The organism is Pseudomonas sp. M20 (genome assembly GCF_045037865.1).
Classification (GTDB): domain Bacteria; phylum Pseudomonadota; class Gammaproteobacteria; order Pseudomonadales; family Pseudomonadaceae; genus Aquipseudomonas.
This window is the reverse complement of sequence record NZ_CP173611.1, coordinates 3,050,960-3,108,432: the sequence shown is the minus strand read 5'-3', so window position 1 is coordinate 3,108,432 and position 57,473 is coordinate 3,050,960. Positions and strand designations below refer to the sequence as shown.

The 57,473-nt window shown below is 59.7% G+C and carries 49 protein-coding genes and 1 riboswitch (2 of these 50 running past the window's edge); of the genes, 17 read left to right on the top strand and 32 right to left on the bottom strand.

All coding sequences use genetic code 11. The annotated features are described in order from the left end of the window. The 8 genes from ACI514_RS13720 to ACI514_RS13685 all read right to left on the bottom strand — a co-directional run. On the bottom strand, positions 1-729 hold the 5' portion of the coding sequence (locus ACI514_RS13720) for a FecR domain-containing protein (protein WP_160057401.1). 249 nt of this gene lie to the left of the window's left edge; only the first 729 of its 978 coding nucleotides appear in the window; the start codon lies at positions 727-729; the stop codon falls past the left edge of the window. After that, the gene (locus ACI514_RS13715) at positions 730-1,245 is read right to left on the bottom strand and encodes a sigma-70 family RNA polymerase sigma factor (RefSeq protein ID WP_016987079.1); all 516 of its coding nucleotides are present in this window, start codon (positions 1,243-1,245) and stop codon (positions 730-732) included. It lies immediately after the preceding gene. Between the two features lie 85 nt (positions 1,246-1,330). Then, the gene (locus ACI514_RS13710; protein WP_160057402.1) at positions 1,331-2,515 is read right to left on the bottom strand and encodes an aminotransferase class V-fold PLP-dependent enzyme; all 1,185 of its coding nucleotides are present in this window, start codon (positions 2,513-2,515) and stop codon (positions 1,331-1,333) included. 15 nt (positions 2,516-2,530) lie between these two features. Beyond that, positions 2,531-3,772 (bottom strand): MFS transporter, encoded by a 1,242-nt coding sequence (locus ACI514_RS13705; protein WP_405124060.1) that lies wholly within the window; start codon positions 3,770-3,772, stop codon positions 2,531-2,533. Positions 3,773-3,785: 13 nt separating this feature from the next. Beyond that, the gene (locus ACI514_RS13700; RefSeq protein WP_160057404.1) at positions 3,786-5,636 is read right to left on the bottom strand and encodes an IucA/IucC family siderophore biosynthesis protein; all 1,851 of its coding nucleotides are present in this window, start codon (positions 5,634-5,636) and stop codon (positions 3,786-3,788) included. 36 nt (positions 5,637-5,672) lie between these two features. Then, positions 5,673-6,833, bottom strand: a complete 1,161-nt coding sequence (locus ACI514_RS13695; RefSeq protein WP_405124059.1) for an NAD/NADP octopine/nopaline dehydrogenase family protein — start codon at positions 6,831-6,833, stop codon at positions 5,673-5,675. 28 nt (positions 6,834-6,861) lie between these two features. Next, entirely contained in the window at positions 6,862-7,905 is a 1,044-nt protein-coding gene (locus ACI514_RS13690; protein ID WP_405124058.1) for a PLP-dependent cysteine synthase family protein, read from the bottom strand. Positions 7,906-7,919: 14 nt separating this feature from the next. Continuing rightward, positions 7,920-9,314 carry a Y4yA family PLP-dependent enzyme gene (locus ACI514_RS13685; RefSeq protein WP_405124057.1) on the bottom strand — a complete coding sequence of 465 codons (1,395 nt, stop codon included), beginning with the start codon at positions 9,312-9,314 and terminating at the stop codon, positions 7,920-7,922. Between the two features lie 615 nt (positions 9,315-9,929). Here ACI514_RS13685 and ACI514_RS13680 point away from each other — a divergent pair. From ACI514_RS13680 to ACI514_RS13665, 4 genes are all read left to right on the top strand, one after another. Continuing rightward, the gene (locus ACI514_RS13680; protein WP_405124056.1) at positions 9,930-10,820 is read left to right on the top strand and encodes an HpcH/HpaI aldolase/citrate lyase family protein; all 891 of its coding nucleotides are present in this window, start codon (positions 9,930-9,932) and stop codon (positions 10,818-10,820) included. Positions 10,821-10,845: 25 nt separating this feature from the next. Continuing rightward, positions 10,846-11,247 (top strand): ParB N-terminal domain-containing protein, encoded by a 402-nt coding sequence (locus ACI514_RS13675; protein ID WP_405124055.1) that lies wholly within the window; start codon positions 10,846-10,848, stop codon positions 11,245-11,247. Between the two features lie 109 nt (positions 11,248-11,356). Further along, positions 11,357-13,573, top strand: coding sequence for a TonB-dependent receptor (locus ACI514_RS13670; RefSeq protein ID WP_405124054.1), 2,217 nt, complete (start codon positions 11,357-11,359; stop codon positions 13,571-13,573). A gap of 132 nt (positions 13,574-13,705) precedes the next feature. Further along, a complete protein-coding gene (locus tag ACI514_RS13665; protein ID WP_405124053.1) occupies positions 13,706-14,125 on the top strand; it encodes a fe2+ zn2+ uptake regulation protein in 420 nt (139 codons plus the stop codon). Here ACI514_RS13665 and ACI514_RS13660 read toward each other — a convergent pair. Then, on the bottom strand, positions 14,063-14,668 hold the full coding sequence (locus tag ACI514_RS13660; RefSeq protein WP_160057412.1) for a response regulator transcription factor: 606 nt from the start codon (positions 14,666-14,668) through the stop codon (positions 14,063-14,065). The genes ACI514_RS13665 and ACI514_RS13660 overlap by 63 nt on opposite strands. 114 nt (positions 14,669-14,782) lie before the next feature. On the opposite strand from ACI514_RS13660, the gene ACI514_RS13655 reads away from it, so the two are divergent. Beyond that, positions 14,783-16,399, top strand: coding sequence for a hybrid sensor histidine kinase/response regulator (locus ACI514_RS13655; RefSeq protein ID WP_160057413.1), 1,617 nt, complete (start codon positions 14,783-14,785; stop codon positions 16,397-16,399). Between the two features lie 100 nt (positions 16,400-16,499). On the opposite strand, the gene yecR is transcribed toward ACI514_RS13655, so the two are convergent. From yecR to ACI514_RS13635, 4 genes are all read right to left on the bottom strand, one after another. Further along, positions 16,500-16,808, bottom strand: a complete 309-nt coding sequence (gene yecR, locus ACI514_RS13650) for a YecR family lipoprotein (protein WP_160057414.1) — start codon at positions 16,806-16,808, stop codon at positions 16,500-16,502. 32 nt (positions 16,809-16,840) lie between these two features. After that, positions 16,841-17,155, bottom strand: coding sequence for a hypothetical protein (locus tag ACI514_RS13645; protein WP_405124052.1), 315 nt, complete (start codon positions 17,153-17,155; stop codon positions 16,841-16,843). A 508-nt stretch (positions 17,156-17,663) separates the two neighbouring features. Then, entirely contained in the window at positions 17,664-18,836 is a 1,173-nt protein-coding gene (locus ACI514_RS13640) for a cystathionine gamma-synthase (RefSeq protein ID WP_405124051.1), read from the bottom strand. Next, positions 18,833-20,209, bottom strand: coding sequence for a pyridoxal-phosphate dependent enzyme (locus ACI514_RS13635; protein ID WP_016987096.1), 1,377 nt, complete (start codon positions 20,207-20,209; stop codon positions 18,833-18,835). The genes ACI514_RS13640 and ACI514_RS13635 overlap by 4 nt, the downstream gene beginning before the upstream one ends. Before the next feature lie 423 nt (positions 20,210-20,632). On the opposite strand from ACI514_RS13635, the gene metE reads away from it, so the two are divergent. Both metE and ACI514_RS13625 read left to right on the top strand, forming a co-directional pair. Beyond that, entirely contained in the window at positions 20,633-22,921 is a 2,289-nt protein-coding gene (gene metE, locus ACI514_RS13630; protein ID WP_405124050.1) for a 5-methyltetrahydropteroyltriglutamate--homocysteine S-methyltransferase, read from the top strand. A 217-nt stretch (positions 22,922-23,138) separates the two neighbouring features. Continuing rightward, the gene (locus ACI514_RS13625) at positions 23,139-23,645 is read left to right on the top strand and encodes a GNAT family N-acetyltransferase (RefSeq protein ID WP_160057419.1); all 507 of its coding nucleotides are present in this window, start codon (positions 23,139-23,141) and stop codon (positions 23,643-23,645) included. On the opposite strand, the gene ACI514_RS13620 is transcribed toward ACI514_RS13625, so the two are convergent. The 4 genes from ACI514_RS13620 to ACI514_RS13605 form a co-directional block, all read right to left on the bottom strand. Next, a complete protein-coding gene (locus ACI514_RS13620; RefSeq protein ID WP_405124049.1) occupies positions 23,629-24,393 on the bottom strand; it encodes an ABC transporter ATP-binding protein in 765 nt (254 codons plus the stop codon). The two genes, ACI514_RS13625 and ACI514_RS13620, sit on opposite strands and share 17 nt — an antisense overlap. Beyond that, entirely contained in the window at positions 24,390-25,394 is a 1,005-nt protein-coding gene (locus ACI514_RS13615) for an iron ABC transporter permease (protein WP_174244502.1), read from the bottom strand. Before ACI514_RS13615 ends, ACI514_RS13620 begins: the two co-directional genes overlap by 4 nt. A gap of 8 nt (positions 25,395-25,402) precedes the next feature. After that, positions 25,403-26,416: an ABC transporter substrate-binding protein gene (locus ACI514_RS13610; RefSeq protein ID WP_405124048.1), complete on the bottom strand. Its 1,014-nt coding sequence runs from the start codon at positions 26,414-26,416 to the stop codon at positions 25,403-25,405. A 143-nt stretch (positions 26,417-26,559) separates the two neighbouring features. Beyond that, a riboswitch (cobalamin riboswitch) is annotated at positions 26,560-26,754 on the bottom strand. Between the two features lie 42 nt (positions 26,755-26,796). Beyond that, the gene (locus tag ACI514_RS13605) at positions 26,797-27,732 is read right to left on the bottom strand and encodes a Ppx/GppA family phosphatase (protein ID WP_405124047.1); all 936 of its coding nucleotides are present in this window, start codon (positions 27,730-27,732) and stop codon (positions 26,797-26,799) included. Positions 27,733-28,117: 385 nt separating this feature from the next. Between ACI514_RS13605 and ACI514_RS13600 the strand changes: the two genes are divergently transcribed. Then, positions 28,118-28,345 carry a ParD-like family protein gene (locus ACI514_RS13600; RefSeq protein ID WP_007918027.1) on the top strand — a complete coding sequence of 76 codons (228 nt, stop codon included), beginning with the start codon at positions 28,118-28,120 and terminating at the stop codon, positions 28,343-28,345. After that, positions 28,342-29,133 (top strand): type I methionyl aminopeptidase, encoded by a 792-nt coding sequence (map, locus tag ACI514_RS13595; protein WP_405124046.1) that lies wholly within the window; start codon positions 28,342-28,344, stop codon positions 29,131-29,133. Before ACI514_RS13600 ends, map begins: the two co-directional genes overlap by 4 nt. A gap of 202 nt (positions 29,134-29,335) precedes the next feature. Here map and ACI514_RS13590 read toward each other — a convergent pair whose 3' ends face one another. From ACI514_RS13590 to ribBA, 5 genes are all read right to left on the bottom strand, one after another. Continuing rightward, entirely contained in the window at positions 29,336-30,490 is a 1,155-nt protein-coding gene (locus ACI514_RS13590; RefSeq protein WP_095050091.1) for an ABC transporter ATP-binding protein, read from the bottom strand. Positions 30,491-30,507: 17 nt separating this feature from the next. Then, complete coding sequence (locus tag ACI514_RS13585) at positions 30,508-31,317, bottom strand: ABC transporter permease (protein ID WP_122594265.1); 810 nt, start codon at positions 31,315-31,317, stop codon at positions 30,508-30,510. A 6-nt stretch (positions 31,318-31,323) separates the two neighbouring features. Then, positions 31,324-32,271: an ABC transporter permease gene (locus ACI514_RS13580; protein WP_174244503.1), complete on the bottom strand. Its 948-nt coding sequence runs from the start codon at positions 32,269-32,271 to the stop codon at positions 31,324-31,326. Beyond that, complete coding sequence (locus ACI514_RS13575; RefSeq protein WP_405124222.1) at positions 32,268-33,293, bottom strand: ABC transporter substrate-binding protein; 1,026 nt, start codon at positions 33,291-33,293, stop codon at positions 32,268-32,270. The genes ACI514_RS13580 and ACI514_RS13575 overlap by 4 nt, the downstream gene beginning before the upstream one ends. A gap of 368 nt (positions 33,294-33,661) precedes the next feature. Beyond that, positions 33,662-34,771 (bottom strand): bifunctional 3,4-dihydroxy-2-butanone-4-phosphate synthase/GTP cyclohydrolase II, encoded by a 1,110-nt coding sequence (gene ribBA / locus ACI514_RS13570; protein ID WP_160057426.1) that lies wholly within the window; start codon positions 34,769-34,771, stop codon positions 33,662-33,664. Between the two features lie 68 nt (positions 34,772-34,839). Between ribBA and ACI514_RS13565 the strand changes: the two genes are divergently transcribed. Then, positions 34,840-35,136 carry a DUF1330 domain-containing protein gene (locus ACI514_RS13565; protein WP_160057427.1) on the top strand — a complete coding sequence of 99 codons (297 nt, stop codon included), beginning with the start codon at positions 34,840-34,842 and terminating at the stop codon, positions 35,134-35,136. 125 nt (positions 35,137-35,261) lie between these two features. On the opposite strand, the gene ACI514_RS13560 is transcribed toward ACI514_RS13565, so the two are convergent. The 7 genes from ACI514_RS13560 to ACI514_RS13530 all read right to left on the bottom strand — a co-directional run bounded on the left by ACI514_RS13560 (position 35,262) and on the right by ACI514_RS13530 (position 40,604). Then, positions 35,262-35,825 (bottom strand): NUDIX hydrolase, encoded by a 564-nt coding sequence (locus ACI514_RS13560; RefSeq protein WP_160057428.1) that lies wholly within the window; start codon positions 35,823-35,825, stop codon positions 35,262-35,264. Position 35,826: 1 nt separating this feature from the next. Next, a complete protein-coding gene (locus tag ACI514_RS13555) occupies positions 35,827-36,591 on the bottom strand; it encodes a GntR family transcriptional regulator (protein WP_053121182.1) in 765 nt (254 codons plus the stop codon). Positions 36,592-36,633: 42 nt separating this feature from the next. Then, on the bottom strand, positions 36,634-37,038 hold the full coding sequence (locus ACI514_RS13550; RefSeq protein ID WP_405124045.1) for a carboxymuconolactone decarboxylase family protein: 405 nt from the start codon (positions 37,036-37,038) through the stop codon (positions 36,634-36,636). Between the two features lie 134 nt (positions 37,039-37,172). After that, complete coding sequence (locus ACI514_RS13545) at positions 37,173-37,658, bottom strand: flavin reductase family protein (RefSeq protein ID WP_016984497.1); 486 nt, start codon at positions 37,656-37,658, stop codon at positions 37,173-37,175. A 12-nt stretch (positions 37,659-37,670) separates the two neighbouring features. After that, entirely contained in the window at positions 37,671-39,152 is a 1,482-nt protein-coding gene (locus ACI514_RS13540; protein ID WP_160057430.1) for an aldehyde dehydrogenase, read from the bottom strand. After that, a complete protein-coding gene (locus ACI514_RS13535; RefSeq protein WP_160057431.1) occupies positions 39,149-39,982 on the bottom strand; it encodes an alpha/beta fold hydrolase in 834 nt (277 codons plus the stop codon). Before ACI514_RS13535 ends, ACI514_RS13540 begins: the two co-directional genes overlap by 4 nt. A 31-nt stretch (positions 39,983-40,013) precedes the next feature. Then, complete coding sequence (locus ACI514_RS13530; protein WP_007917992.1) at positions 40,014-40,604, bottom strand: amino acid synthesis family protein; 591 nt, start codon at positions 40,602-40,604, stop codon at positions 40,014-40,016. A gap of 436 nt (positions 40,605-41,040) precedes the next feature. Between ACI514_RS13530 and ACI514_RS13525 the strand changes: the two genes are divergently transcribed. Next, positions 41,041-42,084 carry a YCF48-related protein gene (locus tag ACI514_RS13525; protein ID WP_160057432.1) on the top strand — a complete coding sequence of 348 codons (1,044 nt, stop codon included), beginning with the start codon at positions 41,041-41,043 and terminating at the stop codon, positions 42,082-42,084. After that, on the top strand, positions 42,081-44,465 hold the full coding sequence (locus tag ACI514_RS13520; RefSeq protein WP_160057433.1) for an RND family transporter: 2,385 nt from the start codon (positions 42,081-42,083) through the stop codon (positions 44,463-44,465). The genes ACI514_RS13525 and ACI514_RS13520 overlap by 4 nt, the downstream gene beginning before the upstream one ends. Positions 44,466-44,520: 55 nt before the next feature. Here the strand turns inward: ACI514_RS13520 and ACI514_RS13515 are convergent, their stop codons facing one another. The 3 genes from ACI514_RS13515 to ACI514_RS13505 all read right to left on the bottom strand — a co-directional run bounded on the left by ACI514_RS13515 (position 44,521) and on the right by ACI514_RS13505 (position 51,966). Then, positions 44,521-49,188 carry a dermonecrotic toxin domain-containing protein gene (locus ACI514_RS13515; protein ID WP_405124044.1) on the bottom strand — a complete coding sequence of 1,556 codons (4,668 nt, stop codon included), beginning with the start codon at positions 49,186-49,188 and terminating at the stop codon, positions 44,521-44,523. A gap of 110 nt (positions 49,189-49,298) precedes the next feature. Next, positions 49,299-50,018, bottom strand: a complete 720-nt coding sequence (locus ACI514_RS13510) for a FadR/GntR family transcriptional regulator (RefSeq protein ID WP_160057435.1) — start codon at positions 50,016-50,018, stop codon at positions 49,299-49,301. Positions 50,019-50,229: 211 nt separating this feature from the next. Next, positions 50,230-51,966 (bottom strand): IlvD/Edd family dehydratase, encoded by a 1,737-nt coding sequence (locus tag ACI514_RS13505; RefSeq protein WP_007917984.1) that lies wholly within the window; start codon positions 51,964-51,966, stop codon positions 50,230-50,232. A 193-nt stretch (positions 51,967-52,159) separates the two neighbouring features. Here ACI514_RS13505 and ACI514_RS13500 point away from each other — a divergent pair, with 193 nt between their 5' ends. The 5 genes from ACI514_RS13500 to ACI514_RS13480 form a co-directional block, all read left to right on the top strand. Continuing rightward, positions 52,160-53,482 (top strand): MFS transporter, encoded by a 1,323-nt coding sequence (locus ACI514_RS13500; protein ID WP_038368111.1) that lies wholly within the window; start codon positions 52,160-52,162, stop codon positions 53,480-53,482. A 145-nt stretch (positions 53,483-53,627) separates the two neighbouring features. Continuing rightward, positions 53,628-54,620, top strand: coding sequence for an AraD1 family protein (araD1, locus tag ACI514_RS13495; RefSeq protein ID WP_405124043.1), 993 nt, complete (start codon positions 53,628-53,630; stop codon positions 54,618-54,620). 9 nt (positions 54,621-54,629) lie between these two features. Further along, positions 54,630-56,210 (top strand): aldehyde dehydrogenase (NADP(+)), encoded by a 1,581-nt coding sequence (locus ACI514_RS13490; protein ID WP_405124042.1) that lies wholly within the window; start codon positions 54,630-54,632, stop codon positions 56,208-56,210. Positions 56,211-56,366: 156 nt separating this feature from the next. After that, the gene (locus ACI514_RS13485) at positions 56,367-56,678 is read left to right on the top strand and encodes a DUF5629 family protein (RefSeq protein WP_160057438.1); all 312 of its coding nucleotides are present in this window, start codon (positions 56,367-56,369) and stop codon (positions 56,676-56,678) included. Continuing rightward, on the top strand, positions 56,665-57,473 hold the 5' portion of the coding sequence (locus tag ACI514_RS13480) for a lactonase family protein (RefSeq protein ID WP_405124041.1). 367 nt of this gene lie beyond the right edge of the window; the window shows 809 of its 1,176 coding nt (coding positions 1-809); it begins with the start codon at positions 56,665-56,667; its stop codon lies off the right edge, out of view. The genes ACI514_RS13485 and ACI514_RS13480 overlap by 14 nt, the downstream gene beginning before the upstream one ends.

Sequence of the window (57,473 nt, the reverse complement as noted above, 5' to 3'; positions counted from 1 at the left end):
GTCGGCAACGCTGATCTGGCCAAAAGTGTGGGACGAGAAGTCGGTGCGTTGACCGGCGTTGACGATCAGCGGCGTGGTCTGGCGATTGTCCGCGAGCTCGACTTTGACCGCGCCTTCGAGCACCGCGAGGTGCGTGCGCGGTTGCAGTTCGCGCACGGTGAAACGCGTGCCCAGTGCCTGCATGCGACCTTGACGGGTGCTGACCAGAAACGGTCGCGCCAACGGTGAAATGTCCGGCGCGGTCTGCACCAGTATTTCGCCTTCGCGCAGGTGGATGAGGCGTTGATTGGCGTCGAACAGCACGTCGATGGCGGTGTCGGTGTTCAGGGTGATTTTCGATCCGTCGGCGAGGGTCAGCTCGCGTTGCTGGCCAATCGCAGTGCGGTAGTCGGCTGACCATTGCTGCGACTCTGCCAGCTTCCAGCTGCCCCAACCGGCCGGCAGGATCGCCAGAATCATCGCCAGTTTGCCCAACGCCGCACGGCGCTCCGGGCTGCTCGGGCGATCGAGTGCGGACATCGCCAAGGATGGTGGCAGGCCGCCGAGTTTGCTCTGCAACAACTGCGCCCGCGCCCAGGCACGACCGCGCTCGGGCGTGCTGGCTTTCCAGTATTCCCATTCGCCGCGCTCGCTGTCGCTGAGTTCGCCTTCACTCATGCGGATCAACCAGTCCGCGGCTTCTTCCAGGGCCTGGTGATCGAGGTGCGGCTCATGGCGGCGGCTGAGCATTCACTCCACCAGCAACAGGCACTGCACGAAGGCTTGCTTCATGTAGCGTTTGACGGTGATCAGCGATACGCCCAACTGCTCGGCGATGTCGTCGTATTTCAGCCCGCTGATCTGCGACAACAGAAAGGCGCGTTTGACCAGCGGCGGCAGGGCGTCGAGCATCGCGTCGATTTCGTGCAGGGTTTCCAGCACCATGAAACGCAATTCCGGCGAAGGCACTTCCGGCGCCGGCACATGGGCGAGGGCGTCCAGGTAGGCACGTTCCAGCGCCTTGCGTTGATACCAGTTGACCAGAATGCCTTTGGCCACGCAGCTCAGATACGCGCGCGGCTGCTCAATGACGGTGACTTGCGAGGCGAGAATGCGCGTGAAGGTATCCTGCGCCAGATCCGCCGCATCCATGGCGTTTCCCAGTTTTTTTCTCAGCGTCGCGTACAGCCAGCCATGATGGCCGCTATACAGGGCTTCGATCGCGCGCAGGTGATTGGCATTATTCGCGGGAAGGGTTTCGCTCATGGCTGCAGATTTTCATGCAATTGAGAAGTATTCCCAATGCTAGTTTACAACCCCTCTTTGACGCAAGCGCCGATTGGCGTCCTGTTCAGGCGCCCTGCAAACCGCGCAGCGCAGCAACCATTGTGTCGATTTCCGCCTCGGTGTTGTACGCATGCAACGAGGCACGGCTGACCTCCAGCAAGTCCCTGTGCTGCATGTCGAGCAAAGTCGAGCGCACGGTCGAGGTGCTGACGTTGATGCGCTTTTCCTGGCCAGCCAGCCACTGCTGAACGTGCGCAGCGCTGCTGTCGAGATGAGTAAACGTGACGATGCCGGACTTCTGCACCCCGAGGTCTCGCGGCGTGATGCCAGGAATATCTGCCAGTTGTCGGCGCAGGTAATCAGCCAGTTGCTGAATCCGCAGCCACATCGGTTCGATGCCTTGCGCCAGCGCGTATTCCACTGCCGCACCGAGACCGAGTTTGGCGGCGACGTTGCATTCCCAGTTCTCGAAACGTCGGGCATCGGCGCGGATTTCGAACGTCTCGGCGTCCTGCAATGAGGCGGCATGCAAGTCGAGAAATGCCGGTTCCAGGTTCTGGCACAGGGACTTTTCGACATACAAGAAGCCCATCCCGCGCGGTCCGCGCAGGTATTTGCGACTGGTGGCCGCGAGCATGTGGCAGCCGATTTTCTGCACGTCGATCGGCATCTGCCCGACACCCTGACACGCGTCGAGCAGAAACAGCACGCCAGCCGTACGGGCGAGTGCGCCAATCTGCTCGATGGGTTGCACCGGGCCGCCATTGGTGGCGATCACCGGCAGGGAAATCAGCGCAACCCGATCATCGTCGAGCATTGCCGTTAGTGCCGACAGGGAAACCTGGCCGTGTTCATCATTAGGAATGACCCGAATCTCGATGCCACGCCGCTGCTTCATTTGCAGATAGGGAATGTAGTTGCCGGCGTATTCGGTGGTCGACGTCAGCACCACATCGCCGGGTTGCAATGGCAAGGAATAGAACGCCATATCCCATGCGCGGGTCGCGTTCTCGATCACCGCAATTTCATCAGGCTGGGCGTTGATCAAACGGCCGATGGCGCCATACACGTTTTCCAGGTTGGCCGATTGCCGTCCGGCAGCTTCATAGCCGCCCTGAGTCGCTTCAAGCTGAATATGACGGGTCATCGTCTCGATCACCGGCGCGGGCATCAGCGCCGCGCCGGCATTGTTGAAGTGGATCAGTTGCGCGACGGCGGGGGTGTCGGCGCGCAGTTGTTCAATATTCAAAAGCAGACTCCTTGATCATTCCCCGTCCGGGGCAGGGCTTGCTTGCATCGCCGCCGGCCAGTAGCGCAACGCGACGATCGGGATCAGTGCGACGACGTAAGCGAGGCAAACAAACAGATAGGTGTACTGCAAACCGTAGACCTGACTGAGCAGGCCGCCGGCGGAAATTCCCGCAATCGAAGCGAATTGCGCAGTGCCCTGAGCGATGCCCAGTACATGACCCTGTTGCGAGCTGTCGGCGGTTTTCGAGATCAGCGCCATCAACACGGGTGTAGTCGCACCGAGCAGCACGCCCCAGATGAAGTAGGCAATGACGAACACCACCGGGTTGTGGGTGACGCCTGCCACCGCAGTGAGGACGATGCAGCCGATGACCACGTAAGTCATGCGTTGCAAGGTGTCCTGCTGACCACGGTGTTCGAAATAACGCGACCACGTCGTGGCCGACAGAATGAAGCCCAGCGCCAGCAAGCCGTAGCACAGACCGACCACCGAATTGCTGACCTCGAACACCGAGCTTACATACAGCGAAAACGAGGTCTGCGGCAGCATCCGCGCCAGCAACAGAATGCCCATCACACCCAGCAGCGACAGCAATGGTGAGCCTTGCCACAGGCTGCCGGAACGCGCCGGTGCAGTTTTGTCGACGGCCACGGCTTTCTTCACCGGCGGCACGTCCGGCAAGGTCACGGCGGCGATCACGGTACACACCGCACACAGCGCCGAAGCGATGATGTTGATCCAGAAGAACGTCGCGTAATCGAGGATCAAACCGCCGACCACCGCACCCAGCAGCGAGCCGACGTTGGTCGAGATTTGCAGAATGGCGAACAGCCGTGCGCGCCGCGACGGCGCTTCAATGCTCACGCCGTAGGCCTGTGCCGGCGCGATATAGCCGGCAAACGCGCCTTGCAGAAAGCGCAGGATCAGAATCACCCAGATATCACTGAACAGGGCCAGCCCAAGCTGGGTCAACGACAAGCCGGCAAGGGCGCGGATCATCATCAACTTGTGGCCGTAGCGATCACCGATCCGGCCCCAGAATGCACTGGTGAGAATAATGCCCAGCATCGGCCCGACGTACACGGCGATGCTGGCGAAGCTGAAAAGCGACTCTGACGTCGTCAGCCCACGCAGGTGGACAGGCCAGAACGGCCCGCTCATTTCCATCGCGCCCATCGATACCAGCTGGATCGCAAATAGAAGATAAATCAGGATTCTTACTCTCGAACCCTGGATGGCACCTGCTTGGGACATGAGTCAGCCTCGGTTAAACGCTAGCGAGCGGGTTGGTCAGGGTGTGTTGCAAACGATAGTTGCTGTACTGCATCAAGTGCATGCGCAACAACGAACGGGTTGGCCAAGGCTCTTCGACGAACGCCTTGTGCTCGGTTTCCCACACATCTGCCGCGACGCGGTCACGCACCGCTTCGAAGGCAAGGTCGGTTTCTTCGCGCAACACCTGCCAGAGCCGCGTGTTGTTGAAAGCGTATTCCTTGGTCAGCCACAGGGCCATTTCATGCAGGTGCGTGAGGAACGCCGCGTCGAGCACAAACATGCGCACCGGCTCGATATCACCGGAGAATACTGTCGGCAGAATGCCCGGCTGTACGTGCGGTTGCAGGCTGTAACCACGGCCCTCGAGCAACGGCGCGTAAGTGCGGCCATCGCCGAAATCGCGGATCAGCAGACTACGTGCTTTGCCGTCCGGGGAGAACAGCACCATGGTGTTTTGCTGGTGCGCCTCAAGGCCGATGCCGTACATCAAGTAGATCGCCACCACCGGGTGAGTCACCACTTTCGCGTACTCGCGGAACCAGTTCTCGACCTGCGCAGTATTGGCGCGCACACCGTCGCGTTCAATCAGATCAGTGAACAGCGGACGACCGCTGCCGGGCAAACGGGTGAACAGTGAAGCCACGGTTATCGGCAGACACTCATCGTTGCGTTCGAATGCCGGTGCGCTGGCGCGATAAACCACGGACAAATGCCGGCCCGGATGATCGTCCTGCGTCACGGCATTTTTGTAACGCACACCGATTTCTTCCGGGAAGATTTCCAGGCGCTGATCGAAGCCGTTTTCCGTCTCGAGAATCTTGCTGATCACCGTGCTGATGCGCGGGCCCATGTGAATCGACTTGGCTTGCAGGCTGCGCAGTTCGCTGGTCATCCACACAGCGATGGGCAGTTTGATCAGCGGCGCGGATTCGTTCAGCACCGGCATCATCGTGCGATAGGACATGGTCGGCAGGGTTGGCAGGTCCGGACCATCGGTGATCAGGATGCCGTCGGCGATTTCCTGCGCGAAGGTTTCCAGCACGTAGGCTTGTAAATGCCAGCTGTGGATCGGCAAGGGCAGCCATTGGTTTTCGTCCAGCCCCTTGCTGTTGAGCGAGGCTTTCCATTGCGCCCATTGCGTCGGGAAATGCTCAGCGAACCAGGCGCGGTAATCGATCACGTGCGGCATGCTTTCGCTTTTCGCGTTGTCGGCGCGCAGTGCGGCGATGCGCAGCGGCACCTGTGCGTTGAACTCGGGCGAGAGTTGCTCGACCTCTTCATCGGTCAGGCCCGGGCGGGCTTTCCAGGTCGGGTAATACGGGTGGCCCTCCAGTGAACCCCACTGGTCGAGCAGGATCGCGGCGTCCTTGGTTTTGGCGTGCTGGCGCAAGTAATCAGTGAAGCTGTGCAGTCCTTGATCCTTGGCGGCTTGTGCCAGTCGGGCGTTCCAATGCTGACGATGCTGACGGGCGTGGGCGTCGTTGCTCAGGCTGTTTTCCATGTCGGACTTGAGCCCGGCCACGCCTTCGTCGGTCGGGGCGAAGTCGAAACTGTCGCGCAGCACATCGAGCATGTCCTGGTGGCTGGTGATGACCTGGCGTACGCCTTCATCGGTGACCAACACCACGTCGCCGTCGTTGACCACCGTATCGGCCGGGCCTTTGGCGATGTCGGAAAAAGCCAGATGGGCGCGACCGCCCTTGAGCGGGTAAGTCGCCTGGTGGCCCTCTACGGAAAAGCTCAGGGCCGAACGGTCGAGGATGTTTTCCGCAAACAGGCAACGCACCAGACGGCGCATGGCGTTTTTGCGGGAGTAGGCGATCAGTGTCTTGAAGTCATCCATATCAGCGGTCTGCTCGTCGAAAATTGAGTAAGAAGATCAAGCGGCGGCGCTTGTCGTGTGCGGCCATTGGCGCGGGAAATAGTCGAGTGCCGAGCCGCGCAGGCCTTCCATGTAGGCCACGCTCCACTGCAGGACTTCCTCGATATAAGGCACCTTGAGGTCGAAGCGTTTGGCCATTTCCACCAGCAGCACCAGGCCGTAGGCGACGTCTTCGTTGAAGGCGCGGCTCTCGCGCTCGATCACATAGCCGGCGCGGTTGTCCGCGGCCGGTACCATCGGCGCAAGGATGTCGTTGTAGGCCTGATTGGTGCGCAGGATCGAGAGCATGCTGCTCTGGTCGCGGATCTGCTCGCCGTAGGCCTCGACGATTTCCTGTTTCAGGGATTTCACCGAAGACAGGTCGATGCCCAGACGCTGGCTGATCACCGCGCACAGTTGCTGGCTTTCCTGATCCATGCGTTCAAGGAAATAGGCGCCGAGTTCCGGGCATTCGGTCCACCAGCACATGCGTTGCGGGAAGATCTTGCGATGCCATTGGCCGTAAGGGCCGATGAGGCCGTAGATCACCGAGCTGTGCATGATCGGGTTGCCCGGCGTCAGGGTGATTTCCAGAAAGTGGTCGAGCATCGTCACGCACGGGCCATAAAGCCGGGTGAGTGTTTTCTCCAATTGGCGGCGCGCGGTTTGCGGCTCTCGGGCATGGGTCGCGACGTACAACTGGCTTTTACCGCCGCCCATTTTGATCGAGCGTCCCGGGGTCAATTCGAACGCCGTGTGCGGCACATCTTTCATGCCCCAGATCACCACGTTCGGCCGGTCGGGCAGGGTCGCTTCGGCCAGCCAGTCGAAACCGCAGAAGCCGGGAATAGCGCCGATGAACACGGGTTTGCTGGTGGTCAGATGCGGCGCGATATCTTTCAATGTTTGCGGACGCGCATGGGCCGGCACGGTGATGATGACGATGTCGGCATCTTCCACCGCGGCTTTCGCGTCGCTGGTCACCCGATCCAGCCGGGCGCTCAGGGTCGAGCCGTCGGGCAGCAAGGCCTGCATCGGCGTCTGGCGAGCGTGTTGTTCGATGACCTCCTGATTATGGGTGTGCAGCGAAACCTGAACATTGGGTAGCTGCTTGAACAGGATGGCGTTGAGATGGCCGGTCCTGCCGCCACCACAGATGGCGACTTTCAACAGATTCATCGAGAGGCGTTCCTGTGTGAAGGGTGGGTCATGCGACGCTCAGTTGCAGCGGCGCGGAAACGCTGTCCAGCCAGTGGGTCTTGCCCAGCCAGGCGTCCAGTTGCGGGGCGATGCTCGGATCGATCAGATCGCGCTCCTGCAGCCATTGGTCGTCGAACACGGTGTGCAGGTATTTCTCGCCGCCGTCGGCAATTGGCACCACGACGTTGCCGCTCAGCACACCTTTGTGGATCAGCTCCAGCGCCTTGAAAATCGCACCGCCAGTGGAGCCGCCGACCAGCAGGGCGAAGTTGCGCGCGATGTAGCGGGCGGTTTCGAATGCCTGCGAATCGGTGACTTGCACGCCCAGATCGATGCAGCTGTAGTCGAGGACCAGACCCACGGTGTCGCCGGCCGGCGTACCGGTGCCGGATTGGTAGTACGGGTAGCCGGGGTGGCCGAAGACAATCGAACCGGCCGGTTCCACCGCGACGGTGACGGTGTCCGGGTTGTGTACTTTCAAGCCGCGTGCGATGCCGGTCATCGAACCGCCGGTGCCGACGCAACCGACGTAAGCGCCGACCACGCCTTCAGCCTGCACGATGGTTTCGCGGACGAAATCACTGTAGCCGCCGGCATTGGCCGCATTGTCGGACTGGTTCATGAACACCGCGCCGGGAATTTCGCTGGCCAGTTCGGCGGCCATCTGTTGCCGCTCGACCACCGCCACTTCATCTTCGCGATAGGTGCCTTTGACGAAACGAATGTCGGCACCGAGGGCCTTCATCACGGCGATCTTGTCTTGCGCGGCGTGGTGATCGACCACGGCGATGAAATGCAGACCAAACTCGACCGCCGCCATGGCCAGGCCAATCCCGGTATTGCCCGACGATGACTCAACCACCACGCCGCCGGGTTTCAAGCGACCGGACTTGAGCGCGGCCAGCACCATGTTGCGCGCCATGCGGTCTTTGATGCTGCCGCCGGGATTGTTCTTTTCAATCTTCAACAACAAACGCGCGTTGGTATCCGGAACATCGATGCCCAACATCGGTGTATTACCGATAAGGTCAGAGACTTTATTCAAGATCATTGCAATTGTTCCCTTTAATAGTCAGGTGAAAACGCATAGTTACCTTCCGTACAACAGGTCACCATCAGCCGCCGGGGCAGGGGATGGCGATGAAACTCGTTTTCCAGCAAGTCCATCTGGTAACCGGCGGTGTTGATATAAATCAATAAGTCACCGGCTTGCGGTGCCGTTGCAAAGTTGATCAGGCGATGGGTGATGACGTCATCGTCCAGGCAACTATGGCCGGCGATATAAGCCTGAGTCGGGGTGTTTGGCTGTTGTTTGGTGCTGACAAGTATTGGATCTAGCAGATATTCCGAGGCAAACCAGGTTTCGCAAGCGCTGAAACTGCTGCCCTCAACGAAGATTACAGTTTTATTGTCAGCCAATTGTTTGCTGCGCGTGACGCGAAAGATTGAAATGGCGGCTTGATCGACCAGGCTTCGGCCCGGCTCGAGTGCCAGTGTTATTTGCTGGGTCTTCAAGTAATTGGCAATCGACAAGCCGTGAGAATGCTCGGCTTCGAGTAATAACGTCAGCCATTGTGTCGCGGTCAGTTCACTGCCGTAAGGATAATAAGTGGCGGGAACTTTCTGGTTGTCATAGTGGCTCGGGTTATTGTCATTTTGCAGGAACTGAGCGTAGGTCTCAGGCTCGACATAACGAATCGGCAAGCCGCCACCGATGTCGATCATCTGCGGATTCAAGCCCATTTCCCTGGCCGCCTGGATAAATCCGCTGACCTCACGAAAGGCTTGTGCACGGGATTCGAATCCATAGCCGCCGAGGTGAAAATGGAAACCTTCAAAATGAAAAAGCTCAGGTTTTTCTGTCAACCGTTGCAGGCATTGCAACAGGTCTCGTGAGCCCATCCCGAATCGGCTGTTCTGACTGCTTTTCGGTCTGTAACGCAGTAGCACTCTGGTTTTCGTCGGACCTGGTTGTGTGGGGATCACGCTATGCAGGTGATCGAATTCCTCCAGCGAATCCACACAAATCAATGAACCGGCGCTGATCAGCGCTTGATGGAAAACGGCTGTTTTGGCCGGTCCTGTGGCGCAGATTCTGGTGCCCGGCACACCTGCGCGCAGGGCAGCATTCAATTCGTGGATGCTCGACACATCGACGCCGATCCCCGAATTCGCTGCAGCGCCGAGCATGCCTTGCGACTTGTTGGCCTTGGCCCCGTAGAAAATGGCATGGGGAACCTGGTATTGCTTCAACACGTTCAGCAGTGCTTGCGTGTTTAATTCAAACGCATGGGGCCAGACCAGATTTAACGGCGAGCCCTGTTGTTCCACCAAGTCTGTAAGTTTGTTCGGGAACTTGTTGATAAACGTGGAAATAACCGGGTCGATCAACGGCGTTAACATCTCCGGGTGATGAACTTTATACGGCTGTTCAACAGCAGATTTATTTGTTGTAGGCATAGTTAACCCCTGGCGTCGAAAGTTACGTCGCCATTGATAGTTCGATCACCGATCGTTATCGATGCAGGTCGTCTTTTTTTGCTCGTCAGCGTCGAGCCTTTAAATAACTTGGAGGCGGATGCCAAGTGAAATCCGCTATTGGATCTGTAGCCCTGATCGTAATAAATGGTTCACAAAACAATTGCATGAGAACCCCATTCCATAAGGTTTGTGCGGATGTACTGAATGGCCATTAGTTGCTGGCCATTGCCCTGTAGCAGCCTGTAGCTGATGTTTAAGTGACATCACTGACAGGTACTTTTGCAGATACCGATGACTCGCTTTGAAACGAGAATAGTTCCTCTTGGCGGCGTGAACAATATTGCGAACAGGAACGATTATCAAGTAAGGTTTTCAAATATTTTTCAATAACGACCTGCTCAAGGCGAATCCATGAACGTGTATTTACACGCTCAAGGACTCGTTCGTCCCGAGATTAAAAAGTCTCTTAATTGCTTGATCAATAAGGCGTTAAGGGCTGTTGCGATAAGCCCCGGCACGGCAGGCAAATCTGCCGTTGAACGGGCCTGAAAATTTTCACAAACCACGACGGGTTCACGTCAAAGGAGCAACGCCATGCAATCCGATCGACTCAGCCGCAAAGCGCCACTCGCGATCAGCTACCTGTTCGTGCCGGGCAACCGTCCCGAGCGTTTTTCCAAAGCCTGCGAAGCAGGGCCGGACGCGATCATTCTCGACCTTGAGGATGCCGTTCATCCGGACAGCAAAGCCGCCGCCCGTGACGCCATCCAGGCGTGGCAGGAGAAAACGCCGAGCGTTGCTTGTGAGCGTTACATCCGCCTCAACAGCGTCAGCAGTTCGCTGTTTCGCCAGGACCTGAGCTGGCTCAGCGACATGCGTTACCCCGAGCGTTGCGATGGGATTTTTTTGCCCAAGGCCGAATGTCCCGAGACGCTGGCGCGGGCGGTCGAGCGCTTGCTGGAGTGGCAACCGACGCTGGCGATCGTCGCGATCATCGAGACCGCCAAAGGCCTGCAGCAGGTCGAGTCGATCGCTGCGATTCCGGGCGTGGCGCGGCTGGCGTTTGGCTCGCTGGATTTCTCGCTCGATATCAACTGCAGCCAGGTGCCCGAGGCGTTTCTGTTTGCCCGCAACCGCATCGTGCTGGCGTCGCGCACGGCTGATCTGCCGTCGCCGATCGATGGCGTGACGCCGGCAATCAGCGACTTGGCGGTGGTTGCCCAAGACGCGCAATACGCGCGTTCGCTGGGCTTCGGCGCCAAGCTGTGCATCCATCCCGGGCAACTGGCGACGGTGCAGCGCGCCTTCCTGCCGGACTCGCGCCAACTGGCGTGGGCCGATCGGGTGATGCGGGCAGTGGCCACGGGCAGCCACGCGGTGCAAGTGGACGGCGAAATGGTCGACTTGCCGCTGATCGAACACGCTCAGCGCCTGCTCGATGTGGCCAGTCAGCATGCGCCGGTTGCCCGCGCCGATGCCTGCTGAATCCCCGGCGAATCAGGAGATCATCATGGACCACGGTTATCAGATTGCGCTGCGGCCGCTGTGCGACGTGTTGCAGTCGGAGCAGGTCGACCCGGCCAACGTGACGCTGCTGCGCGAGTCGATTGTCCGCGCCGGGCATTGGCTGGAACCGATCATCGTCGAGCGTTCGCGCGGCATCGTGATGGACGGCAATCACCGTTTCACCGCGGCGTTGCAGCTGGGTTTGAAACGGGTGCCGTGCATCCAGCTCGATTACTCCGATCCGCGGGTCTGTGTGCGGCATTGGCAAACTGGACAAGCGTTCGAGGTGGCGCGAATTTTCACCACCATCGCTCGCGGCGAGATTTTGCCGTACAAGACCACCCGGCACGCGTTTGACCCCGCGCTGCCGCTGGTCGCGATTCCGCTGGAGCGCCTCTACGCCTGACCCTGATCGGGCGACGGAAAAAAACTTTACTGCGGGTGATACTTTTTCGCAGATCGACTGGCAATAGGAGTGATTACCATTTTCCCTCGATGAAAAGGATCCTCACGTCATGCCTGTTGTCAGTCGTCCTTGCGGTGAGCGGGTGTTAGCACTCGCCGTGCGTACCGCCATGCTGAATTTCGTTTTGGTCGCAGGAAGCGCCAACGCTTGGGCCGCCAGCCCCGAGCAACCAGGCGTTGCCGCCGACCCGACTGCGAACGCCGCGCCGGACGCGCTGACCCTCGACACCACCAACGTCAACGCCCGTTACAACGGCGCGACTGCCTTGCCGGAAACCCTCGCCGGTGGTCAGGTGGCGCGCGGCGCACGGCTGGGCATGCTGGGCAACAAAGACGTGATGGACACGCCGTTCAGCGTCACCAGCTACACCGCCAAAACCCTCGCCGATCTGCAAACCGTGACTGTCGCCGACGCCTTGGAACGCGACCCTTCGGTGCGCTCGACCGGGCAGACCGGCGGTATCGTCGACTCGTTTTTCATCCGTGGCTTCCCGATCGGCGAAGGCAACCTTGGTGAGCTGGCGTTCGACGGCGTCTACGGTGTCGCGCCGAATTATCGGGTGTTCACCGACTACGCCGAGCGCGTCGAAGTGCTCAAAGGGCCGGGCGCGCTGATGTACGGCATTTCGCCGAACAGCGGCGTCGGCGGCGTGATCAACATCGTGCCCAAGCGCCCGCTGGATGAAGACCTGACCCGGTTCACCGGCACCTATGCCTCGGATTCGCAGGTCGGTGGGCACCTGGACCTGAGCCGGCGTTTCGGTTCGGAAAACCAGTTCGGCGTGCGTTTCAACGGCAACCTGCAGGGTGGCGATACCGCCGTCGATGATCAGCATCGCGACCTCGGTGTCGGCGCGATCGCTCTGGATTATCGCGGCGAGCGTCTGCGCCTGAACCTCGATTACATCAGCCAGAAAGAAAGCTGGGAGGGCGCTTCGCGGCCCTTCACCATTGCGCCGGGCGTTGATGTGCCGTCTGCGCCGAACGGCCGCACCAATCACTCGCAGGACTGGGGCTGGTCGGATACCAAAGAGCAGTCGGCGTTGCTCGGTGGCGAATATGACCTGACCGACAACGTCACCGTGTTCGCTCATGCCGGCGGTGGTAGATCCGATGTCAAACGCCTGTCCGACCAGGTGCCGAGAATCCTCAATGATGCGGGTGATACCAGCAACATTCCCGGCTACTACAAATTCAACGTTGATCGCTCGACGGCTGATGTCGGTATGCGTGGTGTGTTTGCCACTGGCCCGATCACTCACACCACCACGGTCATGGCGACCCGGTATCAGGATGAACTGTCACGCGGCATCAACAACGGCACGGCCATCCTGTCGAATATCTACCATCCGATCGACAGGCCGCAGCAGTACATCAATTCGCCGAAAGTGTTGCGCGTTTCCGAATCGGAACTGTCCGGCGTGGCGTTGACCGACACGATGTCGATGCTCGATGACCGCTTCCAGTTGACCCTCGGCGTGCGTCGCCAGGACATCGAATCGCGTAACTACAACGCGGCCGGTGCGGTCAGTTCGAAATACAAGGACAACGCCACGAGCCCGCTGGTCGGCGTGGTGATCAAGCCTTGGGAGGACGTTTCGCTCTACTACAATTATGTCGAAGGTCTGAGCAAGGGCGACATCGCCCCGGGCACGGCGTCCAATGCCGGCGAAACCTTTGCCCCGTACGAATCCAAGCAGCATGAGATCGGCGTCAAGTATGAACACGGCACGTTCATGACGACGTTGGCGTTGTTCCAGATCGAGAAGCCGAGCGGTGAAGTCGGTGCCGACAACGTGTTCTCTGTGCAGGCCGAACAACGCAACCGTGGTGTCGAGTTGAGCATGTTCGGCGAAGTGGCACCGGGCACTCGCCTGATGGGCGGGGTGACCGTGCTCGACGGCGAGCTGACCGATTCGGCGACCCAAGCCAATCGCGGCAACAAACCGGTTGGCGTGCCGGACGTGCAAGCCAACGTATGGGCCGAATGGGACACGCCATGGCTTGAAGGCTTCACCCTTACCGGCGGTGCGATTTACACCGACAGCCAGTACGTCAACCAGGCCAACACTCAGGAACTGGATGCCTGGACCCGCATCGACGCCGGCGCGCGTTATGCGACCAGAATCGAAGGCCGGCCCACCACGTTCCGCGCCACCGTGCAGAACGTCTTCGATCGTGAGTACTGGTCGGGCGTGGCGTCCTACGGCGCGTTCTCTCCGGGTTATCCACGGACCTTGCAGCTGTCGGCCACGGTCGATTTCTGACGGGGCGGGAAGGGCGGCGCTGTCGTCACCTTCTATATAGAAAGTCACGATCACGTTGCCTGTCCGACACGTGGTCGGCAGGCGGGAAGCAGCTGCGACCCGCCTGAACATTTTAGAAAGGGAGTATTCGCCATGTTTAACCACCCAGGCGTTGGCGCTGTAAACGCACCTTCAGCGTTTCGGACAGCGAACAACCCATTGGCCTTTGAGTTTGATCGCAGCGCCAATACGCATATTCGCGAACTGCTGCGCCACTTCGGACTGCGCACCAGCCTGATCCGCTTCAAAGTCATCAATGCACTGGTGGTGGCCGACCGTGACGGACATGGGATCGGGGTGAATGGTGTGCATGCGTTTGTCGAGTCTTCATCGCCCGAGCTGTCGTTCGTCAGTGTGCGTGAAGTGCTCAAGCGTCTGGGTGAAGAGGGGCTGATCGTGCTCGGGAGTGACAAGACCTACCGATTTTCCACTGAGGCCATGGAATTGCTGCTACAGAGTCCCCGTGTATTTCACGGCGGCGGCCGCTCGCGAGGGCACATTGAGCGTGCGTAATAAAGAAGACACATGAATGCGCACCGTGAACGGGGAGATATCCAGGTCGCGGGCGATTTCCTTGTTGGTCTTGCCTTGGGCGATCAAGCGCAGCACGTCCTGCTGACGGGGTGTGAGGGCGGTGTCGGTTTCCAGCGGTAGCAGGCCTGACGGCGCGAACTTCACCAGTACTTCACCTTCGCGAATCGCCAGAATCGCCTGACCGATTTCATCGGGGGCAATATTTTTGCCGATAAAACCGTCAATGCCAGCGGCCATGACTTCGCTGATCAACGCCTCATCATCGACCATCGACACCACAATCAGCGTGGTGCGCGGCAAGCGCTGGCGCAGCCCGGCGAGCTGGCTGACGCAGGTCAGTCCGGGAAAACGCAGATCGAGTATCAGGGTGTCGGGCTCTTCACCCGAGAGCAGCAGCGTCAGCACCGTGTCGAGATCGCCGGCTTCGTCGATGACGGCTGCGGGGAGTAAACGCTGCACCGTGCGCAACATTGCCTCGCGAAACAGCGGGTGATCGTCGGCTATGATAATTCGGCATGTCATGGCATGACCCTCCCTGGGTCAGGCGTTGCTCAAGATCTGCACATTAGCACCGAGCGCAAGGGTTGCCTGTAGGCTGCTTCTGAATCTGACGAATACCGCACAAGGACGTTTCCCATGAAGTTCGAGAAAAACACCGAACTGGACCAGGCCAATCTTCGCATTATCATCGCCGCGATTGCCGTGGTTTACATGCTCGTCCTCGGTTTTTTGCCGGGACAGCGCTTCGATACGTATTTGCCCGTGATCACTTACATTGGCCTGTTTTTGCTGGCCTCGATCGGTTTGCGTCAGGCGATTGCACGCTGGCCGGGGCATTACCCGGCGCGGCGGATTTTTTCCATGGTCCACGATTACACCGGCACCTGTTTCGGTCTGGTGGTCGGTGGTGAGGCGGCGTTGCCGCTGTATGCGGTGATCATCTGGGTCAACCTCGGCAATGGCATGCGCTACGGCTCGCGCTATCTGGCGATTGCCACGGCGCTGGCGTTAGTGGCGTTGCTGTGTGTCTATCGCCTGACGCCAGTGTGGCAAGCGCAACCGTTCATGGTGTTGATGCTGATGCTCACCAGCACGGTGATTCCGTTCTATGCGCATCTGCTGTTGGAGCGCACACGTAAAGCCTCCGAAGAAGCCGTCGCAGCGAATCTGGAAAAGTCGCGGTTTCTCGCTCAGGCCAGTCATGATCTGCGCCAGCCGATTCACTCCATCGGCCTGTTTACCGCGTGCCTGCGGGAGTCGCGGTTAGGGAATGAGGAGCGGCGTCTGGTCGATAACATCGACCGATCACTGCTCAATGTTTCGCAACTGTTCCGCTCGATTCTCGATCTGTACACCCTCGATAACGGCCGGATTCTGCCCAAACTGCAAACCTTCAATTTGGGTGAATGGCTCGCGGATCTGATTCGCCAGAACGCTGAAGCAGCACGTTGGGCCGGGGTCGAGCTGCGGTTGCGCCCCTGTGAATATTGGGTGCGCACGGATCCGGCGTTGCTCGCGACCCTGGTGCAGAACGTGCTTTCCAACTGCTTCAAATATGGCGCGCATCGGCCGGTGCTGATCGGCGTGCGCCGGCGCGGAGCGGGGCTGGCCATCGTGATTTATGACCGCGGCAACGGTATCGCCGAAGACCATCTGGCCAAGGTGTTCGAGGAGTTTTATCGAGTGCGCCAAGTACGCGACAAAGACGTCGAAGGCGTCGGGCTCGGGTTGTCGATCGTCAAGCGTCTGGGCGAGTTGATCGGTGTCGGCGTTGACCTGCGTTCGCGGCTTGGGCGGGGAACGGCAGTGACCTTGTACGGCCTGTCAATCGCTGCGCCCGCACCGTTAACGGTCAATCGCGACGAGGCGCGTCAGGTCGGTTTGCTGACCGGGCTGAAGGTGTGTCTGGTGGAGGATGATCGCAACGTATTGCTCGCGACTTCAGCGTTATTGGAGCGTTGGGGCTGTGTGGTTCAAGCGGAACTGAGCGGGCAGGATTTGATGACCGACTGCGACATCATCGTCGCTGACTATGACCTCGGCACCCACGCCACTGGCATCGAGTGTATTGACGATGTCCGCAAGCGCAGAGGCTGGGCGGTTCCGGCGATGATCATCACCGGGCACGACGTCGAAAAAATCCAGGCGGCCCTGCACGATCGCCAGATTGCCATTCTGTCCAAACCGGTGCGCCCGGTCGAACTGCGCGCGACCCTGCGAGCGCTGCGCGACTGCGAAACCCAAACCCTGTAGATACTCTGTTCATGCTGCGATCTCTTGATCTTCATTTTCAGGATCAAAATCAAAAGATCGCAGCCTCGTTGCACTCGACAGCTCCTACAGGGTCAAGCGTCTAGCGTTTGCACAGGTAATCCTGGGTGATGGTGGTCTGCAGGCAGTTGTACTGGCCCATGGTGCGGCAGATGTTTTTCTCGGAACCGGTGACCTCGGCGTTTTTGTAGCCCCAGGTCTTGCAGCGTTGCGTGGCAACGGTCAAACCTTGTTCGGCGCTGGTCTGGCCGCTTTCGAACTGGCCCAGTTCATAGGAGACCTGGACGACGCCATCGTTTTTGCTGCCGCCAGTGGCTTCCCATTGTTTTGGCGTGGCGCAGCCGGTGAGGAACAGGGCGCTGAGGGTGAGTGTTGCGATCAGGGTTTTCATGGGCAAACGGTATCCTTTACCGGGCGGGGAAATTATTGCAGCGGGATTGGCGAAGCGCCTTTTGGCAGGCAGGAAAGCGGCGGCGACATCATGCCCATGCTCGCCACGGCGATGATGACGCCACTGGGCAATTCACAGTTGTATTCCCCGGCCGGGGTGTAGGCGGTGTAGTAGGTGAGGGTGCTGTCGTTGCGGATATTGTCGATCTTCGACACCGGTTTACCGATCACCGTTTGCGCGCGTTCTTTCATGCTCGCTTCAGTGGGTTTGACGGTCTGGCAGCCGGCCACGCCGAGCAGCACGGCGCCGACCAGGGTGATCTTGCAGAGGTTTGCATGCAGTTTCATGGTGTGTCTTCCTTGGTGTTGTTCTGATTTCCAGGCACAACGATCCCGTACGCTGCGAACAGGCAACGTCGAGGAACATCGAGGGTGCGGGGGAATATAGCGCCAGCGGACAGGGCGGTCGATTAGCACAAATGTGCTAGTGCGGCGGGGGATCGACGGGCGTTAGGCGCTTCGCTTTCTGCCCGCTTCGGGCAAAGCTCGAATTGATCTAAAAATGCCAGGGCGCTCGTGCGAGGCTTTGCTAGGCTCAAAGATGTAGGCGAAGACGCAGACTGATGCGCAATCGGATAGCAAGGGGGCGTGGGGCGCGCTCCGAAAGGTACACGGTTAGAAAGATCTCCGCGCTGAGATCCAGCCCTTATGCCGTGTGAAGCAGCCGAGGCCGTACCTTTTCAATTTGGCCCGGTACTGTGGGAAGCCCGATAAACCTTGTAAGCCAGAGACCAGCACTGGCCGCCTGCTCGAACACCAAAGCCCGCTTCGTGCGGGCTTTGTCGTTCATGCAAGGTCAGATCGATTGCAGCGCCTGCGCCAGATCGGCGCGCAAGTCTTCGACGTCTTCAACGCCAACCGACAGGCGCACCAGACCGTCGCCAATGCCCAGTTTGGCGCGGGTATCCGCCGGAATCGTCGCGTGGGTCATGATCGCCGGGTGCTCGATCAGGCTTTCCACGCCACCGAGACTTTCCGCCAATGCGAAGATCTTCACGTTCTCAAGGAAGCGCCGCGCACCCGCCAGATCACTGTTCAGATCGACGGAAATCATCCCGCCGAAACCGCGCATCTGGCGCTTGGCCAACTCATGCTGCGGATGCGAGGCCAGCCCCGGATAGTAGACGCGTTTGACCTGCGGTTGCTGTTCCAGCCACTGCGCCAGATCCAGCGCGTTGCTGCAATGACGCTCCATGCGCAGCGCCAGGGTTTTCACCCCGCGCAGAGTCAGAAACGCATCGAACGGCCCGGCAATCGCACCGACTGCGTTCTGCAAGAAGCCCAGTTTCTCGGCCAGTTCTTCGTTCTGCCCGACCACGGCGATGCCGCCGATGACGTCGGAGTGACCGTTCAGGTACTTGGTGGTCGAGTGCAGCACGATGTCGAAACCCAACTCCAGCGGCCGCTGGATATAAGGGCTGGCGAAGGTGTTGTCGGCTACGCAGATGATCCCGCGAGCGCGGCAGATACGGGCGATCGCGGCCAGATCCGACAGGCTCAGCAGTGGGTTGGTCGGTGACTCGACAATCACCAGACGTGTGTCGTCCTGCAGCGCCGCTTCGAACGCCGCCAGGTCAGTCAAATCGACGTAGCTGAAACGGTGTCCGGCACTGCGCTGACGAACCTTGTCGAACAGGCGGAACGTGCCGCCGTACAAGTCATTGCCGGAGATCACGTGCGAACCGGCATCGATCAGTTCGAGCACCGTGGAAATCGTCGCCAGCCCGGAGGCGAACGCAAACGCCTGGGTGCCGCCTTCAAGGTCCGCCACGCAACGCTCCAGGGCAAAACGCGTCGGGTTGTGCGAGCGCCCGTAGTCGAAACCCTTGTGCACGCCGGGGCTGTCTTGCAGGTACGTGGAGTTGGCGTAGATCGGCGGCATCAGCGCGCCAGTGGTCGGGTCCGGTTCCTGCCCGGCGTGGATCACCCGGGTCGCGAAGCCTTGGGATTTATCGTCGTGCTGACTCATGCGAGGGATCTCCGTAATTGGTTGAGCATGTCGGTGCGGGTGATCAGGCCATGGAAGCCCGATGCATCGGCGATGATGGCGACGAGGCCACGGCTGAGCACCGCTTCCAGCTCGGCAAGGCTGGCACCGGGGGCAAGGGTTTGCAGCTTGTCGGTCATCACGCTGGACACCGATTGGCTGAAGCGGGCGGCGTCTTCGTGCACCGGCAGGAGGATGTCGGATTCGTCGATCACGCCGACCAGTTGTTTGCCTTCCACCAGCACCGGCAACTGCGAAACATCGGCCAGGCGCATGCGCTGGAACGCGGTCAGCAGGGTGTCGTCAGGGCCGACACTGATCACGCGGCCGTCCTCGAAGCGCCGGGCGATCAGATCACGCAGGTCACCGTAACCCTTGCGCTGCAACAGGCCTTGATCGGTCATCCATTGGTCGTTGTAAACCTTCGACAAGTAGCGCGTGCCGGTGTCGCAGACGAAGCTGACCACGCGTTTCGGCTCGGTCTGTTCGCGGCAATAACGCAGCGCCGCCGCGAGCAGGGTGCCGGTCGAGGAGCCGCCGAGAATGCCTTCGGCCTTGAGCAACTGACGCGCGTGATCGAAGCTTTCTTCGTCACTGATCGAGTAGGCGTGGCGCACGCTGGAGAGGTCGGTAATCGATGGAATAAAGTCTTCACCAATGCCTTCCACCGCCCATGAACCGGGCGTCGGCAGCGAGCCGTCGCGGCTGTATTGCGCCATCACCGAACCGACCGGGTCGGCCAGGACCATTTCCAGATCCGGTTGCACACGCTTGAAGAAGCGACTCAGGCCGGTCAGCGTACCGGCCGAACCGACACCGACGACGATCGCGTCCAGGTCATGTTCGGTCTGCGCCCAGATCTCCGGCGCGGTGCTGCATTCGTGGGCCAGAGGGTTGGCCGGGTTGTTGAACTGGTCGGCGAAAAATGCGCCGGGAATGTCTTTCGCCAAACGGGCGGCGACATCCTGGTAATACTCGGGATGGCCCTTGCCGACGTCGGAGCGGGTGATGTGCACCTCGGCGCCCATGGCCTTCAAGTGCAGGACTTTCTCGGTGGACATTTTGTCCGGCACCACCAGTACCACGCGATAGCCTTTGGCGCGGCCAACCAGTGCCAGGCCCAGGCCGGTGTTGCCGGCGGTGGCTTCGACGATGGTGCCGCCGGGTTGCAGGCGACCATCACGTTCGGCGGCGTCGATCATCGCCAGACCGATGCGGTCCTTGATCGAACCACCGGGGTTCTGCGATTCAAGTTTGAGAAACAGCGTGCAAGGCCCAGTGTCGAAGCGGGTGACTTGCACCAGTGGAGTATTGCCGATCAGCCCAAGTACGGCAGGGCGTGATTCCTTAGACATTTCTTCACCTCTTTGTGGTGTTGATCGCGTTCCAATCGCGGGGAAAAGACTCGCGTGCAACATAGGCTCAGACATCAGCTGTCGCAACCTTTAGTCGGTCGCAAATACAGCCATTTCGATCTAACGATAGATCGAAATCAAAGACCTGCGGGGGTGCTTTCGGGTGCGTTTATACGGAGGCGTCATCGAGTTTTCAAAGGGCGTCTTCATGGCGACGAACAGCTTGAATTACCAAGAAATTTACTGCCGCAAAAACCGTCCAGCCGTCGCCCGCGCGCTCAACTCTGCAATGTCTTCAGTTGACAGGCTGGGATGATTTGATCATGAGGGAAACTCGTGTTGATCAAGATTAAATTGAGTTTGTCTCACTAGCGACCGATGCCGACAATGGCCGCCATCAACAGAACATTGGAGTTGTTTGTTATGGCACTGGCCCATTCCTTTGGATTTCCGCGCATCGGTCGCGACCGCGAACTGAAAAAAGCGCAAGAGGCGTTCTGGAAAGGAGAACTGAACGAGGCAGGCCTGCGTGACGTCGGTCGCGAGTTGCGCAAGGCCCATTGGGACCTGCAGAAAAACGCCGGCATCGAGTTGCTGCCGGTTGGCGATTTCGCCTGGTATGACCAGGTGCTGACGCACTCGCTGATGTTCGGCGTCATCCCCGAGCGCTTCCGTCCGCATGACGGCAAAGCCAATCTGCAGACCTTGTTCGCCATGGCCCGTGGTGTCAGCGACAGCTGCTGTGGCGGTGCACACGCCCAGGAAATGACCAAGTGGTTCGACACCAACTATCACTATCTGGTCCCGGAATTCAGTGCGGATCAACAGTTCCAGTTGGGCTGGGAGCAGTTGTTCGAAGAAGTCGAAGAAGCCCGTGCACTGGGCCATAACGTCAAACCGGTGATCATCGGCCCGCTGACGTATCTGTGGCTGGGCAAGGCCAAAGGCGCCGAATTCGACAAGCTCGAACTGCTTGATCGTCTGCTGCCACTGTACGGGCAGATCTTCGCGCGTCTTGCCGCCCAAGGCGTCGAGTGGGTGCAGATCGACGAGCCGATTCTGGTGCTCGACCTGCCGCAGGAATGGAAGAACGCTTTCGAGCGGGCCTACAACCAGATTCAGCGGGATCCGCTGAAGAAGCTGCTGGCGACTTACTTCGGGGGCCTGGAAGAAAACCTCGGCCTGGCCGCCAACCTGCCGGTCGACGGTTTGCACATCGATCTGGTGCGCGCACCAGAGCAATACCCGACCATTCTTGATCGTCTGCCGGCCTATAAAGTGTTGTCCTTGGGCGTGGTCAATGGCCGTAACGTCTGGCGCTGCGATCTGGAAAATGCCCTGGCAACGTTGCAGCATGCCCATGAACGTTTGGGTGATCGCTTGTGGGTGGCGCCGTCCTGTTCGTTGCTGCACAGCCCGGTGGATCTGGGCCGTGAAGACAAGCTCGATGCCGAGTTGAAAAGCTGGCTGGCCTTTGCCGTACAGAAGTGCGAAGAAGTGGCGGTGCTGGCCCAAGCCGTCAACCAACCGGAAGCGCCGAATGTGCTGCGTGCCCTGACCGAAAGCCGTTCGGTGCAGGCCGCCCGCGCGGCGTCGCCACGTATTCACAAGCCTGCCGTTCAGGCTCGGGTTACCGCTATCACGGCCAAGGACAGTCAGCGTCAGTCGCTGTTCGCCCAGCGCATTGCCAAACAGCGCGCTGGCCTGGACCTGCCGCTGTTCCCGACCACGACGATCGGTTCGTTCCCGCAAACCGCGTCGATCCGCCTCGCTCGTCAGTCGTTCAAACAGGGCAAGCTGACCAAAGCCGAATACACCGAAGCCATGCACAGCGAGATCCGTCACGCAGTGGAAATCCAGGAGCGTCTGGGCCTCGATGTGCTGGTGCACGGTGAAGCCGAGCGCAATGACATGGTCGAATACTTCGCCGAGCAGCTCGACGGTTATGTGTTTACCCGTTTTGGCTGGGTACAAAGTTACGGTTCGCGTTGCGTTAAACCGGCGGCGATCTTCGGTGACCTCAGCCGCCCGAAAGCCATGACTGTCGAGTGGATCCGCTACGCCCAAGGCCTGACCGACAAAGTCATGAAAGGCATGCTGACCGGCCCGGTGACCATGCTGATGTGGTCGTTCCCGCGTGAAGACGTGAGCCGCGAAGTGCAGGCCCGACAACTGGCCTTGGCGATCCGCGATGAAGTGGTCGATCTGGAGGCCGCCGGCATCAAGATCGTGCAGATCGACGAAGCGGCCTTCCGTGAGGGGCTGCCGTTGCGTCAGGCGCAGTGGCAGCAGTATCTGGACTGGGCGACGGAAGTGTTCCGCCTGTGCGCCTCGGGCGTGCGCGACGAAACGCAGATCCACACGCACATGTGCTACAGCGAGTTCAACGATGTGATCGAATCCATCGCGGCGATGGATGCCGACGTGATCACCATCGAGACTTCGCGCTCGGACATGGAATTGCTGGAGGCGTTCGAAGCCTTCGCTTACCCGAACGACATCGGCCCGGGCGTCTACGACATCCACTCGCCACGCATTCCGGACGCTTCGGAAATGGCTAATCTGCTGCGCAAGGCTGCCAAGCGGATTCCGGCTGAGCGCCTATGGGTCAACCCGGATTGCGGTTTGAAAACCCGTGGCTGGCCGGAGACGGAAGCGGCGCTGGTGCACATGGTTACTGCCGCCCGGCAATTGCGTAAAGAGTTGGCCTGACACCTTAACCACCTGAATAAACACAACCCCTTGTAGGAGTGAGCCTGCTCGCGATAGCGGTGTGTCAGTCAACTCATCGGTGACTGACACACCGCTATCGCGAGCAGGCTCACTCCTACAGGGGTTGTGTATGTATTTTCAGAAACGGGAATTCTCATGGCATCGCCGAAAAGCTGTTGCTACTGTAGTCAGCCGCAGTTCAGGTATTTGCCGCTAAATGAGTGATCAACCCGTTATCCAGACTGTGTCCGACGCAGACATTCCTGAAGTTCTGGATTTTGTTCTAAAGGCCCGTGCCGAGCTTTTTCCCAAGCTCAGCGCGACCGGTATGCCTGACGATCTGGCGCGTTTTGCCGAGGTTTATCTGCGTGGGGCAGGGCGCTTTCTGATTGCTCGCCATGAAGGGCACATCGTCGCGTCCATCGGCTATCTCCCTTACGACCGGCGCTTCCCGCACTTGCCCTATCCGGACCTTGAAGTGGTGGAAATCGTCCGTCTGTTTGTCCTGCCATCGCAGCGCCGCTCAGGGCTGGCCGGTGCGATATATCGATCACTCAAAGACCTGGCACTCGCCGACGGAGTCGAGGTGATCTACCTGCACACCCATCCGTTTCTGCCGGGGGCCATCGAGTTCTGGCAGCGGCAGGGCTTCGAGATAATCGATGTCGACGCTGACCCGGTCTGGCAAACAACCCACATGCACAACGTCATGAGTGAAATCTGAGAATCTGCGCCCCATCAAACGGGTCCGTCAGATAATGCGCCCTGACCCCGAAAGTCTCGTGTAACCGCTGTGGTGTCAGCACCTCCAACGGTTCGCCCAGCGCCACCAGTCGCCCGCGCTCCAGCACCGCCAGACGATCACATTTCAACGCCTGATTAAGGTCATGCAATGCGATCAGCGTGGTCACCGGCAACGCTTGCACCACATTGAGGATGGTCAGTTGATGCTGAATGTCGAGGTGGTTGGCTGGCTCATCCAACAATAGAATTTGCGGTCGCTGCGCCAATGCCCGAGCAATGTGCACCCGCTGCCGCTCGCCGCCGGACAGACTGCGCCAGAGACGCGTGCGCAGGTGCATGGCGTCAACGTCGTTCAGCGCCTGCTGAACAATCGCGTCGTCCGCCGCCGACCATGGTTGCAGCGCCGACAGCCAAGGCGTGCGCCCCAACGCCACCGCATCGAACACGCGAATGCCGTCGTCGGTGTCGGCCTGTTGTTCGACCACCGCAAGCTTTTGCGCAATGCTGCGCCGGGCCATTTTGCCCAAGCGCTGACCTTCGAGCAGGACCTCGCCAGCGCTCGGTTCGCGCAGCCCGGCCAGCAGTTTAAGCAGGGTGGATTTGCCGGATCCATTCGGCCCGACGATGCCCAGGGTTTCGCCACGCTGAACCTCAAGGCTGACACCGTTGAGCAACTCGGCGCCGCGCACTTTGAAGCTCAGACCAGAACAACTCAAAACACTGCTCATCGCGCCGATCTCCGACCCACCAGAATCAGGGCAAACACCGGCGCGCCGACCAGCGCGGTAATCACCCCGACCGGAATCACCTGGCCCTTGATCAAGGTGCGCGACAACACATCGGCAGCAATCAGAAACACCGCGCCGCCCAACGCACTGGCCGGCAGCAAACGTGCATGCCCGGTGCCGAGCAACAGCCGTGCGGCGTGGGGAATCACCAACCCGACAAAACCGATCGAACCGACAATCGACACCATCACCGCCGTCACCAGCGCCGCGCAGCCAATCAACAAAATCTGCACACGTCGCACCGGAATGCCGAGGGATGCCGCCGAATCCGCACCAAAGGTAAACGCATCCAGCGCGCGACGATGCCACAGGCACACGACCAAACCGAACACGGCCACCGGCACCGCCAGCCATACCGACGGCCAGCGCACGCCGCCAAGATTGCCCAGCAGCCAGAACATGATCCCGCGTGCCTGCTCGGAACTGGCCGAGCGGGTGATCAGAAACGCCGTGAGCGCGTTGAACAGCTGCGAGCCGGCGATCCCGGCAAGAATGATCTGCCCGGTGCCGCTGGCCGAACCGCTGACCCGCGCCAGCAGAATCACCAACACGAACGCCGTGACCGCGCCGGCGAAGGCACCGACTGACAGCGAGATCATCCCGGCGCCAACACCGAGCAGCGCCACCATCACCGCTCCGGTCGAGGCGCCGGCAGAAATCCCCAGCAGATACGGATCGGCCAACGGGTTGCGCAACAGCGACTGCAAAATCACCCCGCACGTCGCCAGACCGGCACCGCACGCGGCCGCGACCAGTGCGCGGGTCAGGCGGTAGTTCCAGACGATGCCTTCATCGATAGGATCCAGCGCGTACCCGGCGCCGCACAATTTGTTCGCCAGTACTTGCATCACCACGCTAGGTTCAATCGACGTCTCACCAATGGCCACGCCAGCAACCACTGCAATCAACAGCGTCGCCAGGGCCAGTAACGTGCGGATCAGGCTGGCACTCATTGCGACAGGTCATAGCCGTTGATGGCCGTGGCCAGTTGCTCGATGCCGTCGAACATGCGCAGGCTCGCCTGCATGGCCATGGCGTCGAGAATGATGATGCGGTTGTGTTTCACCGCGTCCATGTTGCGTGTCACCGGGTCGCTGCGCAGGAAGGCGAGTTTCTTTTCATAGTCGTCAGCGGGGAAGCGCCGACGGTCCATGCGCGCGATGACGAGGAAGGTCGGATTGGCTTTGGCGATGGTTTCCCAGCCGACCGTTGGCCACTCTTCATCGGACGCCACCACGTTACGCACGCCGAGGGTGCTGAGCATGAAATCGGGAACGCCTTTGTGCCCGGCCACGAACGGCTCGATGTCCATTTGTGCACTGGAAAACCAGACCAGCGCGCTGGCGTCCTTCAGCTGTTTGCCTTGGGCGGTGGCAATCGATTTGGCGAGGCTGGCCTTGAGCTCGTCGTTAAGTTGCTGGCCATGCTCCTGAACATCGAAGATCTGCGCCAGTTGGCTCACGCTTTTGTAAATCGTCTCGATGCGAAACGGCGCCAGTCGCGTGCCATCGGCGCCGACGAGGTTGTCCTTGGCCTCACAATCGGAGGGCAGCAGGTAGGTCGGAATCTTAAGTTCATGAAACTGCTCGCGGGTGCCCACCGCACCTTGTGGGCCGACCATCCACTCCAGTTCAACGGCAACCAGTTCCGGGCGCTTGCCGATCACCGATTCGAAACTCGGCTCGTTGTCGGCCAGGCGCTGGATCTTGTCGTCCTGCGCTTTGTACTTGGCCAGCACATTGTTGAACCACAGTGAGGTGCCGACGACTTTATCGCTCAGGCCCATGGCGTAGAGCATTTCCGTGCCGGCCTGGCCGATGGTCACGGTGCGCATCGGTGCGTGCTGGAAGGTCAGGGTGCTGCCGCAGTTGTCGATCGTCAGTGGATAGGCCGTCGGGGCCGCCTGCGCCATGGCGCAAAGGCTCAGGCCGGTAATGAGGGTGGCGATGCGGGGCAGCAGCATGGGGCAGTCTCCGAGGGAACCGTACGGGGAGCGGGAGAGTACGGATCGGAAACACATCTTCGAACGCAGTCAGGGCAACCGCGCAAGGCCGGGCAGCAAACAAAGACGCGCACGGCACGATGTCCTTCCCGGACACCCCGCCGGTTAGTAGTCACTGTGCCGGCAGGTCTCCTGACTGATGCGTCATCGCCTGGCTCCGGCCTTCCCGGGGTTCACCCAGTGGCAGTCGTGGAGCAGGCTCGGCACCTACAGTTGCGGGGGCAGTTCCGATCAATGCTGTGCAAGCACCTCGGATTCCCTGTTAGTCCCGTTCGGGAACCAGCGGCGGCATGTTAGTCGATCGAGCCGCTGAAGGGGAGACGAATCTGTCGTGGCGCGGATTAGTGCTGGCTCATCAAACCGTGCAATACGCCCAAACGCAGACCCGGTTCGGAGGGCACCATCTGCGCGATGCCGAACACTTTGAACGCCGCCAGCATCAGCACCAGACCACCGGGCAGAATGCTCTGGCGGTGCGCTTGCAGACCGGTCAGTTTCAGTTGCTGGACGTTGTTCACTTTCAACAGCAGCAGCGACAGGCGTAGTAGCCCGCCGTAGGTGATGCCGTCCTGGCCGAAGTCATTCAGGTGGTTGGCCTTGAGCACTTTGGCGAGCATGCGCGCAGTGCCGGAAGAGCCGATGGTTTGCTGCCAACCCTGAGCACGGTAACGCCGGGCAACTTTTTCAAACTGCAGGATGGCGAAGCGTTCGGCTTCCTGCAGCGCGCCGGCGGACACATCGCCGCCGCGAAAAAAGCGCGTGCTCAAGGTGCCGCTGCCGATGGCGATGCTTTCGGTGAGCAACGGTTGCGCACCCTGACCGAGGATCAGCTCTGTGGAGCCACCGCCGATGTCGACCACCAGGCGCAGGTCTTCAGCGCTTGGCAAGGCGTGAGTCACGCCGGCGTAGACCAGCCGCGCCTCTTCATGGCCGCAAATGACGTCGATGGGAAAGCCCAGATGCCGTTCGGCACTGGCGAGAAACAGAAGCGCGTTGTCCGCTTCACGCACCGCGCTGGTGGCCACCGCGCGCACCCGGCCGGCCTCGAAACCGCGCAGTTTTTTGCCGAACCGCGCCAACGCCTGCCAGCCGCGATCCAGCGCCAACGCGTCCAGCGCGCCACCGTCAAATCCTTCGGCGAGGCGCACCGGCTCACGCAGGGTTTTCACTTCCTGAATCTGCAAGCCCTTTCGACTGCGCACCGACTGGCCGATCATCAGGCGAAAGGCATTCGAACCCAGGTCGATGGCGGCAAACAGCGAGGCGTCGTCTTTCATGGGAATCCTTGCAAAGCGCCCGTCGGGAGGCGCGAGACGGTTTGCGAGGATTTTGCCGTGATCTTGATGACATCCTGATGACGGGGCAGGGGCGGCTCAATGAATGTGCGGCTGTCATGACACTGTCATTATCCGGCGTCTATGCTGAGGCCAATACATCGCGTGTTCTTAAAGTTTTTGCTGCCGGTTTTGGCAGCTTTTTTTTGCCCAAAATTCAGCGAAATCCCTGTAGGAGCTGCCGAAGGCTGCGATCTTTTGACTTTGTTTTTGGAGAGCAAGATCAAAAGATCGCAGCCTTCGGCAGCTCCTCCAAGGGTCGTATTTGCAATTTTTAATAGAGGTTGGCTAATATACGATCCATATACACATCGTATCGGATTCATATATGGGTATCGTAAAGATTTCAGAGGACATGCACGAGAACCTGCGGATCTCCAGCAACGCCCTCAGCCGCTCGATCAACGCGCAGGCTGAACACTGGATGCGCATCGGCATGCTCGCCGAACTGCACCCCAACCTCGACCACAGCGCCATTTGCCGCTTGCTGATCCGCGCCGAACAGAACGGTGGGCTGGATTTGCAACAACTGACTCAGGAAGCCGTCAGCGCATGAGAAACCAGATCAAGATCAACACCCCGGCCGACATCGCCCAATCGCGCGCTGCCGGCAAACTTGCCGCTGAAGTACTGGCGATGCTGGTGCCCCATGTGAAGGCGGGCGTGACCACCGATCAGCTCGATCAACTGTGCAACGACTACATCGTCAAGGTGCAGAAAGCCGTGCCGGCCAACGTCGGCTATCACGGCTTTCCGAAAACCGTCTGCGCGTCGGTCAATGACGTGGTCTGCCATGGCATTCCGTCGGGCACACCGTTGAAGGATGGCGACATCGTCAATCTCGATATCGCGGTGATCAAGGATGGCTGGTTCGGCGACACCAGCCGCATGTACGTGGTCGGCGAGGCGACACCTGAGGCGCAGCATCTGATCAAGACTACCTATGACGCCATGTGCGCGGGGATTCGCGTGGTCAAGCCAGGCGCCACCTTGGGCGATATCGGCCACGCGATCCAGACGTTGGCGGAGAAGGAAGGCTTCAGCGTGGTGCGCGAGTATTGCGGGCACGGGATCGGCAAGGTCTATCACGATGAGCCGCAGATTCTGCATTACGGCTTTCCCGATCAGGGCATGAAGCTTAAGGCGGGGATGATTTTTACCGTAGAGCCGATGCTCAATGCCGGCAAACGCCATGTAAAGAACATGCCGGATGGCTGGACCGTGCTGACCAGGGATGGCTCGTTGTCGGCGCAGTGGGAGCATATGGTGGCGGTGACGGAGACGGGGTTTGAGATCTTGACCGCGTGGCCGGATGAGATTGAAGGCTACCGCGCTATTGTCTGATACCGCGTCGACTGGTTCCCTCACCCTAGCCCTCTCCCAGAGGGAGAGGGGACTGACCGGGTTGATTGGACAAGTTACACCGACCTGAGAATGCAGCGTCGAACTCGGATTTTGAACAGCATGAAGATCGGCTCCCTTTCCCCCTCGCCCCCTTGGGGGAGAGGGCTGGGGTGAGGGGGTAAATCTCACAGGCAACACGCTATCAGTGAGCGCCGGCAGCCTTGTTCAGGTCGCTTTCGGTCCATTCGGTGTAGACGCAGGCGTCGGCAGTGGCCCAGCGCACTTGCACTGGGTCGCCAGCCTTGAGCGGCATGCCCGCCGCCGACAGTGCTTTCACCGTCATCGACGTGCCGCCCGAGGTGACTACGCTGCAGGTCTGGCTCTCACCCAGAAACAACACCTCCACGACCTTCGCTGAAACCTCATTCCAGCCCGACGGCAGCGGTTCGCTGATTGCTTGCGCCACGCTCAAAGCCAGTGCCTTTTCCGGCCGCACCATCAACAAAACATCTTGATCGGTGTGCAGCCCAGCGGTCAGTCGAATCGACAATGACTGGCCTTCAAACGAAGCCGCCGCATTGCCCTGCGCCTTGAGCTTGAGGAAGTTCGAATTGCCCAGAAACGACGCCACAAACGCATTCGGCGGATTCTGATAAAGGTCATAACCGCTGCCCAATCCAACAATCTTGCCGTGACTGAAAATCGCAATGCGCTGCGACAAACGCATGGCTTCTTCCTGGTCGTGGGTTACGTAAACAATGGTGATGCCCAGACGACGATGCAATTGGCGCAATTCATCCTGCAGATCTTCCCGCAGCTTTTTATCCAACGCGCCGAGCGGTTCGTCCATCAACAGAATGCGTGGCTCATAAACCAGCGCCCGGGCGATGGCGACACGTTGCTGCTGACCACCAGACAATTGCGAAGGGCGGCGATGAGCGAACTGCTCAAGCTGCACCAGTTTCAACATTGCATCGACACGCTTGTCGCGCTCAGCCGCCGCGAGTTTGCGAATCGCCAAAGGAAAGGCGATGTTGTCGCGCACCGACAGATGCGGAAACAGCGAATAGCGCTGGAACACCATGCCGATGTCACGCTTGTGCGGCGGCACGTTCACCAGCGATTGGCCGTTAACGAGGATCTCGCCGCTGCTCGGCGTTTCAAACCCGGCGAGCATCGACAGCGTGGTGCTTTTGCCCGAGCCGCTGGAGCCGAGGAAGGTCAGGAACTCGCCGTCCTTGATGTCCAGCGAGATGTTGTCGACGGCGGCAAAATCACCGTAGTGCTTGTTCAGGTTGCGCAGGCTGACCAGGGGTTTGTCGTTCTGCTGGGAAGCGTCTTTGATCACGGCACTCATGTCGTACTCCTGGGCGCTCAGGCGCTGATTTCGTTGCGCCGGCGCAATGCGGCGGCGATGACCATGACCAAAACAGACAAGCCGATCAGCAGCGTCGAGGCGACGGCGATCACTGGCGTCAGGTCTTGGCGCAGGGTGGTCCACATTTTCACGGGAAGGGTTTGCAGGGTCGGGCTGGCCATCATCACGCTGAGCACCACTTCGTCCCACGAAACGAGGAAGGCGAAGAGGGCGCCGGCGACCATGCCCGGACGAATCGCCGGAAAGGTCACTTTGAATACCGCTTGCAGGCGTGAAGCACCGCAGATCACCGCCGCGTCTTCAATCGACTGGTCGAACAGCTTCAGCGAGTTGATGATCGAGATGATGGTGAACGGCAACGCGACGATCACATGGCTGACGACGAAGGCGAACATCGTCCCGGTGTAACCGAGCTTGAGGAACAGCGCGTACACCGCCACGGCGATGATCACCAGCGGCACGATCATCGGCAGGGTGAACAGACCGTAGAGCATTTCCCGACCGGGAAAGCGTCCGCGCACCAGCGCAAACGCCGTCGGCAAACCAAGGGCCACGGCAAAGATCGTCGTCAGCACAGCAACCTTGAGGCTCGCCGCTGCAGCGTTCATCCAGTCCGGGTTGGAGAAGAACTGGCCGTACCATTTCAGCGTCCAGCCCGGCGGTGGAAACACCAGCCACTGCGACGAACCGAACGACAAAAGCACGATGAAGACGATCGGCAACAGCAGGAACAGACCGATCAGCCCGGTGGTGGCGTAGAGGCCGAAACGCATGCGCCGGCTCATCGCATTGGGGGTCAGGAGCATGTCGGCTTACCTCGCGTTACTGGCGCCAACCGGGGATTCCGGCTGAAGCTTCAGGTAGAAGTAGAACAGCACCAAAGTGATCGCGATCAGCAACGCGGCGCCGGCACTGGCCAGGCCCCAGTTGAGGAACGATTGCACCTGCTGAATGATGAACTCCGGCAGCATCATGTTCTGCGCCCCACCAAGCAGCGCCGGGGTGACGTAGTAACCGAGCGACATGACGAACACCATCAGCCCACCGGAGGCCAGACCCGGCCGGCACAGCGGCAGGAACACCCGGAAGAAGTTGGTCCACGGACTCGCGCCGCAAATCGAGCCGGCCTGCAGAATCATCGGGTCGATGGCCTGCATGGTCGCCTGCAACGGCAGCACGATGAACGGGATCATGATGTAGCTCATGCCGATCACTACGCCGGTGAGGTTATGGACCATTTCCAGCGGTTGATCGATGATGCCCATCGCCATCAGAGCCTTGTTGATCACGCCCGACGCTTGCAGCAGCACCAGCCACGAATACGTGCGGGCGAGCAGGCTGGTCCACATCGACAGCAGCACGATGTTGAGAATCCAGCGTCCCCAGCCGCGCGGCACCAGAGTGATCGCCCAGGCCAGCGGAAAGCCCAGCAACAGGCTGAACAGCGTCACCAGCCCGGCCACCGAAAAGGTGTTGAGCAGGACGCGGGCATAGGCCGAGTTGGCGAACAGTTGTTCATAGTTGCCGAGGCCTGGCGTCGGTTCGAGCACGCCGCGCAACAGCAGGCCAATCAACGGCGCGAGAAAGAACAGGCCGATGAACAACAGCGCCGGGGCGAGGTTGCCGGCGCCGCGCCAGCGTTGTCTGAGTGACGGGGCTTGCTGCATCGCAACCGCCTGTGTTCCGTGGGCCGAACCGGCAGCGCTTGCGGCGCTCCCGGTGGCAGTGGAGGGACGGGACGCGGTGGCCGCCATTTTCATTTGACCAGCCATTCGTTCCACCGTGTCGCGATGGCCTGGCCGTTTTTGGCCCAGTACGCGAAATCAAGAGTGATCTGATCCTTAGCGTAGGCAGTCGGCAGGTTGGGGGCCAGCGTCGAATCCAGACGCTCCACACTGTCGAGGTTGACCGGGGCGTAGGCGGTCAGGTTGGAGAAGTCGGCCTGGCCCTTGGCGCTGCTGGCGGCGGCGAGAAACTTCATCGCCGCGTCCTTGTTTTTCGAGCCTTTAGGGATGACCAGAATGTCGGCCATGACCAGGTTCTGTTTCCAGCTCACGCCGACCGGTGCGCCGTCTTCTTGCAGGGCATGAATGCGACCATTCCAGAACTGGCCCATGCTCGCTTCACCGGACGCCAGCAGTTGCTGCGACTGCGCGCCGCCGCCCCACCAGACGATGTCTTTCTTGATGGTGTCGAGTTTCTTGAAGGCGCGATCCAGGTCCAGCGGGTAGAGCTTGTCAGCCGCTACGCCGTCGGCCAGCAGCGCCAGTTCAAGCACGCCAGGGCTTGGCCATTTGTACAGGGCGCGTTTGCCGGGCCAGGTTTTGGTGTCGAACAGGGCGCTCCAGTCCTGCGGTTTGTTGGCGCCGAGTTTGCCCTCGTTGTAGCCGAGGACGAAGGAGAAGAAGAACGAGCCGACGCCGTAATCGCTGACGAAACGCGGGTCGATCTTGTCGCGCTGGATCACTTTGAAATCGAGGGGTTCGAGCAGGCCTTCAGCGGCGGCGCGCAGGGCGAAATCGGCTTCGACATCGACCACGTCCCATTGCACGTTGCCGCTCTCGACCATGGCTTTGAGTTTGCCGTAGTCGGTCGGACCGTCCTGCACGACGGTGATGCCGCTGGCCTTGCTGAACGGATCGGCCCAGGCCTGTTTCTGCGCATCCTGGGTGCTTCCGCCCCAGCTGACGAAGTTCACGCTTTCGGCCGCCATTGCAGCCTGGCCGGTGACGCTGAGCAGTCCCGCAAAAAAGATCGCGGTTGCAGCTTTGTTCAACACCATGTTCACGCCCTCATTGTTGTGTTTTTGAGCGGGCTTGCGTTGTTGCCCGCCTGTCGGGAGCAGTAGCTGGACGTTCATTGGAGCGTCCGGTCTATGGAATATCATATTATGGTATTCCAAACTTTGTGCAAGCACTTTGCCTTACCGGTTATCTGGCCGGGCGGTTATTATTTGATGCGTTCGGCTTGGATGTTTTTTGTGAATGTTAGATCCAGCCCCTCACCCCAGCCCTCTCCCTTCGGGAGAGGGGGCCGATCGGAGGCTGTTCAAAACCTGAGTTCGGCTCGGTATCTCAGGTCGGTGTATAGCGTTCAAACAACCCGGTCAGCTCCCTCTCCCTCCGGGAGAGGGCTGGGGTGAGGGCAGCTTCACTCGGTAAACGGAATACTCTCGACCACTTCCAGGTCATACCCCGTCAACCCCGCATACTTCAGCGGCGGGCCTAGGTGACGCAGTTTGCCAACCCCCAGATTCTGCAAAATCTGCGCCCCAGTCCCCACCTCGGAATAAATCCGCGATTGCGAACGGCTGAACTGCCTCGGCGGCTGAGTCAATTGCGGCACCCGCTCCAGCAACGCCTGCGAAGACTCGTGATTGGCCAGCACCACAACAACCCCATGCCCCTCAGCCGCAACCCGTTGCAGCGCCGCCCATAGCGTCCAGTTGGTCGGCCCGCTGTATTGCGCGCCGACTAGATCACGCAGCGGATCGATTACATGCACACGCACCAGTGTCGGCTCTTCACGGCGCAGATCACCCATGACCATCGCCATGTGCACGCCGCCCTCGATGCGATCCTCAAAGGTGATCAAACGGAACGTGCCATGCACCGTCGGCAGCTCGCGTTCGCCAATCCGTTCGATGGTGTGCTCGGTGCTCAGGCGATAGTGGATCAGGTCAGCGATGGTGCCGATCTTGATCCCGTGCTTGCGCGCAAATACTTCCAGATCCGGGCGCCGGGCCATGGTGCCGTCGTCGTTCATCACCTCGACGATCACGGAGGCGGGGGTGAAACCGGCCAAACGCGCCAGATCGCAACCCGCTTCTGTGTGACCCGCGCGAGTCAGCACGCCACCTTCCTTGGCGCGCAGCGGGAAGATGTGCCCCGGCTGCACCAGGTCTTCGGCACGGGCATTCGGCGCGACGGCGGCGGCGACCGTGCAGGCGCGATCCGCCGCCGAAATGCCGGTTGTCACGCCAACCGCCGCTTCAATCGACACGGTAAACGCGGTGCTGAACACGCTGCCATTGGCCGGGACCATTTGCTCCAGGCCCAAACGCTGGCAATGTTCGTCAGTCAATGTCAGGCAGATCAGCCCTCGCGCTTCTCGGGCCATGAAACTGATGGCCTCGGGCGTGCAACGGTCGGCGGCCAGCAACAGGTCGCCTTCGTTTTCGCGGTCTTCGTCATCGACCAGCAAAACCATTTTGCCGAGACGATAATCTTCGATGATTTCTTCAATGCTGTTGAAGGCCATGCTGGACTCTCAGGGTTCGTTGGAAATATATTGGTATACCATAATACAAAATCAACAGAGAGGTCACTATGAAGGCGTACTGGATTGCTCATGTGGATATAGCCGATGCCGATCACTACAGCCAATACACCCAGCGCGCGCCGGCAGCCTTCGCTGAGTTTGGCGCGAAGTTTCTGGCCAGAGGCGGGCGCAGCGAGGCGATGGAAGGGCGCGAGACGCCGCAGCGCAGCGTGGTGATCGAGTTCGAGAGCTATGAGAAGGCTGTGGCTTGCTACCACTCGGCGGCGTACCAGGAGGCGAAAAGTTATCGGGAAGAATGGGCGAGGGCGGAGATCATCATCGTTGAAGGCATCGCCCCAGTTTAAGCCACACCACAAAACCCCTGTAGGAGTGAGCCTGCCCGCGATAGCGGTTTATCAGTCAAAATTTTCACCGACTGACACACCGCTATCGCGAGCAGGCTCACTCCTACAAAGAGCGGGCTGCGTTGTCAGCGGATGAAGTGGATCTTGCCGCTGTCGTCATTGCCCATGTAAATCCCGTACACCCCAGCCTGGCGCTCTTCGATATAGCGTTCGAGAATCTGCCGGATCGCCGGGTAATAGATCTGCTCCCACGGGATGTCTTCCGGCGCGAAGAACTTGTAATCCATGGTCTCGGGCCCGTACTGCCCGGTGATCTCCAGCGCGATCGCGCGGAAGATGATGTACACCTCGCTGATCTTCGGCACGCTGAAAATCGAATACGGCGAGACGATTTCCGCACGCACGCCGCTTTCTTCCCAGACTTCTCGGAGGGCCGCTTGCTCGGTGGTCTCGCCGCTTTCCATGAAACCGGCGGGCAGCGTCCAGGTGCCCGGGCGCGGTGGGATCGCCCGTTGGCACAACAGGTATTTGCCGTCCTGCTCGATGATGCAGCCGGCAATGATCTTCGGATTGACGTAGTGGATGTAGCCGCAACCGCGACACATCAGGCGCTCGTGCGTATCGCCCGCTGGTACCTGCTGACCGAGGTCAGGGCCGCCGCATTTCGGGCAATAGCTCGGGCTGAACATATCAGTGACCTATACGCGGTTCTTTCAGCGCGATCGGCAGGGTCATGGCCGGCGTGCCTTTAACGACAGAGCCGGTCTCTTCCTGCTTGCGCTTGAGATAGTCGAGCGCTACCGCAGCGGCAGCGCGAACGTGATCAACACAGGCCTGATGCGCCACCAGCGGATCACCGCTCTTGATCGCTTCGACCATTTTTTCCATTTCCTGATTACTCGCGCCGCGACGGTTTTCCTGCGACACCGAGGTCGCGCGCAAGTAGCTGATGCGCGCCTGCAACTGACGCAGCTGAGTCGCCGCGACATGGTTGCCCGAGCCTTCCAGCAGCACATCGTAGAAGCCCTGCACCGAGTCGATCACCTGTTGCAGTTCGCCGTCCTTGAGCGCCTTGCGATTTTCGTCGAGGGCTTTTTCCAGGGCTTTGATGTCCTTGGCCTTGGCACGCAGGGTGAACAGCTGGACGATCAGGCCTTCCAGTACGCAACGCAATTCGTAGATATCGACGGCGTCGGCCAACGTGATGATGGCGACACGCGGGCCTTTGGCATCGGCGAACTCGACCAGACCTTCGGATTCCAGGTGACGCAAGGCCTCGCGCACGGAGGTGCGGCTGACGCCAAGGCGATCACACAGATCGCGCTCGACCAGACGATCGCCGGGCATGAGCTGGAAATTCATGATCGCGCTACGCAGTTTATCCAGCACGATTTCGCGCAGGGTAACGGGGTTGCGATTGACCTTGAAGCTGTCGTCGAGTGGCTGGCGTTTCATGGGGTCCGCTCTTTAAGTTGGCTGTCCATGCCAGACGGGCATCTAAACAGCCGAGGGGTTGACTGAGGCTTCGGCGTCGGCTTCGGCAAAGGCTTCACGGGCCAGCCGGAAACTGTCCACGGCTGCCGGAACGCCGCAATAAATGCCGACCTGAAGCAGAATTTCGCGTATTTGCTCACGACTCAGGCCGTTACGCAAGGCGCCACGCACATGCAGCTTGAGTTCATGCGGACGGTTGAGCGCCGAGATCATCGCCAGGTTGATCATGCTGCGCTCCTTGAGCGACAGACCGTCGCGACCCCAGACATGGCCCCAGCAGTATTCGGTGACCATTTCCTGCAGAGGGCGGGTGAAATCGTCGGCGTTGTCGATTGAACGCTGAACGTAGGCTTCGCCGAGCACCTGCGTGCGGATCTTCAGGCCTTTTTCGTACTTTTCGTTATTCATCATTCCTCCTGTGACCACAGATCCCTTGTAGGAGTGAGCCTGCTCGCGATAGCGGACTGACATTCAACATGGATGTCGACTGATCCACCGCTATCGCGAGCAGGCTCACTCCTACAGGGTTTTGTGTGAATCCGTCAGGCCAGGGTTGGCAGGGGCCCGAGCTTGCCTTTGTGGTAAATCATCGGTGTCACCGGTTGCGCGGGCAGGATCAGGTTCTTCACCGCGCCAACAATGATCGCGTGATCACCACCGTCGTATTCCCGCCACAACTCGCATTCGATGATCGCCGTGGCCTTGGCCAGAATCGGGTTACCCAACTCGCTCAAATGCCACTCGATGTCCTTGGCCTTGTCCTTGCCCTTTCCGGCGAAGGCGTAGGCCTCAGCTGTCTGGTCAGCGGACAGCAAATGGATCGCAAATTTCTTGCTGTCACGCAACACCGGATACGTGTCGGAAGCATAGTTAGGGCAGAACAGCACCAGCGCCGGATCAATCGACAGCGCACTAAAAGCGCTGGCGGTGATGCCGACGATCCCGCCTTCGGGGTCAACGGTGGTGACCACCGTGACGCCGGACGGAAAGGAACTCATGACGTCTTTGTAAATGCCGGGTTCGATCATTTCGCAGGACTCCTAGCGCATCACAAACGGATCAGGCATTGGCGCCTGAGACAGGTTGATCCACACCGTTTTCAGTTCGGTGTAGGCCAGCACCGAATCGATGCCGCTTTCGCGTCCATAGCCACTATTCTTGAAGCCGCCGATCGGCGCCATTGCCGACACCGCACGGTAAGTGTTGACCCAGATAATCCCCGAGCGCACATCGCGAGCGAGGCGGTGAGCACGGCCCAGATCGCGGGTCCAGATGCCGGCGGCGAGGCCGAACTGCGAGTCGTTGGCGATCGCCAGCGCCTCGGCTTCATCTTTGAAGCGAATCACCGAAGCCACCGGGCCGAAGACTTCTTCCTGCATGATCTTCATCGAATTGCGGTCGCATTCGAACAGCGTCGGCTCGTAGAACCAGCCTTCGCCGAGATCCGTTGGCCGCTTGCCGCCAGTACGCAAACGGGCGCCTTCAGCTATGGCATCAGCGACCAGACCTTCGACCACCGCCAGTTGCTGCGCGGTGGCCATCGGGCCCATCTCACTGTTGTCTTCTTGCGGGTTGCCGATGCGGATACGCTGGGCGCGTTCGACCAGTCGATTGACGAATTCGTCGTAGATTTCGTCCTGCACCAACAGCCGTGAACCCGATACACAGCTCTGCCCGGACGCGGCATAGATCCCGGCAATCGCACCGTTGATCGCGCTGTCCAGATCGGCGTCGGCGAAGATGATGTTCGGCGACTTGCCGCCCAGTTCCAGCGACAGCTTGGCGAAGTTCTCGGCGCTGCTGCGCACCACATGCCGTGCCGTCGCCGCGCCGCCGGTGAAGGCGATCTTGCGGATCAGCGGATGGCGGGTGAGGGCGGCGCCAGTGCTCGGCCCGTAACCGGTGACGACGTTGACCACGCCCGGCGGAATCCCTGCTTCGAGGGCCAGCCGCGCCAGCTCAAGAATGGTCGCCGAGGCGTGCTCGGACGGCTTGATCACAATCGTGTTGCCAGCGGCGAGGGCCGGCGCCAGTTTGATTGCGGTCAGATAAAGCGGGCTGTTCCACGGAATGATCGCGGCTACCACGCCCATCGCTTCGTGCACGGTGTAGGCGAACAGATCGGGCTTATCCAGCGGCAGCGTGCCGCCTTCGAGCTTGTCGGCCAAACCGGCGGTGTAGTGGAAGAACTCCGGCAGATAGCTGACCTGGCCACGGGTTTCGCGAATCAGCTTGCCGTTGTCGCGGCTTTCCAGCTGCGCCAGTTGTTCCTTGTTTTCCGCGATCAAGTCACCGAGACGACGCAGCAATTTGCCGCGTGCGGTGGCGGTCAGACCGCGCCACGCCGGGCTGTCGAAGGCGGTTTGTGCCGCTTGCACGGCGCGTTCGACGTCCGCCTCATCAGCGTCGGGCAGTTGGGCCCAGGCTTGCGCCGTGGCCGGGTTGAGGCTTTCGAAGGTCTTGCCGGAGAGGGCGTCGACCCATTCTCCGCCGATGCACATCTGGAAGCGTGCGAGTGTCATGCAACGATCCCCTTTATATGGTTTTGTCGGGAGTGTGCGAATTGGAGAAATTCCAGCAGTGTCTGATTGACCAGACGCGGCGACTCTACGGGCATCATATGCCGTTGCTCAGACAGCACGGCAACCTTCGCACCGGGGATGCGTCGGGCCAGTTGCTCGGCCATTTCCGGGGTCGAACCGGGGTCGAGTTCGCCGGTGGCGATCAGCGTCGGCGCCTGAATGCTGCCCAGGTCGTCGGCGCGGTACATGTCTTGGGTGGCGAACAATTCATAAGTCGTCAGATAGCCTTGCGGATCATTGCCGGCCAGAGTCTGGCGGATCGCCGCGATCTGCGCCGGGTTGGCCGCCTGATATTCACGGCTGAACCAGCGTGACAGCGCCGCTTCGGCATTGGCGTCCGGGCCATGCTCGGCCGCTTGCGCGGTGCGCGCGATGACGCCGGCACGCTGTTCTTCGCTACGATTGAACACGCTGTTCAAGACCACCAGGCTTTGCAGGCGCTCCGGGTAATGCAGGGCAAAGGCCCGCGCGACCAGACCGCCCATGGAGAAACCGATCACCGCTGCCTGTGGCAGATTGAGGTGGTCGAGCAGCTCCAGCAACTGATCGGCGTAACCGAGCAGGGCGGTGCCGCTGGCCGGTCGCGGACTGGCGCCATGACCGAGCATGTCGTAGGCGATCACCCGGTACTGGCTGGACAGGCCGACAATCTGCCCGCCCCACATTTCTTTATTGAGGCCCACGCCGTGGATCAAAACCACGGGCTGGCCTTGGCCGGTCGCCAGGTAACTGGTGCCAGCCGGGGTGAGTTCAGCGGTGAGCCGAATCATGGAGCGCTCCTGCAATGCCTTTTTATTGTGATTACTGGGCTTTTTCGGCGGCCAGTTCTTCCAGATCGATGTAGCGGTTGCCGATGCGCGGGTGCAGGCGACCACCGTCGGCGCAACCCAGCACGACGACGATTTCGTCGGCACGCGGCGCGTCTTCGATCTGCATTTCCAGGGTGATGTAGTGCGAACGCTGACCTTCGTCGTCCTTGTGCATCATCGGGATCTGGATCGAAGTGCCCGGACCGCCGCGCTTGTTGGTGAAGCTCAGGTAGCTCTTGGCGTTGACGGCTTCGCGGTAGTGGTTGCCGAAGCGCAGGGTGTGGATCACCGCGGAGGCGTGTTCGATCTCGCCATCAGCACCGACCACAGCGGCTTTGCCGTAGGCCTCGATCTTCTCGGCACCGCCGATGATGCCGACCAGACGCTCGACCATCAGTGCACCGAGGTCGGAGCAGTTGGCGCGGATCTGCGGCTTGAGGTCTTCAACGAAACCGTTGCCCACCCAAGGATTTTTCATCACCACGGCGAGGCCGACCATGGTCACGGGCTTGTCAGTGGCTTTGCCGCCTTCGATGAAGGTTTCTTCGACATAGCTGACGATCTTGCGAATTTCGAAACTCATGAGCTGCTCCGTAGGTGTATTGAGAGTGTCTGTGCGTCTGATGGTATACCATAATACCGATCGTGCAAGTCCCCTCGATGACTTTTGCCGCATCACCCCGGCGAATGGTCATGTATTCAACTCCCAAAGCCCCCACAACCCCTGTAGGAGTGAGCCTGCTCGCGATAGCGGTGTGTCAGTCAATGATTTCTTACCTGATACACCGCTATCGCGAGCAGGCTCACTCCTACAGGGGAATCCGTCGGCAATGCGGTTAACAAAAGATAACGTGGCGCCGATTGTCAGACGTTTCGAAAGCCCGATAGGATGAGCCAGCTTCCGAAGTGGCTCTGGATTGCGGGTTTCAGGACTATGCTCCTGAGCAGCCATCAGCGGAGCACACTTGCGGCGCCCTTGAAGGCCAGATGGCCTAACAATAATAAATAGGGGAAGGTCTATGAGTCGTTGCCGCCCGCCGGCGTTACGCAACACCGCGTTGCTGGCCACAGCACTCTCTCTGCTGGGCTTTGCCACGTTATCGGCACCGGTGATTGCCGCCGAGGCGCCAGCCGACGTGGTCTACGCCACCGAATCCGCCAAAGCCGCGAAAAGCCTGATTCTCGATGTTGTCCACGCCGGCAAACGGTTGGTGGCGGTCGGGGATCGCGGGCACATTCTCTATTCCGATGACCAGGGCAAAACCTGGACCCAAGCCAAAGTGCCGACCCGGCAACTGCTGACAGCGGTGTACTTTGTCGACGACAAGCACGGCTGGGCGGTCGGCCACGACGCGCAAATCCTCGCCAGCGCAGACGGCGGTCTGACCTGGACCAAACAATTCGAAGACCTCAAACGTGAATCGCCGCTGCTCGACGTCTGGTTCAAGGACGTCAACAGCGGCCTCGCCGTGGGCGCGTACGGCGCGCTGCTGGAAACCACCGATGGCGGTAAAAACTGGCAAGACGTCAGCGACCGCCTCGACAACGAAGACCAGTTCCACCTCAACGCCATCGCGGCGGTGAAGGATGCCGGGCTGTTCATCGTCGGCGAGTCGGGCAGCATGTTTCGCTCCGCCGACGACGGCCAGACCTGGGAAAAACTCGAAGGCCCGTACGAAGGCTCGCTGTTTGGCGTGATCGGCACGGCACAACCGCAAACCCTGCTGGCCTACGGCTTGCGCGGCAATCTTTATCGCTCCACGGATTTCGGCAGCACCTGGGAGCAGGTCGAACTGAAAGCTGCACGTGGGGCGCTGGAGTTCGGCCTGTCAGGTGCGACCCTGCTCGAAGACGGCTCGATCGTCATCGTCGGCAACGGCGGCTCGGTGATCAGCAGCAGTGACAATGGCGAGACCTTCAGCGTGTTCAACCGTCCGGACCGCATTTCGCTGTCATCGGTCACTGCGGCCGGCGACGGCAACCTGATTCTGAGCGGGCAGGGCGGCGTTCACACCACACTGCCGAACGGTGCCGAGATCAATAACAAGAAGGCGGGGCTATGACTTCCTTGATCACTCCTCAGCAGGACAAGGCGACGTTTCTTGAACGCCTGATCTTCAACAACCGCCCGGCAGTAATCCTGATCTGTCTAGTGGTGAGCATTTTCCTGTTCTGGCAGGCCACGCTGATCCGGCCTTCCACCAGTTTCGAAAAAATGATCCCGCTCCAGCATCCGTTCATCGAGAAGATGATGGAGCACCGCAACGATCTGGCGAATCTCGGCAATACCGTGCGTATTTCGGTGGAAGCCAAGGACGGCGACATCTTCTCCAAGGAGTACATGGAGACCCTGCGGCAGATCAACGACGAGGTGTTCTACATCTCCGGCGTCGACCGCTCCGGCCTGAAGTCGCTGTGGAGTCCGAGCGTGCGCTGGACCGAAGTGACCGAAGAGGGTTTTGCCGGCGGTGAAGTGATCCCGCAGAGCTACAACGGCTCGCAGGACAGCCTCGATCTGTTGCGTAACAACGTGCTCAAGTCCGGTCAGGTCGGGCGTCTGGTGGCCAACGACTTCAAGTCGAGCATCGTCGACATTCCGCTGCTGGAGTCCTACCCGGATCCGGAAGACCAGGGCAAGTTACTGGCGCTGGACTACCGCAAGTTCTCCCATGAGCTTGAAGACAAGATCCGCAACAAGTTCGAAGCGCAGAATCCCAACGTCAAAATCCACATCGTCGGTTTCGCCAAGAAGGTCGGTGACCTGATCGACGGTCTGGTGATGGTGGTGCTGTTCTTCGGCATCGCCTTCGTCATCACCCTGATCCTGCTGCTGTGGTTCACCAACTGCGTGCGCAGCACCATCGCCGTATTGAGTACGACGCTGGTGGCGGTGGTCTGGCAGCTCGGCTTGATGCACTTCTTCGGTTTCGGACTCGATCCGTATTCGATGCTGGTGCCGTTCCTGATCTTCGCCATCGGTATTTCCCACGGCGTGCAGAAGATCAACGGCATCGCCCTGCAATCCAGCGAGGCCGACAACGCACTGACCGCAGCGCGACGTACCTTCCGGCAACTGTTTCTGCCGGGGATGATCGCGATTCTGGCGGATGCGGTGGGCTTCATCACGCTGCTGATCATCGACATCGGCGTGATCCGTGAATTGGCCATTGGCGCGTCGATCGGCGTGGCGGTGATCGTGTTCACCAACCTGATTCTGCTGCCGGTGGCGATTTCCTATGTCGGCATCAGTAAACGTGCGATTGCCAGGAGCAAGAAGGACGCCAACCGCGAGCATCCGTTCTGGCGCCTGCTGTCGAACTTTGCCAACCCGAAAGTCGCACGCATCTCGGTGCTGCTGGCGCTGATCGCCTTCGGCGGCGGCCTCTGGTACAGCCAGAACCTGAAAATCGGCGACCTCGACCAGGGCGCACCGGAACTGCGTCCGGACTCGCGCTACAACAAAGACAACAACTTCATCATCAGCAATTACTCCACCAGCTCTGACGTACTGGTGGTGATGGTCAAGACCAAGGCTGAAGGCTGCTCGCGTTATGAAGCCATGGCGCCGATCGATCAGTTGATGTGGAAGATGCAGAACACCGAGGGCGTGCAGTCGGCGATCTCGCTGGTGACCGTGTCCAAGCAGATGATCAAGGGCATGAACGAAGGCAACCTGAAATGGGAAACCCTGTCGCGCAACCCGGACGTGCTGAACAACTCCATTGCCCGTGCCGACGGCCTGTACAACAACAGTTGCTCGCTGGCGCCGGTGCTGGTGTTCCTCAACGATCACAAGGCCGAAACCCTCGATCGGGCGGTACATGCGGTGCAGGAGTTTGCCCAGGAGAATAACAAGGACGGTCTGGAGTTCATCCTCGCCGCCGGTAACGCCGGGATCGAAGCGGCCACCAACGAAGTGATCAAACAGGCTGAGCTGACCATCCTGATTCTGGTGTACATCTGCGTGGCGGTGATGTGCATGATCACCTTCCGTTCGTGGGCGGCGACCTTGTGCATCGTCCTGCCGCTGGTGCTGACCTCGGTACTCGGCAACGCGCTGATGGCGTTCATGGGCATCGGCGTGAAGGTTGCGACCTTACCGGTGGTGGCGTTGGGTGTGGGGATTGGTGTCGACTACGGCATCTACATCTACAGCCGTCTGGAAAGTTTCCTGCGTGCCGGGTTGCCGTTGCAGGAGGCCTATTACCAGACGCTGAAATCCACCGGTAAAGCGGTGCTGTTCACCGGCCTGTGCCTGGCGATCGGCGTGTGCACCTGGATCTTCTCGGCGATCAAGTTCCAGGCCGACATGGGCCTGATGCTGACCTTCATGCTGCTGTGGAACATGTTCGGTGCGCTGTGGCTGCTGCCGGCACTGGCGAAGTTCCTGATCAAGCCGGAGAAACTGGCGGGGCAGAAGGGCAATTCGCTGTTTGCGCATTGATCTGAAGCGCTGAAACGACAAAGCCGCAACCTTAGGGTTGCGGCTTTTTTTGGGTTCAGCGTGGTTCAATTGGCAGGAATATCAGGGCCAGTTCATCGCTGATGTTCGCCCGATGGATGTCGATTTTCTGCCGTGAGTTCGCGGCTTTCGCCAACGCCGTCTCGTAGTTTTCATATCGCTGATCTTTGGTTTTCAGATGTGTGCGTCTGTAATTGGCCTTCGCGTCAGTGAGATTGTCATAGTGAAAGTGCGCGTACCAAAGGGGAGTGTCCTCGTTGACCATCAAGGTGTATTCCTGCATGAAGTCTTTTCGCCCGGTTGTCAGCTGAACGCGTTTACCGTCCGTGCGAGCGTAAATGACTTTCTTGTTCAGCAAATACTCGACTCCTTCGCTAGTCGGTGGTGCGGCCAGCGTCATCTGTGTGCGCAGTTCAATGGCTTTGGTATTGATAACCGTCGCCTTGTCCCTTAGTTGACTGATCAGCCGGGCATCCGGCTCGTTATTCGCTGGAGCCTGCACATGGCTTTCGAGCTTGCTCGCAAATTCGGCGAGTTTCGTTGCCTCACGCTGCAACTGTTCTTCAATCTCCTTGGGGTAACTGGCTCGGAGCGCATACCCCTCGATTTTCAGCATCTCCTGGTCAACCTTGGCCAAGGCTTTTCGAGCATAACCCTTCAGTTGTGAGTAGGGCGTTGCCACCGTCGCGGCGTCGGCCCTGCGGGGTGTGATCTCCTTCCAGACATCCGGTTGTTTTTCCTCGAAAGAAGCGAGGATGCCTTCGTCCATCGGGTTTCTGACATCGACGATGTTCGTGACCTGACCCGCTACCGGGGTACGCAAGTCGCCGATCAATACACCTTTTGTGTCGGTTTTGATAACGCGCTTGTGACTGGCCCTTGGCCTGACCGGTCTGGCGGGTTTTGCAGGTTTTGCAGGTTTGGCCGCAGCAGTGCTGGAGCCGGCTTGAGGAGCAGGTGACTCGGGCGGTTCAGGCAGTTGCTGCAGTTCGTCTGCCAAGCGACGTTCAGCGTCGTTGCGCAGTTCGACGATGATCTCGCGCAAGCGACTGAAATTGCTCGGCTCCAGTTCCTCGCTGTTGAAAATGCCGATACTTTCCAGCGCGTCCTGCGCCTTGCCGTAGCGTTCGACCAGGTTGTCAAACACGGCAATACGTTCCTTGCTGTCAAACACTTCCAGGCCTTGCAGATCGGAGTGTGAACGAGACAGCACCACCACAGGCTCAACAGCGTCGTCCAGGCCGACGACGGTTTCAAATTCCAGGGTCTTGATACTCAGCGGACGCAGTACTCCAAGTTGAAAAGCCCTGAGTCGCAAGGCTGTCAGTTCTTCGGGGCGGCCACTGGTCAATTGTTCCCAGGCAGAAGGCGTGGTTTTGTCTGGGATCTTTTTCAATTCCTGCAACCGGATTTCCACTTCGTCATAGAGCTTGATCATCGTTTCATTGACGGTGGAGGTTTCGCGGAGAAACCCAAGGTAGCGGTTCCTCATGGCGTCCCCTCCGGTTAACAACGCTACGCTGGTTTGGTCACGATTAATGTTGAACTCGCGATATTTGACGATTATGGCTCGACGGTCCAGGTCAGCCATTACGATCTGTTTTCTGAGGTTATTGATGCTGTTTCTCAGCAATGGCCTGATGCGGGAAACATCCGGATCGGTTTTTTTCAGCTCGGCAATTTCCTTTTGTTCGGCGATCTGCTGAAGGTAGGTTTCGGTCTGTTGTTCCAGCTTGGCGCTGAACAATTGCCTGAGTCGCGTTCGTTCCGGCTCGGTGATACCCGTGCGATTCATCAACTGTTCAGCGAAATCCACGCGTGCCTGAGCTCCCGCCTGCTGAGCGATAAAATTGTCGTAGTTTTCATCCAGTTTTTCGATGCGGCGATTTTTTTGGTCTCGCTGCTTGCTGATTCTTGCTTTGGGACCGCCGCCACCCAGTTTCAGGCCATGATCCAGACGCCATTGCCCTTGGCCGTTGCTTCGTAACTTGATGCCTGGATGGTCCGGGTGGAACAGGTACACCTCACCGAAGCCCGGCACGATACGCACGCGAAACAGCAGGCCGGCAAGGCTGGCGTGCCACTCGTTGGCAATCAGATATAACCCTTTGAAAGGGCCGGTTGTGGTCGGACTGGGCAGAGGTGTCGGCCACGGAACATGCATCTCCCGAAACGTGTCAAGCAACCTGGCCGAAGTCGAGTCCCGGGCTGTCGAGAAGTTGAAATCCAGCACCGTATTGCCATCGCCAGGTGGCGCGGAGGGCAACCCGGGGGCCTCCTCACGCACCACTGGATCAAATGGCGACGGGTATGGATGGCGTAACGGTTCAAGAGCCAGCGGGACGACCCTGTCGACGCTACCGGGCAACGCGGCGCTACTGGATTCCTTCGCCACATGCAGCACGACCAGGCCAATATTCAACAAAAGGTCGGTCCACGCCTGGTTCCGGGTCGTTGCATCATCACTGTCCAATGCCGGAATATCGTTGATCAGGCTATGGGTGAGCTGAAGCATCCAGCCGACGATCATTGCCGGGCCGCGCAACGGCAGGAGCAGGAGGTTGAAGATCAGCCAGCCACCTTCAAGCATGATCGCCCAGCGGCTCTCTGCATTGGACACAGCTTGCTGGTCTGCAAACTGGACCAATGCCTGAGCATTGCTGACGAACAGGCTGCGCAATACCCGATTCTCTTCGACAGCCTTCAACCATTCAGCGGCGGCTGCGTTGCCAACCAATATCGCGGGCGCAGGTTTTTCGAACGAAGGGAATTCGTCGCCAATATGAAAATGGCGGATGTGCGGTTCATTGAAACCGTTGTTGGCGTAGATCGGTCTGGCTCGATCAGTGAGCCATGTCAGCACACTGTCTTGCAGCGGTCCGGGAAGGGCGATCGCCTTGAATAGATCCCTGCGACTCGCGTATTGCTGAAGGGCAGGCGTATACAGCGGGCGATAAAGAATGTGGGGACCCTCGGCATTCAGGTCTTTGGCTTCGATGACAAACATGTTGGCGACTGTATCGATGGCGGCATCTGCTTTGCGTTGAAACGCCAATGGCCTGATGACGATGGCCTGCCCTTCGACAAGGCGGTCGGTGCTGCTGCCCTTCATCAGCGCGTTGACGTATCGGTAGCCCAGTCGGTTAAAACCGTGCTCGCCCCGAATCGAATGTTCGAGCGCCTGCAGCGGTAACTGAATGGCAAGCTCCAGCGCAAACAGTCGCTCGCGCTCGCGCGTCTCGGTACTGTGTCCCAGCAATAACGTATCGATCAGTTGCGGATAGTGTTTGCCGACATCGACGCGTTTTACCAAATCCAGCAGGTACGCCTCGGTGGTCCAGTCCTGAATCAGTTGATTACCTGTGTGCCGAATGGTCATCCGGCCTTTTGGCTTGCCCGCAAGGTTCTTGATTGCCAGTTCGGTCAGGGACATTTTCACCTTTTCGATGTAGCCGCTGCCCATGTCACCGACAGGCACGTGAAAGGTCAGCTCCAATTCGTCGGCGTTGTAACCGGGCGCCTGGGGTTTGTCCTCCAGCATCTGCTTGTGCAGTGCTTTTTTCGCAAAGGTGTGAAGGTCGTCAATCCCGTCACTGAAGGATCGCCCCCGGGTTTGCTGCCGGGTCCTCGCGAGCGCCAGAACGTGTTGCCGGTAGGCCATTCGATTGTCTGCACTCGCTGTTTGCAACCAGTCCGGAAGGCCCGCCTGGATCGGGACAAGGTTGTGCAGATCGGGCGTCTCGTCGACGAACACGCGGGCGAGATCAGTGATTGCGTCAATCCGCCTTTGCAATTCGTCCAGAGTTTGGTTAGCGGGCAGCTTGAGTGCTGCCAGATTGTCCAACTGCTGATTCAGCAGCAGGGCGGCCTGCAGGTCGAAGATATTGCCGTCAGGCTCGAAGCGCTTCCAGGTCGTCACGTCGGCCGAAAATTCTCGTTGAAAACGCTTGGCCCACGCCAGGCCAAAACTCTCCAGTGATGTATAGGCCTCGACGCGACCGGTCAAACTGCACAATAGATGGGTTTGCCCGCAGCTGACCAATAGATCGGGTGCCTGCAACGTGGCCGAGCGCTTGCCTTTGCTCAGTGTCGTTTGCAGTGTGCAGGCTTGCAGGGCACTGCCCGGACGCTGCCTGCGATCGGGGTGTTCAGCCAGCTCTGCCAGTATTCCGGCCTGCAAGGCGTCAACAGTGACGTGGCGAACCGCTGCCGTTTTCAACACCCCGGCAAGCAAGTCACCCAGCCATTGCCAGCGGCTGATCCCCGTGTTGTTGTCGTCGCTCCAGTAGTTCGTCAGAGCGTCCTGCAAGCCGATGTACACAATGCTCGGCAGTTCGAGGATCACGTTGGAAATGACCTGCATATCGGGCCAGGGTGCGAAACCCTTACCGGTGCGCATCTGCTTGGGGACTTTGTTGGTCAGGAAACAGTTGCGATCGTATTGATCGGAAAGGTCGAGTTTCACGCCACTGGCAAGGTATTCCAGTACCTCGTCGAGTAATAAAGACAGGCGCCAGGCGCCCCCGGGAATGGGCAGCGCAATTCGGGTCAGATAGGGGTCGAACTCGAGGTCGGGATATTTTTCCAGCAAGCCGTCCTTGAGCAGACGCGCGGTTTCCGAGCGCAATGTCGGGCGGTTGCTGAACCGGGCGCTGACGGCCCGGGCGATGATATTGGTTGAGTCCGTTGGGTCGGAGGTAGGCATAGTGCAATCCTTGGCACGTTGGGGATTGCACACGGTAAAACGCAGTACGTATTCAGGTGCGGTAACGGGATACCGCACATCAAATCATTCAAAGCTTGAAGCGGGCGCGGTTACACAGGGTCGTTGCCCAATACAACATTCAATGCACTGCGCGCATCATCGAGCTGAACCAGCGTGGCATGCCGGGCGCCAAGGGCGTCGCGGTTTTCGATGGCGGTAAGAATTGCTTTGTGCCGCGGCAACGCCAATTCATGCAGATTCGGCCGCTGATTCGAATGCTTCAACGCTTCGGCAATCGCCACCGACAACATGTTGCACAGGTTCGCCAGCAAATCGTTGTGCGTCGCATCGGCAATCCGGCTATGAAAATCCAGATCCGGCTGCAACAAGGCTTCCGGTGTCGGCGCCGCTTCCATGCGCTGGTAAGCCTCGCCGATCGCGGCAATATCAGCCTCGGTCGCATGTTGAGCGGCGAGGGCGGCAGCCGCCGGCTCGATAATGCTGCGCACACTGGTCAGCACATTGAAGAATTCATTCTGCGGGCTGCTTTGCATCAGCCAGTGCAGCACGTCCGGGTCGAGCATGTGCCATTCGCGGCGGGCCTTGACCACAGTTCCCACACGCGGCTTGGAATACACCAGACCTTTGGCCACCAACACCCGCGTCGCTTCACGCAATACCGGCCGGCTGACCGCGTACTCCTCGCAGAGCAAGGCTTCGGCGGGCAGTTTGTCGTCGGGCTTGAAGCGTCCGGAGACGATCTGCATGCCCAGTTCCTGGACGATGCGCGAGTGCATGCTTTTGCGGTCGGAGGGTTTGCGGTAATCCATGGGGAACGGCGCGATCCTGAGCGATGGAGATGCCGCGCATCATAGCAGGCACGGCACAATCCTGAGGGAGTACACAAAACCAAATGTAGGAGTGAGCCTGCTCGCGATAGCGGCGTGTCAGATGAACAATTGCTAACTGACACACCGCTATCGCGAGCAGGCTCACTCCTACAGGGGAATGCATTCCAATGCAGGCTATGATGCTGGGCCGTTAATGGGAGTGGCGCGGTACTTCGGCGCCTCGGCAGCCGACGAGGAAGTCAAAGTCACAACCCTGATCCGCCTGCAGTACATGGTCGATGTACAACTGACGGTACCCGCCCACCAACAACTGCTGCGGTGGCTGCAGATCCGCCATGCGCGCCGCCAGTTCGGCATCGGGAATGTCCAGATGCAGACGCCCGGTGGCGCAATCCAGCTCGATCCAGTCGCCTTCCTTCACCGTCGCCAAAGGCCCGCCGGCCGCCGCTTCCGGCGCCACGTGCAAAACCACGGTGCCGTAAGCGGTGCCACTCATCCGCGCATCAGAAATGCGCACCATGTCCGTCACACCCTGCGCGAGCAGTTTGGCCGGCAAGCCCATGTTGCCGACTTCAGCCATGCCCGGATAACCCTTCGGCCCGCAGTTTTTCATCACCAGAATCGAATCCTTGTCGACATCCAGCTCCGGATCGTTGATCCGCGCCTTGTACATGTCGAAGTTCTCGAACACCACCGCACGGCCGCGATGCTGCATCAGTTCCGGTGTCGCGGCGGACGGCTTGAGCACCGCGCCGAGTGGCGCCAGATTGCCGCGCAGCACGCAGATGCCACCGTCGGCGCGGATCGGATTGTCGAGGGTGCGGATCACTTCGTCTTCGCCATAGATCGGCGCGTCCTTGGTGTTCTCGCCGATCGACTTGCCGTTGACGGTCAGTGCATTCGGGTTTGGAATCAGATTGGCCTCACCGAGACGACGCAGCACCGCTGGTAAGCCACCGGCGTAATAGAACTCTTCCATCAGGAAACGCCCCGACGGTTGCAGGTCGACAATGGTCGGCATGCCGCGACCGATGCGGGTCCAGTCGTCCAGATCCAGCTCGACGCCGATGCGCCCGGCGATGGCCTTCAAGTGAATCACCGCGTTGGTCGAACCACCGATAGCAGCGTTCACGCGGATAGCGTTCTCAAAGGCTTCTTTAGTCAGAATCTTCGACAGCTTCAAATCTTCGCGCACCATCTCCACCGCACGCATGCCGGACATGTGCGCCAGCACATAACGTCGTGCGTCCACCGCTGGAATCGCCGCGTTGTGCGGCAGCGAAGTGCCGAGTGCTTCAGCCATGCACGCCATAGTCGATGCGGTGCCCATGGTGTTGCAGGTGCCCGCCGACCGCGACATGCCGCCCTCGGCTGCGAGGAAATCGTCAATGGTGATGGTGCCAGCCTTGACCTGCTCGCTGAGCTGCCAGACCACCGTGCCGGAACCGATGTCTTTGCCTTTGTGCTTGCCGTTGAGCATCGGCCCGCCAGTGACAACGATGGCCGGCACGTCGCAACTGGCCGCGCCCATCAGCAGCGCCGGGGTGGTTTTGTCGCAGCCGGTCAGCAGCACCACACCGTCGATCGGGTTGCCGCGAATCGCTTCTTCAACGTCCATGCTTGCCAGGTTGCGGGTGAGCATGGCGGTCGGGCGCAGGTTCGATTCGCCGTTGGAGAACACCGGGAACTCCACTGGAAAGCCACCGGCCTCGATCACCCCGCGTTTAACGTGCTCCGCGATCTGGCGGAAGTGTGCGTTGCACGGGGTCAGTTCCGACCAGGTGTTGCAGATGCCGATGATCGGCTTGCCGTGAAACTGGTGGTCGGCGATGCCCTGATTCTTCATCCAGCTGCGGTACATGAAGCCGTTCTTGTCGGCCGTGCCAAACCATTGGGCGGAGCGCAGGGTGGGTTTCTTATCAGACATGATCGATTCTCTTATTGTATGACTATAGTGTTCCAGCTACGGCTTAATCTAAGCGTAAAATCCAAGGTTTGGAAGTGTTGTTGGTGAATTAGTATTACTATATAGTCGTTTTCGACGGAGGGATGGCCCTGACGGTTTTCCGTGAGAGGCGTCCCCCGAGGTTCTATAAAAACAACAATCGGAGACCGATCTCATGAGCCAGGAACTGCGGCTGATACGGCGCATTACGCTGAAACTGATTCCTTTCCTGATCCTGCTGTACCTGATCGCCTATGTGGATCGCTCGGCCGTCGGCTTCGCCAAGCTGCACATGGGCGCCGACATCGGCATTGGCGATGCGGCTTACGGCCTCGGCGCCGGGCTGTTCTTCATTGGTTACTTCCTCCTCGAAATTCCCAGCAACCTGATGCTTGAACGCTTCGGCGCACGGCGTTGGTTCGCGCGAATCATGATTACCTGGGGCGCGATCACCATCGGCATGGCCTTCGTTCAGGGCCCGCACAGTTTCTACGTGATGCGCTTTCTGCTCGGCGCGGCCGAGGCGGGGTTCTTTCCGGGCGTTCTCTACTACATCACCCAATGGTTCCCGGTGCGCCATCGCGGCAAGATCCTCGGGCTGTTCATCCTTTCCCAGCCGATCGCGATGATGATCACCGGACCAGTATCCGGCGGTCTGCTCGGCATGGATGGCGTTCTGGGTCTGCACGGCTGGCAGTGGCTGTTTATCGTCATTGGCACCCCGGCGATCCTGCTGACCTGGCCGGTGTTGCGCTGGTTGCCGGACGGCCCGCAGCAAGTGAAGTGGATGGATCAGGCAGAGAAAGACTGGCTGACCGGTGAGCTGAAAAAGGACCTGCAGGAGTACGGCCAGACCCGCCACGGCAACCCGTTGCATGCGCTGAAAGACAAACGCGTTTTGCTCTTGGCGCTGTTCTATCTGCCGGTGACGTTGAGCATTTATGGCCTCGGTCTATGGTTGCCGACGCTGATCAAACAGTTTGGCGGCAGCGATCTGGTCACCGGTTTCGTCTCGTCGGTGCCGTACATCTTCGGGATTATCGGTTTGCTGATCGTGCCGCGCAGTTCCGATCGTTTAAATGATCGTTACGGACATCTGGCTGTTCTGTATGTGCTGGGTGCGATTGGCTTGTTCCTCAGTGCCTGGCTGTCGTTGCCGGTAGCGCAGTTGGCGGCGCTGTGTCTGGTGGCGTTTGCGCTGTTTTCCTGCACGGCGGTGTTCTGGACCTTGCCGGGACGGTTCTTTGCCGGCGCGAGTGCGGCGGCGGGGATTGCGTTGATCAATTCGGTGGGGAATCTGGGTGGGTACATCGGGCCGTTTGTGATTGGCGCGTTGAAGGAATACACCGGCAATTTGGCGTCCGGCCTGTATTTCCTGTCGGGCGTGATGGTGTTCGGTTTGATCCTGACGGGCGTGGTTTACCGCGTGCTGGAACGCAAACACGTCCTGCCGGTTGACCAATTTGCCGCCAGCGCCCGTGGCGCAACCCGCACCTGACAGACCCACACCGGTTCCCTGTAGGAGTGAGCCTGCTCGCGATAGCGGTCTATCAGTTGACAACTTTTTGGCTGACACACCGCTATCGCGAGCAGGCTCACTCCTACAAGGATCTGCGGTGTTTCGAATAACACAGGAGAAAAACATGCATCTGGTTCAATTCGAATTAAGCAACGGCGAGCGCCGCGTCGGCGTGGTCGACAACGCTCTGGTGCGCGAAGTGCAGGATGCGCGCAGCGTGCGCGATCTGGCGCTGGCCGCCATCGAGGCCGGCCACTCCCTTGAGCAGCAAGTGCAAAACCTCGGCCTCGGCATCAGCCACGACTACGCCGAACTACTGTCGCAACTGCGCATTCTGCCGCCACTCGACCATCCGGACCCGGCACATATGCTGGTCAGCGGTACCGGCCTGACCCACCTGGGCAGCGCCTCGGCGCGGGACAAAATGCACCAGCAGGCCGGCGACGAAGCGGCGATGACCGACACCATGCGCATTTTCAAATGGGGCGTGGAGGGCGGCAAACCGGCGGCGGGGCAGGCCGGTGTGCAACCGGAATGGTTCTACAAGGGCGATGGCAGCATCGTCGTGCGTCCGGGCCAACCTTTCCCGGTGCCGCCGTTCGCCGAGGATGCCGGTGAAGAACCGGAGATGGCCGGCCTCTATGTGATCGGTCACGACGGTAAGCCTTATCGTCTCGGTTTCGCGGTGGGCAACGAGTTCTCCGACCACGTCATGGAGCGCAAGAATTACCTGTACCTCGCGCACTCGAAATTGCGCAGTTGCAGTTATGGCCCGGAACTTCGCACCGGTGAATTGCCTCAACACCTTGCCGGCACCAGTCGAATTCTGCGTGACGGCGAAGTGCTCTGGCAGAACGAGTTTCTCAGCGGCGAGGCGAACATGTGCCACAGCCTCGCCAACCTCGAATACCACCACTTCAAATACCGTCAGTTCTTGCGTCCGGGCGACGTGCACATTCACTTCTTCGGCACCGCGACGCTGTCGTTCGCCGATGGCATCCGCACGCAACCGGGCGACCTGTTCGAAATCAGCCAGGCCGAATTCGGCGCACCGCTGGTCAATGGCATCGTTCCTGTTCCAGCCGCTTTTGCGCCGGACAGCATCGGCACCCTTTAAGGAGATCCCATGACTCAGATTCTCGGTCACAACTACTTCGGCGGTCAGCGCAGCGCCGCTGGCACCGTCAAACTGCAATCGGTCGACGCCACGACGGGCGAACAGCTACCGCACGACTTTATCCAGGCCACGGCTGAAGAAGTCGACGCCGCCGCTAAAGCCGCCGCTGCCGCGTATCCTGCTTATCGCAGCCTCAGCGCCGAACGCCGCGCGCAATTTCTTGATGCGATCGCCGATGAACTGGATGCGCTCGGTGATGATTTCGTCGCTGTGGTCTGCCGCGAAACCGCGTTGCCGGCCGGACGCATTCAAGGCGAGCGCGGACGCACCAGCGGGCAGATGCGTCTGTTTGCCAAAGTCCTGCGCCGAGGTGATTTCTACGGTGCGCGGATTGATCTGCCACTGCCGGATCGTCAGCCGCTGCCGCGTCCGGATCTGCGTCAGTACCGCATCGGCCTCGGCCCTGTCGCGGTGTTCGGCGCAAGCAACTTTCCACTGGCATTTTCCACCGCTGGCGGCGACACCGCGTCGGCGCTGGCCGCCGGTTGCCCGGTGGTGTTCAAGGCCCATAGCGGTCACATGGCCACGGCTGAACTGGTCGCCGATGCACTGATCCGTGCCGCCGAAAAAACCTCGATGCCGGCCGGCGTATTCAACATGATCTACGGCGGTGGCGTCGGCGAATGGCTGGTCAAGCATCCGGCGATCCAGGCGGTCGGTTTCACCGGTTCGCTCAAGGGCGGACGCGCACTGTGCGACATGGCCGCGGCACGCCCGCAACCGATCCCAGTGTTTGCCGAAATGTCGAGCATCAACCCGGTGATCGTCCTGCCGCAGGCCCTTGCCGAGCGTTCGGAAACGGTTGCCCGCGACCTGACCGCTTCGGTGGTGCAGGGCTGCGGTCAGTTCTGTACCAATCCGGGACTGGTCATTGGCATCCGCTCGCCAGAGTTCAGCGCGTTCGTACAGCAAGTCGCCGGTCTGATCGGTGATCAGCCAGCGCAAACCATGCTCAACGCCGGCACCCTCGGCAGCTACGGCAAAGGTTTGCAGAAGCTGTTGGCACATCCGGGCATTGAACATCTGGCCGGCAATCCGCAGCAGGGCAATCAAGCGCAGCCGCAGTTGTTCAAGGCCGATGCCAGCCTGTTGATCGATGGCGATGAAGTGCTGCAGGAAGAAGTGTTCGGCCCGACCACGGTGATTGTCGAAGTGGCGGATCAGGCGCAACTCAGTGCGGCATTGCATGGCCTGCACGGGCAGCTCACTGCGACTATTATTGGTGAGCTGGCGGACTTCGAGCGCTTCGCAGAACTGACACCGCTGCTGGAACAGAAGGTCGGGCGGATCCTGCTCAACGGTTATCCGACCGGTGTCGAAGTGTGCGATTCGATGGTCCACGGCGGACCGTATCCGGCGACGTCCGATGCGCGCGGCACCTCCGTCGGTACCCTGGCTATCGATCGCTTCCTGCGCCCGGTATGCTTCCAGAACTACCCGGACAGCTTGCTGCCGGAGCCGCTGAAAAACGCCAATCCGCTGCGCATCCAGCGCCTGGTCGACGGCAAGCCTAGCCGCGAAGCCCTCTGACACGGTACCCCTGTAGGAGCTGCCGAAGGCTGCGATCTTTTGTTCTTGATCTTAAAAACAAAATCAAAAGATCGCAGCCTTCGGCAGCTCCTACAGGGGGGAGTGGAGCGCCATGAGCTATCATTGGCCCTTTCCCCCCTAGAAAGACTGTTTGCCATGACTGCCCAAACCCTTCTCGACGTCCTCGAACACTCCGATATGGTCGAAATCGACGGCCTGCACGCCTTCGAATTTTTCCTTGATGAAGACGACAACCTGCACATCGAATGCATCGACGGCCGAGCGGTCAAGTATTGGGAATTCACCCCGGCTCAGGTTGCAGCGGCAACGTTTGATGACTCCCTGCAAAGCTGGCTGATCGTCGGTTATTTCAATGAAACCAAAGCGATCGGCGAACACCGCCTGGTTTGTCATGGCGATGTAGTCAGCAGCAGCGATGACGAGGAAGAATCTGATGAAAATGCGTAAATTCTGGCCGCTGCTGATGGCCGGCAGCGTCGGCGCCATGGGCCTGTCCACGGCCTCTGCAGAAAGCTTCCAGTTGCTGGTCGGTTCCTATACCGCCAACACCAGCCAAGGCCTCTATCGAATGAACTTCGACAGTGCCACCGGCCAGATCGCTGCCAAACCGCTGCAAGTGGTCAAAAGCGAAAATCCGTCATGGCTGACGCTGTCCAAAGACCAGCGCAGGCTTTACGTGGTCAACGAAAACGGTCCTGGCCAGAAAGACCCGGTCGGTCGCGTCAGCAGCTATTCGATCGATCCGAAAACCCACGCCCTGACCCTGATCAATCAAGTGCAGAGCCTGGGCAACGAACCCACCCATTCAAGCCTCAGCGGTGATGCCAGCCACTTGTTCGTCAGCAACTATTCGGTGATGGAAGATCCGGGTGGAACGCTGGCGGTATTGCCGGTCGGTGCCGACGGCAAGCTCAAACCCGTCGTGCAGATGAGCGCGCACCTGGCGAGTCGGATCAATCCTGAGCGCCAGGCCTCCAACCACGTACACTCGACGGTTTCTTCGCCTGACGGCCGCTACGTGTTCTCCAATGATCTGGGCGCGGACAAGGTCTTCGTCTACCTGTTCGATCCGAAGGCCAACCCGGACTTGCCGCTGACCCCGGCGATGACCGCCGCAGTGAGCTTGCCGGCCGGTAGCGGCCCGCGTCATCTGCTGTTCAGCGCTGACGGCAAACACGCCTGGCTGACCATGGAAATGAGCGCGCAGGTCGCGGTGTTCGACTACCACGACGGCGTGCTGAC

What these genes read in the sequence shown, in the direction of transcription:
- ACI514_RS13715 (WP_016987079.1), bottom strand. Translation starts at nt 1,245, where the DNA reads ATGAGCGAAACCCTTCCCGCGAATAATGCCAATCACCTGCGCGCGATC.
- ACI514_RS13705 (WP_405124060.1), bottom strand. Translation starts at nt 3,772, where the DNA reads ATGTCCCAAGCAGGTGCCATCCAGGGTTCGAGAGTAAGAATCCTGATT.
- ACI514_RS13700 (WP_160057404.1), bottom strand. Translation starts at nt 5,636, where the DNA reads ATGGATGACTTCAAGACACTGATCGCCTACTCCCGCAAAAACGCCATG.
- ACI514_RS13695 (WP_405124059.1), bottom strand. Translation starts at nt 6,833, where the DNA reads ATGAATCTGTTGAAAGTCGCCATCTGTGGTGGCGGCAGGACCGGCCAT.
- ACI514_RS13690 (WP_405124058.1), bottom strand. Translation starts at nt 7,905, where the DNA reads ATGATCTTGAATAAAGTCTCTGACCTTATCGGTAATACACCGATGTTG.
- ACI514_RS13685 (WP_405124057.1), bottom strand. Translation starts at nt 9,314, where the DNA reads ATGCCTACAACAAATAAATCTGCTGTTGAACAGCCGTATAAAGTTCAT.
- ACI514_RS13680 (WP_405124056.1), top strand. Translation starts at nt 9,930, where the DNA reads ATGCAATCCGATCGACTCAGCCGCAAAGCGCCACTCGCGATCAGCTAC.
- ACI514_RS13675 (WP_405124055.1), top strand. Translation starts at nt 10,846, where the DNA reads ATGGACCACGGTTATCAGATTGCGCTGCGGCCGCTGTGCGACGTGTTG.
- ACI514_RS13670 (WP_405124054.1), top strand. Translation starts at nt 11,357, where the DNA reads ATGCCTGTTGTCAGTCGTCCTTGCGGTGAGCGGGTGTTAGCACTCGCC.
- ACI514_RS13665 (WP_405124053.1), top strand. Translation starts at nt 13,706, where the DNA reads ATGTTTAACCACCCAGGCGTTGGCGCTGTAAACGCACCTTCAGCGTTT.
- ACI514_RS13660 (WP_160057412.1), bottom strand. Translation starts at nt 14,668, where the DNA reads ATGACATGCCGAATTATCATAGCCGACGATCACCCGCTGTTTCGCGAG.
- ACI514_RS13655 (WP_160057413.1), top strand. Translation starts at nt 14,783, where the DNA reads ATGAAGTTCGAGAAAAACACCGAACTGGACCAGGCCAATCTTCGCATT.
- yecR (WP_160057414.1), bottom strand. Translation starts at nt 16,808, where the DNA reads ATGAAAACCCTGATCGCAACACTCACCCTCAGCGCCCTGTTCCTCACC.
- ACI514_RS13645 (WP_405124052.1), bottom strand. Translation starts at nt 17,155, where the DNA reads ATGAAACTGCATGCAAACCTCTGCAAGATCACCCTGGTCGGCGCCGTG.
- ACI514_RS13640 (WP_405124051.1), bottom strand. Translation starts at nt 18,836, where the DNA reads ATGAGTCAGCACGACGATAAATCCCAAGGCTTCGCGACCCGGGTGATC.
- ACI514_RS13635 (WP_016987096.1), bottom strand. Translation starts at nt 20,209, where the DNA reads ATGTCTAAGGAATCACGCCCTGCCGTACTTGGGCTGATCGGCAATACT.
- metE (WP_405124050.1), top strand. Translation starts at nt 20,633, where the DNA reads ATGGCACTGGCCCATTCCTTTGGATTTCCGCGCATCGGTCGCGACCGC.
- ACI514_RS13625 (WP_160057419.1), top strand. Translation starts at nt 23,139, where the DNA reads ATGAGTGATCAACCCGTTATCCAGACTGTGTCCGACGCAGACATTCCT.
- ACI514_RS13620 (WP_405124049.1), bottom strand. Translation starts at nt 24,393, where the DNA reads ATGAGCAGTGTTTTGAGTTGTTCTGGTCTGAGCTTCAAAGTGCGCGGC.
- ACI514_RS13610 (WP_405124048.1), bottom strand. Translation starts at nt 26,416, where the DNA reads ATGCTGCTGCCCCGCATCGCCACCCTCATTACCGGCCTGAGCCTTTGC.
- ACI514_RS13605 (WP_405124047.1), bottom strand. Translation starts at nt 27,732, where the DNA reads ATGAAAGACGACGCCTCGCTGTTTGCCGCCATCGACCTGGGTTCGAAT.
- ACI514_RS13600 (WP_007918027.1), top strand. Translation starts at nt 28,118, where the DNA reads ATGGGTATCGTAAAGATTTCAGAGGACATGCACGAGAACCTGCGGATC.
- map (WP_405124046.1), top strand. Translation starts at nt 28,342, where the DNA reads ATGAGAAACCAGATCAAGATCAACACCCCGGCCGACATCGCCCAATCG.
- ACI514_RS13590 (WP_095050091.1), bottom strand. Translation starts at nt 30,490, where the DNA reads ATGAGTGCCGTGATCAAAGACGCTTCCCAGCAGAACGACAAACCCCTG.
- ACI514_RS13585 (WP_122594265.1), bottom strand. Translation starts at nt 31,317, where the DNA reads ATGCTCCTGACCCCCAATGCGATGAGCCGGCGCATGCGTTTCGGCCTC.
- ACI514_RS13580 (WP_174244503.1), bottom strand. Translation starts at nt 32,271, where the DNA reads ATGAAAATGGCGGCCACCGCGTCCCGTCCCTCCACTGCCACCGGGAGC.
- ACI514_RS13575 (WP_405124222.1), bottom strand. Translation starts at nt 33,293, where the DNA reads ATGGTGTTGAACAAAGCTGCAACCGCGATCTTTTTTGCGGGACTGCTC.
- ribBA (WP_160057426.1), bottom strand. Translation starts at nt 34,771, where the DNA reads ATGGCCTTCAACAGCATTGAAGAAATCATCGAAGATTATCGTCTCGGC.
- ACI514_RS13565 (WP_160057427.1), top strand. Translation starts at nt 34,840, where the DNA reads ATGAAGGCGTACTGGATTGCTCATGTGGATATAGCCGATGCCGATCAC.
- ACI514_RS13560 (WP_160057428.1), bottom strand. Translation starts at nt 35,825, where the DNA reads ATGTTCAGCCCGAGCTATTGCCCGAAATGCGGCGGCCCTGACCTCGGT.
- ACI514_RS13555 (WP_053121182.1), bottom strand. Translation starts at nt 36,591, where the DNA reads ATGAAACGCCAGCCACTCGACGACAGCTTCAAGGTCAATCGCAACCCC.
- ACI514_RS13550 (WP_405124045.1), bottom strand. Translation starts at nt 37,038, where the DNA reads ATGAATAACGAAAAGTACGAAAAAGGCCTGAAGATCCGCACGCAGGTG.
- ACI514_RS13545 (WP_016984497.1), bottom strand. Translation starts at nt 37,658, where the DNA reads ATGATCGAACCCGGCATTTACAAAGACGTCATGAGTTCCTTTCCGTCC.
- ACI514_RS13540 (WP_160057430.1), bottom strand. Translation starts at nt 39,152, where the DNA reads ATGACACTCGCACGCTTCCAGATGTGCATCGGCGGAGAATGGGTCGAC.
- ACI514_RS13535 (WP_160057431.1), bottom strand. Translation starts at nt 39,982, where the DNA reads ATGATTCGGCTCACCGCTGAACTCACCCCGGCTGGCACCAGTTACCTG.
- ACI514_RS13530 (WP_007917992.1), bottom strand. Translation starts at nt 40,604, where the DNA reads ATGAGTTTCGAAATTCGCAAGATCGTCAGCTATGTCGAAGAAACCTTC.
- ACI514_RS13525 (WP_160057432.1), top strand. Translation starts at nt 41,041, where the DNA reads ATGAGTCGTTGCCGCCCGCCGGCGTTACGCAACACCGCGTTGCTGGCC.
- ACI514_RS13520 (WP_160057433.1), top strand. Translation starts at nt 42,081, where the DNA reads ATGACTTCCTTGATCACTCCTCAGCAGGACAAGGCGACGTTTCTTGAA.
- ACI514_RS13515 (WP_405124044.1), bottom strand. Translation starts at nt 49,188, where the DNA reads ATGCCTACCTCCGACCCAACGGACTCAACCAATATCATCGCCCGGGCC.
- ACI514_RS13510 (WP_160057435.1), bottom strand. Translation starts at nt 50,018, where the DNA reads ATGGATTACCGCAAACCCTCCGACCGCAAAAGCATGCACTCGCGCATC.
- ACI514_RS13505 (WP_007917984.1), bottom strand. Translation starts at nt 51,966, where the DNA reads ATGTCTGATAAGAAACCCACCCTGCGCTCCGCCCAATGGTTTGGCACG.
- ACI514_RS13500 (WP_038368111.1), top strand. Translation starts at nt 52,160, where the DNA reads ATGAGCCAGGAACTGCGGCTGATACGGCGCATTACGCTGAAACTGATT.
- araD1 (WP_405124043.1), top strand. Translation starts at nt 53,628, where the DNA reads ATGCATCTGGTTCAATTCGAATTAAGCAACGGCGAGCGCCGCGTCGGC.
- ACI514_RS13490 (WP_405124042.1), top strand. Translation starts at nt 54,630, where the DNA reads ATGACTCAGATTCTCGGTCACAACTACTTCGGCGGTCAGCGCAGCGCC.
- ACI514_RS13485 (WP_160057438.1), top strand. Translation starts at nt 56,367, where the DNA reads ATGACTGCCCAAACCCTTCTCGACGTCCTCGAACACTCCGATATGGTC.